This window comes from Dyella sp. ASV21 (assembly GCF_016428975.1).
Classification (GTDB): Bacteria; Pseudomonadota; Gammaproteobacteria; order Xanthomonadales; family Rhodanobacteraceae; genus Dyella.
Window position 1 is genome coordinate 1 of sequence record NZ_JAELTT010000038.1, and the last position, 41,285, is coordinate 41,285.

40 protein-coding genes and 1 tRNA gene are annotated in these 41,285 nt (G+C 63.8%); 11 read left to right on the forward strand and 30 right to left on the reverse strand.

Translation table 11 applies throughout. The features are described 5' to 3' along the window. Both JHD67_RS13420 and JHD67_RS13425 read left to right on the forward strand, forming a co-directional pair. A partial coding sequence (locus JHD67_RS13420) for an amino acid permease (RefSeq protein ID WP_199099764.1) occupies positions 1 to 1,351 on the forward strand: 1,351 nt, incomplete at its 5' end. 207 nt (positions 1,352 to 1,558) lie between these two features. Next, positions 1,559 to 3,007, forward strand: a complete 1,449-nt coding sequence (locus JHD67_RS13425) for an amino acid permease (protein WP_199099766.1) — start codon at positions 1,559 to 1,561, stop codon at positions 3,005 to 3,007. A gap of 469 nt (positions 3,008 to 3,476) precedes the next feature. Here the strand turns inward: JHD67_RS13425 and JHD67_RS13430 are convergent, their stop codons facing one another. Continuing rightward, positions 3,477 to 3,809 carry a high-potential iron-sulfur protein gene (locus tag JHD67_RS13430; protein ID WP_199099768.1) on the reverse strand — a complete coding sequence of 111 codons (333 nt, stop codon included), beginning with the start codon at positions 3,807 to 3,809 and terminating at the stop codon, positions 3,477 to 3,479. Between the two features lie 163 nt (positions 3,810 to 3,972). Here JHD67_RS13430 and JHD67_RS13435 point away from each other — a divergent pair, with 163 nt between their 5' ends. From JHD67_RS13435 to JHD67_RS13450, 4 genes are all read left to right on the forward strand, one after another. Beyond that, positions 3,973 to 4,620 carry a methylthioribulose 1-phosphate dehydratase gene (locus tag JHD67_RS13435; protein WP_199099770.1) on the forward strand — a complete coding sequence of 216 codons (648 nt, stop codon included), beginning with the start codon at positions 3,973 to 3,975 and terminating at the stop codon, positions 4,618 to 4,620. Then, positions 4,617 to 5,183 carry an acireductone dioxygenase gene (locus JHD67_RS13440; protein WP_199099771.1) on the forward strand — a complete coding sequence of 189 codons (567 nt, stop codon included), beginning with the start codon at positions 4,617 to 4,619 and terminating at the stop codon, positions 5,181 to 5,183. The genes JHD67_RS13435 and JHD67_RS13440 overlap by 4 nt, the downstream gene beginning before the upstream one ends. A gap of 100 nt (positions 5,184 to 5,283) precedes the next feature. Beyond that, positions 5,284 to 5,970, forward strand: coding sequence for an acireductone synthase (mtnC, locus tag JHD67_RS13445; protein ID WP_199099772.1), 687 nt, complete (start codon positions 5,284 to 5,286; stop codon positions 5,968 to 5,970). Positions 5,971 to 5,989: 19 nt separating this feature from the next. Beyond that, positions 5,990 to 7,018: a C13 family peptidase gene (locus JHD67_RS13450; RefSeq protein ID WP_199099773.1), complete on the forward strand. Its 1,029-nt coding sequence runs from the start codon at positions 5,990 to 5,992 to the stop codon at positions 7,016 to 7,018. 27 nt (positions 7,019 to 7,045) lie between these two features. On the opposite strand, the gene JHD67_RS13455 is transcribed toward JHD67_RS13450, so the two are convergent. From JHD67_RS13455 to JHD67_RS13520, 14 genes are all read right to left on the reverse strand, one after another. Further along, positions 7,046 to 8,164 carry a TOBE-like domain-containing protein gene (locus JHD67_RS13455; RefSeq protein ID WP_199099774.1) on the reverse strand — a complete coding sequence of 373 codons (1,119 nt, stop codon included), beginning with the start codon at positions 8,162 to 8,164 and terminating at the stop codon, positions 7,046 to 7,048. A gap of 9 nt (positions 8,165 to 8,173) precedes the next feature. Continuing rightward, positions 8,174 to 9,037 (reverse strand): sulfate ABC transporter permease subunit CysW, encoded by an 864-nt coding sequence (cysW, locus tag JHD67_RS13460; RefSeq protein ID WP_199099775.1) that lies wholly within the window; start codon positions 9,035 to 9,037, stop codon positions 8,174 to 8,176. Beyond that, positions 9,034 to 9,867, reverse strand: coding sequence for a sulfate ABC transporter permease subunit CysT (cysT, locus tag JHD67_RS13465; protein ID WP_199099776.1), 834 nt, complete (start codon positions 9,865 to 9,867; stop codon positions 9,034 to 9,036). The genes cysW and cysT overlap by 4 nt, the downstream gene beginning before the upstream one ends. Continuing rightward, positions 9,864 to 10,865: a sulfate ABC transporter substrate-binding protein gene (locus tag JHD67_RS13470; protein ID WP_199099777.1), complete on the reverse strand. Its 1,002-nt coding sequence runs from the start codon at positions 10,863 to 10,865 to the stop codon at positions 9,864 to 9,866. Before JHD67_RS13470 ends, cysT begins: the two co-directional genes overlap by 4 nt. A 127-nt stretch (positions 10,866 to 10,992) precedes the next feature. Beyond that, positions 10,993 to 12,393 (reverse strand): FAD/NAD(P)-binding protein, encoded by a 1,401-nt coding sequence (locus JHD67_RS13475; RefSeq protein WP_199099778.1) that lies wholly within the window; start codon positions 12,391 to 12,393, stop codon positions 10,993 to 10,995. Between the two features lie 323 nt (positions 12,394 to 12,716). Continuing rightward, positions 12,717 to 13,349, reverse strand: a complete 633-nt coding sequence (gene hisIE, locus JHD67_RS13480; RefSeq protein WP_199099779.1) for a bifunctional phosphoribosyl-AMP cyclohydrolase/phosphoribosyl-ATP diphosphatase HisIE — start codon at positions 13,347 to 13,349, stop codon at positions 12,717 to 12,719. After that, positions 13,342 to 14,127: an imidazole glycerol phosphate synthase subunit HisF gene (hisF, locus tag JHD67_RS13485; RefSeq protein WP_199099780.1), complete on the reverse strand. Its 786-nt coding sequence runs from the start codon at positions 14,125 to 14,127 to the stop codon at positions 13,342 to 13,344. Before hisF ends, hisIE begins: the two co-directional genes overlap by 8 nt. Further along, positions 14,121 to 14,849, reverse strand: coding sequence for a 1-(5-phosphoribosyl)-5-[(5-phosphoribosylamino)methylideneamino]imidazole-4-carboxamide isomerase (hisA, locus tag JHD67_RS13490; RefSeq protein ID WP_199099781.1), 729 nt, complete (start codon positions 14,847 to 14,849; stop codon positions 14,121 to 14,123). The genes hisF and hisA overlap by 7 nt, the downstream gene beginning before the upstream one ends. Beyond that, the gene (gene hisH, locus JHD67_RS13495) at positions 14,846 to 15,436 is read right to left on the reverse strand and encodes an imidazole glycerol phosphate synthase subunit HisH (protein ID WP_199099782.1); all 591 of its coding nucleotides are present in this window, start codon (positions 15,434 to 15,436) and stop codon (positions 14,846 to 14,848) included. The genes hisA and hisH overlap by 4 nt, the downstream gene beginning before the upstream one ends. Then, complete coding sequence (gene hisB / locus JHD67_RS13500; RefSeq protein WP_199099783.1) at positions 15,436 to 16,500, reverse strand: bifunctional histidinol-phosphatase/imidazoleglycerol-phosphate dehydratase HisB; 1,065 nt, start codon at positions 16,498 to 16,500, stop codon at positions 15,436 to 15,438. The genes hisH and hisB overlap by 1 nt, the downstream gene beginning before the upstream one ends. Further along, entirely contained in the window at positions 16,497 to 17,558 is a 1,062-nt protein-coding gene (gene hisC / locus JHD67_RS13505; protein ID WP_199099784.1) for a histidinol-phosphate transaminase, read from the reverse strand. Before hisC ends, hisB begins: the two co-directional genes overlap by 4 nt. Next, the gene (hisD, locus tag JHD67_RS13510; RefSeq protein WP_199099785.1) at positions 17,555 to 18,862 is read right to left on the reverse strand and encodes a histidinol dehydrogenase; all 1,308 of its coding nucleotides are present in this window, start codon (positions 18,860 to 18,862) and stop codon (positions 17,555 to 17,557) included. The genes hisC and hisD overlap by 4 nt, the downstream gene beginning before the upstream one ends. 28 nt (positions 18,863 to 18,890) lie before the next feature. Continuing rightward, on the reverse strand, positions 18,891 to 19,784 hold the full coding sequence (hisG, locus tag JHD67_RS13515; protein WP_199099786.1) for an ATP phosphoribosyltransferase: 894 nt from the start codon (positions 19,782 to 19,784) through the stop codon (positions 18,891 to 18,893). Further along, positions 19,781 to 20,119 carry a YerC/YecD family TrpR-related protein gene (locus JHD67_RS13520; protein WP_199099787.1) on the reverse strand — a complete coding sequence of 113 codons (339 nt, stop codon included), beginning with the start codon at positions 20,117 to 20,119 and terminating at the stop codon, positions 19,781 to 19,783. Before JHD67_RS13520 ends, hisG begins: the two co-directional genes overlap by 4 nt. A 215-nt stretch (positions 20,120 to 20,334) precedes the next feature. Here JHD67_RS13520 and JHD67_RS13525 point away from each other — a divergent pair, with 215 nt between their 5' ends. Next, complete coding sequence (locus JHD67_RS13525; RefSeq protein ID WP_199099788.1) at positions 20,335 to 20,763, forward strand: hypothetical protein; 429 nt, start codon at positions 20,335 to 20,337, stop codon at positions 20,761 to 20,763. A 72-nt stretch (positions 20,764 to 20,835) separates the two neighbouring features. Here the strand turns inward: JHD67_RS13525 and JHD67_RS13530 are convergent, their stop codons facing one another. Continuing rightward, entirely contained in the window at positions 20,836 to 22,731 is a 1,896-nt protein-coding gene (locus tag JHD67_RS13530; RefSeq protein ID WP_199099789.1) for an aromatic amino acid ammonia-lyase, read from the reverse strand. Positions 22,732 to 22,826: 95 nt separating this feature from the next. Then, positions 22,827 to 24,209, reverse strand: a complete 1,383-nt coding sequence (hisS, locus tag JHD67_RS13535) for a histidine--tRNA ligase (protein ID WP_199099790.1) — start codon at positions 24,207 to 24,209, stop codon at positions 22,827 to 22,829. A gap of 193 nt (positions 24,210 to 24,402) precedes the next feature. On the opposite strand from hisS, the gene JHD67_RS13540 reads away from it, so the two are divergent. Then, positions 24,403 to 24,479 (forward strand) — tRNA-Pro (locus tag JHD67_RS13540). Between the two features lie 65 nt (positions 24,480 to 24,544). Here JHD67_RS13540 and JHD67_RS13545 read toward each other — a convergent pair. The 11 genes from JHD67_RS13545 to JHD67_RS13595 all read right to left on the reverse strand — a co-directional run bounded on the left by JHD67_RS13545 (position 24,545) and on the right by JHD67_RS13595 (position 34,991). After that, positions 24,545 to 25,294, reverse strand: coding sequence for a VOC family protein (locus JHD67_RS13545; RefSeq protein WP_199099791.1), 750 nt, complete (start codon positions 25,292 to 25,294; stop codon positions 24,545 to 24,547). A gap of 82 nt (positions 25,295 to 25,376) precedes the next feature. Continuing rightward, positions 25,377 to 26,189 (reverse strand): ferritin-like domain-containing protein, encoded by an 813-nt coding sequence (locus JHD67_RS13550; protein WP_199099792.1) that lies wholly within the window; start codon positions 26,187 to 26,189, stop codon positions 25,377 to 25,379. A 69-nt stretch (positions 26,190 to 26,258) separates the two neighbouring features. Beyond that, positions 26,259 to 27,734 (reverse strand): amidophosphoribosyltransferase, encoded by a 1,476-nt coding sequence (gene purF / locus JHD67_RS13555; RefSeq protein ID WP_199099793.1) that lies wholly within the window; start codon positions 27,732 to 27,734, stop codon positions 26,259 to 26,261. 16 nt (positions 27,735 to 27,750) lie between these two features. After that, entirely contained in the window at positions 27,751 to 28,359 is a 609-nt protein-coding gene (locus JHD67_RS13560) for a CvpA family protein (RefSeq protein WP_199099794.1), read from the reverse strand. Positions 28,360 to 28,381: 22 nt separating this feature from the next. Next, entirely contained in the window at positions 28,382 to 29,434 is a 1,053-nt protein-coding gene (locus tag JHD67_RS13565) for an SPOR domain-containing protein (protein WP_199099795.1), read from the reverse strand. A gap of 61 nt (positions 29,435 to 29,495) precedes the next feature. Next, entirely contained in the window at positions 29,496 to 30,788 is a 1,293-nt protein-coding gene (gene folC / locus JHD67_RS13570; protein WP_199099796.1) for a bifunctional tetrahydrofolate synthase/dihydrofolate synthase, read from the reverse strand. 17 nt (positions 30,789 to 30,805) lie between these two features. Next, positions 30,806 to 31,402, reverse strand: a complete 597-nt coding sequence (locus tag JHD67_RS13575; protein ID WP_199099797.1) for a GNAT family N-acetyltransferase — start codon at positions 31,400 to 31,402, stop codon at positions 30,806 to 30,808. Positions 31,403 to 31,405: 3 nt separating this feature from the next. Beyond that, positions 31,406 to 31,813: a ketosteroid isomerase-related protein gene (locus JHD67_RS13580; protein ID WP_199099798.1), complete on the reverse strand. Its 408-nt coding sequence runs from the start codon at positions 31,811 to 31,813 to the stop codon at positions 31,406 to 31,408. Between the two features lie 84 nt (positions 31,814 to 31,897). Then, entirely contained in the window at positions 31,898 to 32,056 is a 159-nt protein-coding gene (locus JHD67_RS13585; protein ID WP_199099799.1) for a hypothetical protein, read from the reverse strand. 98 nt (positions 32,057 to 32,154) lie between these two features. Continuing rightward, on the reverse strand, positions 32,155 to 34,533 hold the full coding sequence (locus JHD67_RS13590; protein WP_199099806.1) for a heavy metal translocating P-type ATPase: 2,379 nt from the start codon (positions 34,531 to 34,533) through the stop codon (positions 32,155 to 32,157). A 32-nt stretch (positions 34,534 to 34,565) separates the two neighbouring features. Then, positions 34,566 to 34,991: a heavy metal-responsive transcriptional regulator gene (locus JHD67_RS13595; protein ID WP_199099800.1), complete on the reverse strand. Its 426-nt coding sequence runs from the start codon at positions 34,989 to 34,991 to the stop codon at positions 34,566 to 34,568. A gap of 465 nt (positions 34,992 to 35,456) precedes the next feature. Here JHD67_RS13595 and JHD67_RS13600 point away from each other — a divergent pair, with 465 nt between their 5' ends. The 3 genes from JHD67_RS13600 to JHD67_RS13610 all read left to right on the forward strand — a co-directional run bounded on the left by JHD67_RS13600 (position 35,457) and on the right by JHD67_RS13610 (position 37,935). Next, entirely contained in the window at positions 35,457 to 36,161 is a 705-nt protein-coding gene (locus JHD67_RS13600) for a hypothetical protein (protein WP_199099801.1), read from the forward strand. An 11-nt stretch (positions 36,162 to 36,172) separates the two neighbouring features. Further along, positions 36,173 to 36,934, forward strand: a complete 762-nt coding sequence (locus tag JHD67_RS13605) for a hypothetical protein (protein WP_199099802.1) — start codon at positions 36,173 to 36,175, stop codon at positions 36,932 to 36,934. Positions 36,935 to 37,029: 95 nt separating this feature from the next. Then, positions 37,030 to 37,935 (forward strand): hypothetical protein, encoded by a 906-nt coding sequence (locus JHD67_RS13610; RefSeq protein WP_199099803.1) that lies wholly within the window; start codon positions 37,030 to 37,032, stop codon positions 37,933 to 37,935. Between the two features lie 346 nt (positions 37,936 to 38,281). Here the strand turns inward: JHD67_RS13610 and JHD67_RS13615 are convergent, their stop codons facing one another. Further along, positions 38,282 to 39,100: a sulfotransferase gene (locus tag JHD67_RS13615; RefSeq protein WP_199099804.1), complete on the reverse strand. Its 819-nt coding sequence runs from the start codon at positions 39,098 to 39,100 to the stop codon at positions 38,282 to 38,284. Between the two features lie 173 nt (positions 39,101 to 39,273). Then, a complete protein-coding gene (locus JHD67_RS13620; RefSeq protein WP_199099805.1) occupies positions 39,274 to 40,770 on the reverse strand; it encodes a matrixin family metalloprotease in 1,497 nt (498 codons plus the stop codon). Positions 40,771 to 41,285 lie beyond the last annotated feature (515 nt).

A 41,285-nucleotide genomic window follows, 5' to 3' on the forward strand; every position in this document is an offset into this window, starting at 1 on the left:
TGCCGTGATCGGCGCCGGTATCTTCGTCATCACCGGTCAGGCCGCCGCCGAACATGCCGGCCCCGCCCTGGTCATCAGTTTCATCGTCGCGGGCATTGCCTGTGCGTTCGCCGGCCTGTGTTACGCCGAATTCGCCGCCATGATCCCGGTCTCCGGCAGCGCCTACGCCTACTCCTATGCCACGCTGGGCGAGATCGTCGCCTGGTTCATCGGTTGGAACCTGGTGCTTGAGTACTTGTTCGCCGTCGCCACCGTGGCGGCCAGTTGGTCCGGCTATTTCAACGAGTGCCTTTCGATCCTCGGCCATTGGACCGGCATGTCGCTGGCGCTGCCGAGCTACTTGTCCTCCGCGCCGCTCAAGTTCACCGACACGCATCAGATCGTGACCACCGGCGCGCTGGTCAACCTGCCGGCCATCATCATTGTCTCCGCGCTCACCTGGCTGTGCTATCGGGGCATTACCCAGTCCACCTTCGTCAATTCGCTGATCGTGACGATCAAGGTGGTGGTCATCGCGCTATTTCTGATCTTCGCGTTCCGTTACATCAATCCGGAAAACTGGCATCCGTTCATTCCGCCGGAGGAAGGCCCGGGCCGCTTCGGCACCAGCGGTATCTTCCGTGCCGCCGTGCTGGTGTTCTTTGCCTACGTCGGCTTCGATGCGGTCTCCACCGCCGCTGGCGAAGCCAAGAACCCGCAGCGCGACATGCCGATCGGCATCCTGGGTTCGCTGTTCATCTGCACCTTGCTCTACATCGCCATGGCGCTGACTCTCACCGGCATCGCTCCCTACCATATCCTTGGCACGCCGGAGCCGGTCGCGACCGCGCTCAGCCTGTACCCGCAGCTGACCTGGCTGAAGGCCATTGTGTCGTTCGGCGCCCTGGCGGGCTTGTCGTCGGTGATCCTGGTGATGCTGCTGGGTACCTCGCGCATCTTCTTCAGCATGGCGAAAGACGGCCTGCTGCCGAAGGGTATGTCGCGCGTCCACGCCTCGCATCGCACGCCGCACGTCGCCACGATGATCGCGGGTGTGGCCGCGGCCGTGCTCGCCGGCCTGTTCCCGGTAAGCATCCTTGGTGAACTGGTATCGATGGGCACCTTGCTGGCATTCACCACCGTGTGCATCGGCGTACTGATCCTTCGCTACACCCGCCCGGACCTGCCGCGCTCGTTCCGCGTGCCGGGTATCTGGGTGGTGAGCATTCTCGGCTCGGTGATCTGCCTGTATTTGTTCTGGCAATCGTTCCGCGCCAACTGGCCGCTGATGCTCGGCTGGACCACTATCGGCATGCTCATCTATTTCTTCTATGGGTATTCCCATAGCAAGCTGCGCAAGCAAAACTCTTGATTTGACCCAAAAGGGCCGGTGCCAGTAGCGCTACGCATGATCGTCGTCCCGGTAAGGGCCGGGATTCAAGGCCTCGACAGAGGCCCTGAAAACACGGAGTTCCAGCGCAGGCTGGAACAACGGACGAAGCGAAGCGCGTCGGGCACCGGCCTTCTCGCCATGACCTACCAAGGGCGCCCCTCGCCCTACGCGCCACCAGGCTGACGCATGCTCAAACAGTTAATCGCCCGCAAGACCGACTTCTCCGACGCCGACGACGCCTCGCACGGCCCCGCCCTTCGACGCACCCTGGGCCCGTGGGGCATCACGGCGCTGGGTATCGGCGCGGTCATCGGCACCGGCATCTTCGTAGTCACGGGCCAGGCAGCCGCTGAACACGCTGGCCCGGCGGTGCTGATTTCCTTCATGCTGGCGGCGATCTGCAGCGGCTTTACGGCGCTGTGCTACGCCGAGTTCGCTACGCTGATTCCGATTTCCGGCAGCTCCTATTCCTATGCTTACGCCACGCTGGGCGAGCTGGTGGCCTGGTTCATAGGTTGGAACATGGTGCTGGAGTACGGCATTTCCGCCTCGGCCGTGGCGGCGAGTTGGACCGGCTATTTCACCAGTCTGCTCGATCACGTGGGCATCCATCTGCCCAAGGCTTTGACAGAGGCGCCACTGGCGTTCACCGACGGCCACCTGGTGGCCACCGGGCATCTGATGAATCTCCCCGCCGTGGCGATCGTGCTGGCGTTGACGGCACTGTGCTATGTCGGCATTCGCGAATCGGCTGGCCTCAACGTGCTGATGGTGGCGCTCAAGGTCGGCCTGATCATCATTGTGGTGGTCGCGGGCTATCGCTACATCGATCCCGCCAACTGGCACCCCTTCATTCCGGAGAACCAGGGTCCGGGCAAATACGGCTGGTCGGGCATCATGCGCGGCGCGGCGATGGTGTTCTTCGCCTATATCGGCTTCGAGGCCACCTCCACCGCGGCACAGGAATGCAAAAATCCACAGCGCGACCTGCCGTTCGGCACCCTGGTCTCGCTAGTTATCTGCACCATTCTTTATCTCGCCATGGCCGCCGTGCTGACCGGCCTCATTTCCTATACCGAGTTGGGCACCAGCGAGCCGGTGGTAACGGCCGTTCGTGGTCACGCGGAGCTGGGCTGGCTGCGCCTGGTGGTGGAGATCGGCGCGTTGATCGGCCTGTCCTCGGTGATCCTGGTGATGATCATCGCCCAGCCGCGCATCTTCATGATCATGTCCCGCGACGGCCTGCTGCCGCCGGTGTTCAACCGTATCCATCCGCGTTATCGCACGCCACACATCAACACGGTGATTACCGGCGTGGGCATCGCCGTGCTCGCCGCGGTATTCCCGCTCGACTTGCTGGCAGATCTCACTTCCATGGGCACGTTGATCGCTTTCGTGGCGGTGTGCGCTGGCGTGCTGATCCTGCGTTACACCGCGCCCCACCTGCATCGCGGTTTCCGCGTGCCGTGGGCATGGGTCATTTGCCCCGCAGGCGTACTCAGCTGCCTGGCCCTGCTGGGCGCCATGGCCTGGTTCAACTGGCTGCTGATGATCATCTGGACTGTCATCGGGCTGGCCATCTACTTCGGCTACGGCATGCGCCACAGCCGCCTGCACAAGCAGGCCAAGGGCTAATTTCGCCCATTGGCGCTCATCTGACGAAAACATCGGCCAACTTGCCAGGGCGGCCTTGCCCGCCCTGGCGGTACGAATTCAGCTTCGCTGGCTTTCATTCGTGAGGGTCAGTCTCGAATTTTTCGCCATGTTATTGTTTTTATTGAATTTAACGAGAGTTTTTCGATAAAAAGTTGGGGCTGCGAGGTCCCAAACAGGCACGCCAGGAGTATCATCTGTGCTCCGTGGGTTGATCACTTGGCAGTGGGCCCCGGATTGCCGCCCGGCGCGTCAGGCGGGTCAGCTCCTCGGCCTGACGCGTCTGGGCAGCATCTTCTACTCGCCGATGCCTTCGGTTTCGAGTTTCCTTTTCTGTGCACTCTCATTACGCCGCGTCGCTTCGTCGCGAATTGGCGCGCTCGTGTTGGGTCAAGCCATGAAAAAGGCCGGCACTCAGGCCGGCCTCTCGATCCACCACGCGCGAGTACGATCAGGCTTTCTTGGTCGCGTGCGACACACACCAGCCCTTCGCGTTGACGGCCTTGCCGGGGAACAGCTGGCACGGACCGTAGCCGGTCGGCGCACCGGAGTAGAACTGGCAATTGGCACAGTTGTTACCCGCCGTGTGCTTTGGATCAGTGCTCTTGTTGGCATCCTCGACATAACCCAGTGCCTTGGCGGTCGCATCCGACTCGGCCAGGTGCGGCAGATCGGCGGCACGCGCCAAGCGCGGCATCGTACCGATCACCGCCGCGACTGCGGCCGTACCGGCAGCAGCCTTGAGAAAACGACGGCGCGATTCGATGTTCTTCTCATGCGACATGAGTTCACCCTCCATCCCTAAAGAACCGGTGCCCGCCACGCCCGTGGCGAAACTTCCCCGATGCTACTCCCGCGGCGAATAAGTCGTGAGAACGAATCGCATTTTCGCCGTGCCCACGAACCCGGCATGATATAGTACGAGCTCATTTGGACGTCCATACATCATGAGCCAGGTTCTTCCCGCCACCCTTTCGCCCAAGTTGTTCGCCCAGCGGGCCGACGCCATCGCCGATGCCGCCCGCGAGTTGGCGGCCGCAGGCTGGACACCCGCCACCAGCAGCAATTTCTCCATGCGACTGGACCCGGACCACGCGGCCATCACCATTTCCGGTCGCGACAAGGGCAAGCTCGGTCGCGAGGACATCATGCTCATCGATATGCACGGCAAGGCCGTGGGCACCAGCGCCCGGCCCAGCGCGGAAACCGATCTGCACACGCAGATCTACCGGCGCTACCCCGAGATGAACGTGGTGCTGCATACCCATTCGCGCACGCAAAGCGTGGCCTCGCGCCTGTTCGCGCGCGAAGGCGTGGTGAAACTGGAAGGCTGGGAGTTGCAGAAGGCCATTGCCGGCGAAACCACGCACGATGCCGAGCTGGCCATACCGGTGTTTCCCAACACGCAGCAGATGCCCGAACTGGTCGCCCAGGTCGATGCCTGGATCGACAGCGGCCGGCCGCTGCATGCTTACCTGATCAACGGCCACGGTATCTATACCTGGGGCCGCGATATGGCCGAAACGCGCCGCCATCTGGAGGCGCTGGAATTCCTGCTCGGCTGCGAACTCGATCTCCGGAGGCTGTCCGCATGAGTCGTCTGCGTATTTTTTCCGATAGCCAGCCACAGGCACCGCAATCGGTACATGGCGAGCACGCCGATATCGCCCGCGAACTCGGCCGCATCGGCGTGCGCTTCGAACGCTGGGAGGCCAATCAGCCGATCGCACCCGGCGCCAGCCAGGAAGAAGTGATCGCCGCCTACCGCGCCGACATCGATCGCCTGATGGCTGAGGAAGGCTACCAGGCCGTCGACGTGATCAGCCTCAAGCCCGATCACCCGGATCGCGCCACGTTGCGACAGAAGTTCCTCAGCGAGCACACCCATAGCGAGGACGAGGTGCGCTTCTTCGTTGCCGGCGCGGGCCAGTTCACCCTCCACGTGGGCGACAAGGTCTACGACGTGCTGTGCGAACAGGGCGACCTGATCGGCGTGCCGGATGGCACCCGCCACTGGTTCGACATGAGCGAGGCGCCCTATTTCGTGGCGATCCGCCTGTTCACCAACAAGGACGGTTGGGTGGCCCAGTTCACGGGTGAAGATATCGCCACGCAGTTCCCCCGCATGAGCCCGCACACCACGGCCACGGTCGCCTGACGTTCCGCTCCCGGCCCCATTCGGGGCCTGTGACGGCGGCCGGTAGGCGTCCAAGGCGCCGCCGGGTAAGCTTGGGCTCCCTGCATCCCGGCTTCCCCGCATGACCGTCATCCGCGCCATCCTCACCGATATCGAAGGCACCACCAGCTCCATCACCTTCGTCAAGGACGTGCTGTTCCCGTACGCCCGTACGCGTCTGCCTGCGTTTGTCGAAACCCATGGCGACACGCCTGAAGTGCAGCACTGGCTGCATGAGGCCGCCAAGGAAGCGGGCATCATCGAGGCGCCGCGCCAGGAGATCATCGAACTGCTGCAGCGCTGGATCGACGAGGACCGCAAGTCCACCGCGCTCAAGGCCCTGCAGGGCATGATCTGGAAGGAAGGTTACGAAAACGGCGACTTCCAGGCGCACGTCTACCCGGAAGTGTCTACCCGCCTGCATGCCTGGCGCGCCGATGGCTTGCACCTGTACGTGTATTCCTCGGGCTCCGTACCGGCCCAGAAGCTGTTCTTCGGCTACAGCGAGGCCGGCGACCTGACTCCGCTTTTCTCCGGCTATTTCGATACCGAAGCCGGCCCCAAGCGCGAGCGCGCCTCCTACGAGAAGATTGCCCAGGCGATCGGCGAACAACCGGGCCACATCCTGTTCCTGTCTGACATCGTCGAGGAACTGGATGCCGCCAAGGCGGCAGGCCTGCGTACGGGATGGCTGCTGCGTGCACCGCTGGCGGTTCCCGACCAGCCACGCCACCCGGCCTACGCCGATTTCGACGCCATCGTCCTCTGACCTGACGCGAGCCCCTGCCATGCGTATTGCCCTGACTGCTCTGCTCGCCTTCGCAGCCGGCGTATTGCTCATGCTCGGCATGGCTCGCCTTACGCCGCCTAACGCTCCCGCCGTGACAGCCCCGCAGGCACAGGCGAGTGCCAGCGCACCGGCACCGGCGGCGAGCGCCGGCACGGACGAGGACAACACCGCCTCGGACAACTGGCCCGAGCAAGCACCGTCGCCCGAACAGATCATCTATGCGCAGCCGGGCATGGTGCAGAAGGCGCTCGGCGCGATCGGCCCGCGCGTGGCGGGTCGGCCCAACCTGTATGTGCTCGCCTTTGGCGCCGACGGTGGCGAGGACGTGTTCCGCAACGAAGCGGAATACGCCGCCACCATGTTCCCCAAGCGCTTTGGCCCCGGCACGCATGTCATGGTGCTGGAGAACAACCCCAGCACGCTGGAGCAGCGTCCGCTCGCCAGCTGGAGCAATCTGGAGGCGGCACTGGATGGCCTGGCCGGCGTGATGAAGCCGGATGAAGACATCCTGCTGCTTTACATGACCACGCACGGCGACGAAGACCACAACCTGCTGGTGGACATGGACCCGCTGCCGCTCGACCAGATCGGCGCCTCCGACCTTGCGGATATCCTCCACAAGCGTCCCTTCAAGTGGAAGGTCGTGGTAGTGAATGCCTGCTATTCCGGCGGCTTCGTACCGGAACTGCGCGGCCCGGGCACCCTGGTCATCACCGCTGCGCGCGCTGACCGCAGCTCGTTCGGTTGCGGCAGCGATTCGGACATCACCTATTTTGGCCACGCCTGGCTGGTGGATGCGCTGAACCGCACGCCGGATTTCGTGGACGCATACAAGCAAGCCGCGGGCGAGATCGCGCAGTGGGAACAGAAGGGCAAGCTCACCCCGTCCGAACCCCAGATGGATCTTGGCGCCGGCATCGGCGAGCAACTGGCACGCTGGCGTCAGCACATGACGCCCGGCCCCGCGGTGTCGTTCCAGCCTGCGCAGTCGCCGACCAATGCGCCACATACGCTGACACCGCGTTGATGATTGACACCCTGGGCGCATCGGCGCTCAGGCGTGCACGCGGTCCTGCGCGTGCCATATCCAGCGTTCGCGCTCCACCGTGTGGCCGCCCGCATCCTGCGCGAACAACACGGCACTGCGCGGCGCCACACGCAACCTCATGCCTGCCTGCAGCCCCAAACGGGCCAGATCCTCGCTGGCCACATCCGCCTCCAGCGACTGATCCAATGACGGCACGTGCAGATCCAGATGGGCCACGCTGCCGGCCAGGTAGATATGGCGCAGCCATGCATCCCATGCAGGCTGGGCTGGTGGCACGGCGAGCCGCAACTGCTCCGGCCGCACATAGGCCCACGCCGCGTTGTAGCGCTCCGGCCAAGGATCGCCTTCGCACACCCACGCTCCGGCCGCCAAGCCGCCCGCATGGCGGCGCACGCCGAACTTGTTCACCTTGCCGATGAACTCACATACGAACGGGGTGGCCGGCTGGTGATAGATCACCTCCGGCGTATCCACCTGCTCGATGCGGCCTTGGTTCATCACCGCCACGCGATCGGCCAACTCCAGCGCCTCTTCCTGATCGTGAGTGACGAATACCGTAGTGAGCTTGAGCTCTTCGTGCAGCTCTCGCAGCCAGCGCCGCAGGCTCACCCGCACCAAGGCATCGAGCGCACCGAAAGGCTCGTCCAGCAGCAGCAGATCCGGCTCCACCGCCAACGCGCGTGCCAAGGCCACGCGCTGGCGCTGGCCGCCCGAGAGCTGGGTGGGATATCGACCGCCCAGGCCATCCAATTGCACGCGTGCCAGCAGGCGATCCACCCGCTCGTGAATCTTGGCCCGCGAGGGGCGCGTACGCCACGGGCGGACGCGCAGGCCGAAAGCAATGTTCTCGGTCACCGTGAGATGGCGGAACAACGCGTAGTGCTGGAACACCATGCCGATACGCCGCTCGCGTGCCGGCGTGGCGAGGAAATCCTCTTCCCCCTTGAGCACGCTGCCGCTGTCCGGGTAGTCCAGTCCCGCCAGGATGCGCAGCAAGGTGGTCTTGCCCGAGCCGGAAGGGCCCAGCAGCGCCAGGAACTCGCCCGGCGCGATGCTGAGGCTCACCTCGTCCAGTGCACTGAACCCGGCGAAACGGCGATTGAGATGGGATAGCTCAAGCGTCATGCCCTGCCCTCAATGACCACCCGGCGCGTGCGTCGCCAATTCGTCGCCGTAACGCCATTCCATCAACGTCTTGATACCCAGCGTAAGCAGCGCCAGCAAAGCGAGCAGCGAGGCCACCGCGAACGCACCGACATAATCGTATTCGTTGTAGCGCATCTCCACCTCCAGCGGCATGGTGGTGGTGAGTCCGCGGATATGGCCGGAGACCACCGAAACGGCGCCAAACTCGCCCATCGCTCGCGCGTTGCACAACAGTACGCCATACAACAGGGCCCAGCGGATATTGGGCAAGGTCACGCGGAAAAACATCTGCCAACCGCTGGCACCCAGCACGCGCGCGGCCTCCTCCTCCTCGCTGCCCTGCGATTCCATCAGCGGAATGAGCTCGCGTGCCACGAACGGCAAGGTAATAAAGACCGTCGCCAGCACCAGTCCCGGCACGGCGAAGATGATCTTGATGTCATGCCGCTCCAGCCATGGGCCAAACCAACCCTGCGCACCGAACATCAGCACGTAGATAAGGCCCGAGATCACCGGCGATACTGAGAACGGCAGATCGATCAACGCACCCAGAAAGGCCTTGCCGCGAAACTGAAAGCGAGTCATGGCCCAAGCCGCCGCCACGCCAAACACCACGTTGAGCGGCACCGCAATCGTGGCCACCAGCAAGGTGAGCCGCATCGCCGACAAGGCCTCCGGCTGCCGGATCGCCTCGACGAATGCACCCACGCCCTGACGAAACGCCTCGATAAACACCGTGGTCAATGGCAGCACCAGGAACAGCAGCAGAAACACCAGCGCCAACACAATCAGCACCAGGCGCGCTAACCGGCGCGGCCAACCCAGCGGACGTCGGCGCAGGCGGGACGTCATCGCGACGACTCCGCCCAGCGCTGGCTCCAACGCTGCAACAAGGCCACCAGCACGAGCAGCACAAAAGACAGCAGCAACATGGCCGCCCCGAGCGCTGCCGCGCCGGCATAGTCGAATTGCTCGAGCTTCTGCACGATCAGCAGCGGTGCAATTTCCGAACGACCGGGAATATTGCCGGCAATGAAGATCACCGATCCGTACTCCCCCACCGCACGCGCCAGCGCCAGTGCAAAGCCGGTCAGCAACGTGGGCGCCAACAACGGCAGGATTACCCGGAAGAAGGTTTGCCAGCGACGCGCACCCAGGCTCTCGGCGGCCTCCTCCACATCACGCTCCAACGAAGCCAGCACCGGTTGCAGCGTGCGCACCACGAACGGAAACCCCACGAATACCATCGCCACCAACACACCCAGCGGCGTGTACGCCACCTGGATGCCCAAGGGTTCCAGCCACCGTCCCAGCCAGCCTTGGGGCGCGTAGAGGGTGGTCAGCGCAATACCCGCCACGGCAGTCGGCAAAGCGAACGGCAGATCCACCAGCGCGTCGAACACGCGCCGCCCGGGAAAGCGGTAGCGCACCAGCACCCAGCCCACCAGTAAACCGATCACCGCATTGATCGACGCCGCCAACACGGCACCGCCCAGACTCAAACGCAATGCCGCCAGCGTGCGCGGTGCGCTCAACAGCTGCAACCAACCGCTTGCACCCATGCCGACGGCCTTCCACGCCAGCGCCGCCAGTGGCAGCAGCACAATCAGGCTCAGATAGGTCAACGCATACCCTAGGCTGAGACCAAAGCCCGGGAGTACGCGCTGCCGCAGGATGCTCATCCCCCCGCCTCCAACTGATCGAATATGGCGCCGTCGCTGAAGAATTTGGCCTGGGCCTGACGCCAACCGCCGAACAGCTCATCGATGGTGAAGGTGCGTGTGGCCGGGAACTGACTGGCATAGCGTGCCGCCACCTCCGGCGTGCGCGGCCGATAGTAATTCTTCGCGGCGATCTCCTGCCCTTGCGGCGAATACAGGAACTGCAGGTAGGCCTGGGCCACGGCGCGCGTGCCGTGCTTGTCCACATTGGCATCCACCACGGCCACCGGTGGCTCGGCCAGGATGGTGATGGAAGGCACCACGATCTCGAACTTGTCTTTGCCCAGCTCCTGCCGCGCCAGCAACGCTTCGTTCTCCCAGGCGATCAGCACATCGCCGATACCTCGTTGCACAAAGGTGTTGGTGGCGCCGCGCGCGCCGGTGTCCAGCACGGAGACGTGCTTGTACAAGGTCTGCACATATGCCTTGGCCGTGACGTCGGTACCGCCTGGCTGCTTCAGCGCATAACCCCACGCCGCCAGGAAGTTCCAGCGCGCGCCACCCGAGGATTTTGGATTGGGTGTCACCACCTGAATACCCGGGCGCACCAGATCGGCCCAGTCCTTGATGCCCTTGGGATTGCCCTTGCGCACCAGGAACACGATGGTGGAGGTATAGGGCGAGGCGCGATCCGGCAGGCGCTGTTGCCAATCCTTGGCGATCAAGCCGCGGTCGGCGATAGCGTCGATGTCATACGCCAGGGCCAGGGTCACCACATCGGCCGGCAAGCCCTCCACCACGGAACGGGCCTGCTTGCCCGAGCCGCCGTGCGACATGCGCACGTTCACACTATCGCCGCGCTGTGTCTTCCACTCCGCGGCAAACGCCGCGTTGATCTGGCGATAGAGCTCCCGCGTGGGGTCGTAGGACGCATTGAGCAAGGTCACCTCGCCCGCAAACGCGTTGGAGCCCAGCCATAGAACGGCGCTCGCGAGCACGATGGAAAGCAACTTCGGCATGACGCCTCCTGTGCGGTTTCGAACAGTCAGACTATCGAGCGGCTTTGACACGGCGAAATCGCGATATGGCATATCCATATGGCAAGCCTGTTGCGCGAGATCCGTGCGGACGCCGCTCGGATCGGTTTCAGGGCATGTCCTGTACGTTATCGCGGCTCGTCGCTACGGCGGCGTCCGATAGCCGCACGGCCAGTTGGTGGGCGGCCGCACGGATCTCGGGCATGGCCGTACACTCCCAGAGATTGCCGCGCAGCAGCGAGCCAATGGCGAACAGGCCACGCTGCGGCTCGCCATGGGCACCCAGTAATTGGCCGTCCGCGCGAGCCAGCACGCCAAGCTGCAACGGGTCGGCCACGGCCAGGCTATCGTTGAGCAACCGCGCCAGCAATTCGTGCTCGCCATAGGCAATGGCGGTATCGAGCCCCGTCGCCTGGATCACCAGATCGGCGCCCAGCGTGCTCACCAATTGCGTAGCGCGCTCGCGCAAGGTCACCTGCAAGGGACCGGCCCCATCCACCGCCAGTACGCGGGCAGCGCGCACCTGCAGGCGGCCTTCCTCCAATAGCTGGTGAATGGCCTGGCCGGAGGCGGGCGCCATGCGATGCCGCGACGACTCCCACACCCAGCGCACATGACGCAGGAACTGGCGCCGACGCGCATCTCCCAGGCGCTGCCACAGCAAGGCATTAACCGGGCGCATGCCGTCGATGATGCTGCGCCAGTCGTGTTCTTCCGCATCGTCGAATGCCTGCCGCACGCGCCGCACCATGGCCGCCACGCTGTCACACGCCAACAGGTCGCGATTGAGGGCCTCCTGCCCGGCATAACTGCTCAGCGGCAGCGGGGAATGCGTGAATGGCCACAGCCCATGGCGCGACACCGCGACCAGTTCGGCATGCGGCCAACGCTCGGCCACGGACAATAATGTATCCACCGCGGTGAGCCCGGTGCCGATCACCAGCACACGGCGCGGTGCGCTGGTGTGGCGTTCCAAACGCCACGGATCGAGCGCGTAAGCGCCGCTATCCAGCGCCTGGCTCGAAACCGTACGCAGTGGGCGCTGCGCCAGCGAGCCGACCGCAAGCACCACTTGCGTCACCTCAAGCCAACGCTCACCACCGATGCGGACCGCATAACCGCCCTCATCACGCACCACGATGTGTTGCGCACTTTCGGGATAGATGCGGAAACTGCGCCCCAGGCGCCGGGCCGCGTCGATACGCGCACCGACCTGCGCCTGGATGAAGTCGCCAAAGATGCGACGCGGTAGAAAATCCGTGCCCTTTACCTGCCCCAGCTGACGAGCCGCATGCTGGATGAAATCCTCGGCATGCTCGTGGAACACGCCCATGCCGGCCGCCCGTACATTCAGCAGATGACGATCGTCGCGCGTGGCATAGGCCACGCCGCGCCCCAGCTCCTGTGGCCCCACGATCCAATGCACCGTACCGGCGTCGTAACGTGACAGCAGTTCGCCAAAGGCCGCCGCGCCCGCCGCACCACCGCCGATCACCGCGATATCGCCCATGACTGATTCCCCGGATTGCGGACACGAACCCATGCGATCTGCCCTCGGCAGGTCACTCGATCCCGAATGAAGCGCCCAAAAGTGAAGCTCACTTTCACATCGAACGGCGACAAACACCCACGACCACCTGCCGATGCATGGATGCGCCGCGATGCATCCCACGACGCATCGCGGCGACACGCGACGCACGCTCAGGCGCGTCGCTATACCCGGTACAGAATCAATCACAGAGCCCGTTAAGGCCGCGCTAGTCGTTCGTGGGCGCCACGCCGACAGTCATGTCCGTAAGGTTATGACGTCACGTAAACGCCACGTAGGCGGCGTCAATGCCCAGTGCGCTCAGTGTGTCGCGCCGCCAGCACGCGTGTTACGTCAGTCAAACCGAGCCCGCGTGCGCGCAGCGTCACCAGCAGGTGAAATACCAGATCAGCCGCCTCACCCAGCAGGGCCTCGTCATCCTGCGCCACCGCGGCGAGCGCGGTTTCCACGCCCTCTTCACCGACCTTCTGCGCCATGCGGCGAATGCCCCCTTCGAACAGCTTGGTGGTGTAGCTGCCTTGCGGACGCTCCCGATCACGACGCGCGATCAGCGCATCGAGCTCCGCAAGAAAACCCAGAGGCGGGACAACGTCATCGCCAAAGCAACTGCTGGTCCCTTGGTGGCAGGTCGGCCCATGCGGTACAGCCTGCACGAGCACGGTGTCCGCATCGCAATCGACCCGCAAGGACTTCAGGGTGAGCACGTTGCCGGAGCTCTCACCCTTGGTCCACAAGCGCTGCTTGCTGCGGCTGTAGAAGGTGACGTGCCCGCTGGCCTGCGTCGTGGCCAGCGCCTCGGCATTCATATAGCCCAGCATCAACACTTCGCCGGTCAACCAGTGCTGCACGACGGCGGGCAGCAAACCATCGCCCTTCGCCCAATCCAACGCACTCACATCGATATTCGTATCAGTCATGACCCTGTTCCTGCCGCACAACGACGCCTTGCGCCGCCAGCCAATGCTTGAGTTCGGGAATGGCAATGGCGCCGGAATGGAACACGCTGGCAGCCAGCGCACCATCCACATCCGCCTGTGCGAAGGCATCCAGGAAATGCGCCGGTGTGCCTGCACCGCCCGAGGCGATCAATGGCACCTGGCAAAGGGCACGCACCGCCGAGAGCTGCTCCAGGTCGTAACCCTGCCGGACACCATCGCTGCCCATGCAGTTGAGCACGATCTCACCGGCGCCGCGCTGCTGCGCCTCCACGATCCAGTCCAGGGTACGCCTCGGCAGCGCCTGCGTGCGCGACGGATCGCCGGTGTACTGGCGCACGCGCCATTCACCGTCGGCATCGCGCAGGCTGTCCACGCCAACCACCACGCACTGCACACCAAAAGCGGCGGCCAACTCGTCGATCAAGGCAGGGCGCTCGAGCGCGGGAGAGTTCACCGAAATCTTGTCCGCGCCCGCATGCAGCACTGCGCGTGCCTCATCCACACTGCGAATGCCACCGGCCACGCAGAAAGGAATATCGATGACCCGGGCTACCCGCTCCACCCAGGCGCGGTCCACGCTGCGTCCTTCCGGGCTGGCGGTGATGTCGTAGAACACCAGCTCATCGGCGCCCTCGTCGCGATAACGCAATGCCAGCTCCACGATTTCGCCCATCACCACGTGATCGCGAAAGCGCACGCCCTTGACCACCTTGCCATCGCGCACGTCCAGGCAGGGGATGATGCGACGACTCAACATGCCAACGCCTCCGCCAGCGTGAAACGCCCTTCCAGCAGGGCACGCCCCAGGATGACACCCTTGGCGCCGGCGTCGCGCGCGGCGCGAATGTCGTCCACCGAACGCACGCCACCCGAGGCCTGCGTCGCCAGCGCGGGTACCAGTTCGGCGAGATAGCCGTAGAGCGCCAAATTGAAACCGGCCAGCATGCCATCGCGCTCGATATCGGTGCACAGCAGATGCCGCGCGCCACGCGCCGCATACCACGGCGCCAGCTCGTCCAGAGTGCGCGACTCGGTAGCTGTCCAGCCAGCGCTGGGCAAGGTCCAGGCACCGTCGCGTTGCTGCGTATCGAGCGCCAGTGTGAAGCGCTCGGCGCCGTAATGGGCTAGCCAGCGCGCAACCAGATCCGGTTCGCGGATCGCCAGGCTGCCCAGCACCACGCGCGAGACACCGGCGTCGAACAAGCGCTGCACATCCTGCTCGCTGCGTACGCCGCCGCCAGCCTGGATGTGCATGCCGTCGCGTGCAATGGCTTCGATCACGGCGAGGTTATCCAGGCCGCCATCACGAGCACCGTCCAGATCCACCAGATGCAGCCATGTTGCGCCGCCCTGGGCATAGCTGCGCGCCAGCTCGCGTGCATCGAATGCATACGTGGTCTGCTGGTCGTAGTCGCCCTGTTTGAGCCGCACTACGCGGCCGCCACGCAGGTCGATGGCGGGAATGACGGTAAAGCTCATAGGTCGAGGAAGTTCTTCAGCAGGCGAGCGCCGACCTGGGCCGAGCGCTCGGGGTGAAACTGCATACCGTGGAAGTTATCGCGGGCAATCACCGCCGCGAACTCGCCGTCGTAGTCACTGGTCGCCAACGCATACTCGCCGGCGGGCACGGCGTAGCTGTGCACGAAGTACGCCCAATCCTGCTCGCCCAACCCAGCCAGCAGCGGGTGTGTCCGGCGCGCCCGCAAGTGGTTCCATCCCATATGCGGCACACGCAGACCCGGATGCTCCTGAAAACGTTGCACCCGGGCCGGAATAACGTCGAGGCATGCCGTGTCACCTTCTTCCGAATGGCTGCACAGCAATTGCATGCCCAGGCACACGCCTAGCACCGGCTGGGTCAGCGAACGCAGCACATCAACCAGCCCCAGTTGGCGCAGGCGCGCCATGCCCGGGCCCGCGGCGCCAACCCCCGGCAGGATCACCTTGTCGGCCGCGCGGATGGCGGCGGCATCCGCCGTCAGTGCGGCATCCGCCCCCAGCCGCTGCAAGGCATAACGCACCGAACCAATATTGGTGCCGCCGGCATCGACCAGCACGACGCTCATTAAAGCGCCCCCTTGGTACTGGGCAACTCATCGCCTTCGCGACGGATCGCCTGGCGCAAGGTGCGCGCCACCACCTTGAAGCATGCCTCCACCATGTGGTGCGCGTTGTCGCCGCGCACGTTGAGGTGAAGGTTGGCGCCGAGGGTTTCGCACAACGAACGGAAGAAGTGCGGCACCAGCTCGGTGGGGATGTCGCCCACGCGCTCGCGCGGGAAGCTACCCTCGAATACAAAGTACGGACGCCCCGACAGGTCGAGCGCCGCGCTGGCCTGCGACTCGTCCATCGGCAGCACGAAGCCATAACGGCCGATGCCACGCTTGTCGCCCAGTGCGATACGCAAGGCCTGACCAAGCGCCAGCGCGCAGTCTTCGATGGTGTGGTGTTCGTCGATATGCGTATCGCCGTCGCAGCGCAGCGCCAGCGCAAAACCGCCGTGTTTGCCGATCTGCTCCAGCATGTGATCGAAGAAACCCAGCCCGGTGTGGATCTGCGGCTCGGCCACCTGGTCCAGGTTCACACTGACGGTGATGCGGGTTTCACGCGTGTTGCGCTCCACTGTGGCCATGCGCGGCGCGTCGAGCATCTGGTGCGCGATCTCCGCCCAGCTCAGGGCCTGCGGCCCCACGCGGAACCCTTTCACGCCCATGTTGGCGGCGAAGTGCAGATCGGTCTCGCGATCGCCCACCATGGCCGACGCCCCCCGACTCCAGCCGTCGTCGGCCAGGTAGTGGCGCAGCATGCCCACGCCCGGCTTGCGGGTGTCCTTTCGCTCGTGCAGGAAGCTGCGGTCGATCAGCACCTCTTTCACCGGTATGCCTTGCGAGCTGAGGATGCGCATCAGCAGCTCATGCGGACCGATGAAATCCTCCTCCGGGAAACTCGCCGTACCCAGGCCATCCTGGTTGGTCACCATCACCAGCTCATAGCCCGCGCTGACAAAGCGCTGCAGCGCGCCGATGACGCCCGGCAACAGGGCGAACTTCTCATAGCTGTCGATCTGGAAATCTTCGGGCTCCTCGATGAGGCAGCCGTCGCGATCGATAAAAAGAATCTTGCGGGTCATGCGAAAACATCCTGCAGCACGGTCAGAACGCGTGCATTCTCGGCCGTTGAACCGATGGTGATGCGCAAGGCATCGCCGAGTTGGGGGTAGCGGCGCACATCGCGCACGACGATGCCGGCGCCGAGCAGACGCCGGTAGACCTCGCCCGCGTCGTCAAAGCGCACGGCAAGGAAATTGGCCTGTGACGGCAAAACCTCGCGCACGCCCGGAAGAGCAGCCAGCGCAGCCGCCATCGACGCACGCTGTTCGCGCACCGTCGCCAGGTGCGTGCGGGCCTCGGCCTGCCCTGCCGAGGACAAGGCCTCCAGCGCCAACGCTACGCAAGGACGCGGCAGCGGATAAGGCGCCATGATGCGTCGGAGCAGGCCAATCACCTCCTCTCGCGCAAGCAGGCTACCGATGCGCGCGCCCGCCAGCGCCCAGGCTTTGGACAAGGTGCGCAATACCGCCAGGTTGTCGTAGCGATCGATCAGCGGGGCCATGCTTAGGGCATCGGCGAATTCGAGATAGGCCTCGTCCACCACCAGCAGGGCGCGCCCCGACAACGCCGTGGCAAGCCTCTCCACGTCGCCCTGGCTGACCAACTGGCCGGTCGGATTGTTCGGCGTGCAGACAAATACCAGCTTGACCGCCGGCGTGAGCGCGGCCAGTACAGCCTCCACATCGAGGGTGAAGTCGGCGGCCAGCGGTACTTCCACGATGGCGGCATTCTGTACACGCGCGCACACGGCATACATCCCGAAGGTAGGTGGCTGGATCGCGATGGCATCCTCGCCTGCGCGACAGAACGCACGCACCAGCAGGTCAATCGCCTCGTCACTGCCACGCCCCACCAGTATCTGTGCGCTGCGCACGCCATACAGTGTGGCCAGCGCATCCACCAGCTCGTGCGGCTGAGGATCGGGGTAACGATTGCAGCCCAGCGAATGATCGCCCGGCGGCGCCCACGCCGATTCGTTGGCATTGAGCATGGTCTGTCCGCCGCTGGCTTCCATGCGTGCCGAAGAGTACGGCTGCATGGCGCGGATTTCCGGGCGAGCGAGTTCGAGCACGCTCATGCCGCCGTCTCCAGCGCCGCCAGACGCAACGTCACCGCACGGCGGTGCGCTTCCAGTTGCTCGGCAGCCGCCAACGTGGCCGTACAAGGGCCGATGGCGCGCAAGCCATCGGCGCTCAGTTCCTGCACCGTGATCTGCTTCTGGAAACTCGCCACCGACACGCCGCTGTAGCTGCGTGCATAGCCATAGGTCGGCAGCACGTGGTTGCTGCCGCTGCAGTAATCCCCCACCGACTCCGGCGTCCATGCACCAAGGAACACCGAGCCGGCGCTTTCGACCTGGTCCAGCAGTGCGCGTGGCGCCTCCACCTGCAAGATGAGGTGCTCCGGCGCGTAGCGATTGCTCACCGCCATGGCCTGCGCCAGCGAGGACACCGCAATAAGACGACTCTGGGACAACGCCTGCTCGGCGATCTGGGCGCGAGGCAAGGCCGCACACTGGCTTGCCACTTCCGCTTCCACGGCATCGAGCAGGCTGGCCGAGGGGCTGAGCAGAATCACCTGCGAATCCGGGCCGTGTTCGGCTTGCGATAGCAAGTCGGCGGCCACAAAGGCCGGGTTGGCCTGCTCATCGGCGATCACCAGCACTTCGGACGGGCCCGCCGGCATGTCGATGGCGGCGCCGTCCGGGTCGGAGGACACCTGCAGCTTGGCCTCGGTCACCCAGGCATTGCCAGGCCCGAACAACTTGTCGCATTTGGGCACCGATTCGGTGCCGTAAGCCATGGCGGCAATCGCCTGCGCGCCGCCCAGCTTGAACACGCGGTGCACCCCGGTAATGCGGGCCGCATACAACACCGCCTCATCGCAGCAACCGTCCGCGCGCGCGGGCGAACACAGCACCACTTCGGCGCAGCCAGCGATCCTGGCCGGCACGCCCAGCATCAAGGCGGTGGAGGGCAGCGGCGCGCTGCCTGCCGGTACATACAAACCAACGCGCTGCACGGGGCGCAACATGCGCTCCACGCGTACGCCCTTGGCCGTATCCAGCGCGACCGCCTGCGGCGCGGCAACGCGATGAAAGGCCTCGATACGCTCGGCCGCCTCTCGAATGGCGGCCTTGAGCGCGGGCTCCAGCGTGGCCTCGGCCTGCTGGAACTCATGCTCGGCAACCTCGATGGCCGCCAACGTGCAGCGATCAAGTTTCGCGCTCAGTTCGCGCAGCGCCGCGTCGCCGTCGGCGCGCACATGCGCCACGATCTGCTCCACGCCGCTGCGCAGGCTCTCGGCGCGCGATTGGGCGGGACGGGCGAGCGCGTCGCGCTGCCCCTTCTCATCCAGTGCATTCCAGTCCAGGCGGTTCATAGTGCTCTACCCTTCGCTCCCGCCCGCATCAGGCGAGCATCTTTTCGACCGGCAGCACGAACATTTCGCGCGCGCCGGCCTTTTTGATTTCTTCCAGCTGACGCCAGCTGACTTCGCCCGCGCACAGTGCCTGCAACATCAATTGATCGGGCTGGCCTGCCACCGGTAGCAGCGTGGGCTGCGGACCGCCGGGCAACAGCCGGATCACCGCCTCCAGGGCGTGGCGCGACGTCTGCAGCAACAGCAGGCGGGACTCGCGTACCTGAATCACGCCATCCAGGCGCTTGAGCAACAGTTCGATCATGTCGCCACGCTCATCGCTGGGCAGCGCCTTGGCACCCGCCAGCACCGCTTCGCTTTCCAGCAGCACTTCAGCTTCGCGCAACTGATTGGCCACCAGGGTGCCGCCGCTCTGAACGAGGTCGCAGATCGCATCGGCGGTGCCCAGACGCGGAGCGATCTCCACCGAACCGGCCAACGTCACCACGCCGGCGTCGATGCCGCGCTCGCGCAACCATTCACCCAGCAAGCCCGGATACGAGGTGGCAATACGCTGCCCTTGCAATTGCGCGGCCTCGCGGTAGTCCAGCTCCTGCGGCACCGCAATCGACAGGCGGCAACGGCCGAAACCCAGCGCGCGCCACTCCGCCAGCTCCTCGGCTTCGCGACCCGCGGTGAGGCGATACTCGCTGAGCACGTTGCGCCCCACGATGCCCAGATCACACACGCCCTGGGCGATCAGCCCCGGAATGTCGTCATCGCGTACCAGTAGCAGATCCACCGGTTCGCCTTCGCCGAAACAGAACAGCTTGTCCCGGCTCTGCCGAAACGTGAGGCCGCAACGATTGAGAAGATCCAGTGCCGGCTCGGTCAATCGGCCGGATTTCTGCATCGCGATACGCAGTCGGTCGCGCGTTTTCATGCCTTTGCCTTCTTGCTGCTGGTCGCCCGGCGACGGGCGGCCCGGGCAGCCGCGGCGAGATAGCCCCCACTACCCTGGTTGATATAGCGCGCAACGCGGCCAATGGTGGTGATGCTTACGGCGGTTCGTTCGTGGATCTCGCGGTAGGACACGCCATCCAGCAGATAAGGCACCACGCGCCATCGATCCACCATGACTTCGAGCTCGGCCGGCGTACACAGGTCGTGCAAGAAGGCCGACATCTCCTCGACGTTCTTGAGGGACAGCAGCGCCTCGCACAGACTCTGCTCCGCGGAGGCGGCGGGGGTTTCCGGATCGATCGATCGACGCTTCATAATGTACTAACGCATTAACACAGTGGAGCGGATCATACGGCAGTTGTCGCAACGCAGCAAGGCCGTACCCCACCACTCTCGCCGGAGCGACTCAGCTTGCCGGTGTATGGCTTTTGGCCGGCGCAAAAGCGCTCGCCCGGCCGGTTATTTCTTGCGAGAATCACCTTGACCACGCCCCACGTCGCAAGAAGTCTCAGCCTCGCAGGAGCAACGCCATGAGTCTTCTCCACGCGCCGAGCCGCAACCCTCAACAGGAACAAGCCATCGCGGTGATCGAGCAATGGCTGGGCTTGCAGGCGGCGTATGGCCTGCTGAACGAATCTCCGCAGACGCTCGCCGAACGCACCATCTCCCATGCCTGGGCGCAGAAACACGCGCTATTGGAAGGCCAGCCCGGTGCGCATCCGCACAAACTGGCGGTTGCCGCGTTTGCCCTTGCGCTGGGCGCCAAGCAGGCTACCGAGCACGCCGACGGCGCCATGCGAGGCAACTACCTGCTGGCACTCGGGCACATTCTGGACGAGGCCGCCCGAGCGGACGCCCATCACGGCTTTCATGACACCGACCGCACGCTGCTGGACCTGGCCGCGGCCACCTTCACGTCCTGCCCGCACGGGCTGAAAGACGCCACCAGCCTCGACTGAGGCCGGGCGCGCCCCAGACAGAAAAAGGGCCGCTTGCGCGGCCCTTTTCGTACACCTGAGCGAACAGCCGGTTTAGGCCTGGGCGAACACTCGCTGACGCACCAACTCGCACACGGTACGCACATCGCCATCCATGGCGCGGTCACGCGACATGAAGCCGATGTGCTGGCGCAGCGTCTCGTGCGCCTTGCGCACGGTGGCGCCGGCATGGAAATCACCCACGTGGGCCAGCGCGAAGGTGAGCTGCTGCACCTCTTCCACGAACTGGGCGTAGTGCGGATGATCCTCGCGAGGCGCGTTGGCCACCTTGCCGGCCAGCGCCTGCCAATCCCCACGGGCGGCCAGTCGGCGCGCCGCATTGAGCATGGCCTGGCGGAAATCCAGCGCCTGCGCGGCGGTATACAGTTCCAACGCGATGACGTAGCCGAGGTCTTCCATCATCTCCAGCACATGACGGGCCTCGTTGGCGCCCATCGATACGTGATCTTCCGCGTTGGCACTGGTGGGCACCGAATAGACGCTGGCCGGATGCGCACGCGTGGCCAGGTCATTGACCAGTGCGGCCGCGGTGTACTGCACGATCATGAAGCCGGAGTCGGTGCCGTCCTCATTGCCGGTAAGGAAGGCCGGCAGGCCATCGTTGTTGGCCGGATCGACCAACTTGTTGAGGCGACGCTCGGAGATCGAGGCCAGCACCGGAATGGCCGCCTTTACGTAGCTCATCGCCAGCGCCAGCGGCATACCGTGGAAGTGACCGGCGGAGATCACCTGCTCCTCGATGAACTGCGCGTCCTCGGCATCGGGGAAGATCAGCGGATTGTCGGTGACGGCATTGAGCTCGATATCGATCACGCGACACGCCTGTGCCCAGGCGTCGCGCACGGCGCCATGCACCTGCGGCATGCAGCGCAGGCAGTAGGCATCCTGCGGCTGGTGCTTCTTGCCACCCTTGAACGGCAGGAAGCGAGCATAGAACGCTTCACGGCCATGGCGCTGGTTGGCCGGCACCCAATCCCAACCAATGTCGAAAGTGAGCGCCTGATCGGACGGGTCGGCCCACGCCTCGGCACTCCACTGCTTGAAGCGCGGCACCAGGTGATAGGGAATATCGACCAGGGTGCTGCCTTCCAGCAGCCCCCGCACGCGCTCGGCCGTTTCGACCTGCCCCGGATGCGGTCGCAGCGCATGCACTTCCGGACGCAATGCGCCGCTACGGCCCGCAAAAGCATCCAGCGTCATCGCTGCGGCCAGGTCGGCCAGTTCCAGCGCATGCTCCAGATCATCCAGCGCCAGCGTGGCGGTCGCCAGCATCTGCGCCGTGCCGTTGTTGAGCGCCAGACCCTCCTTGAAGGAGAGGCGGATCGGCGCGAGGCCTGCGCGCTTGAGCGCCTCGGCGCCCGAAAGACGCTCGCCCTGGTAGAACGCCTCGCCGCCACCCAGCAGCACGATGGCCAAGTGCGAGAGCGGCGCCAGGTCGCCACTGGCGCCCACGGAGCCCTTCTCCGGCACCACCGGCACCACGCCGGCATTGAGCATGGCGGTGAGCGCCTTGAGCGTCTCCACGCGAATGCCCGAATGACCGCGCATGAGGGTATTGATGCGGATCACCAGCATCGCACGCACCACGTCGGTCGCGAACGGCTTGCCCACGCACACGGCATGGGTGGTGATGAGGTTGTGCTGCAGCTCTTCTAGCAGCGTGCCTTCGGGCTTGTCGGAACGGCCGCCCGGCAGCTCGTCGCGCAGGCGATGCGCGCCCAGCAACTTGTCGGCATTGCTGCCGAAACCGGTGGTGACGCCATAAGTTGGCTCGCCACAGCTCACTTTGTCCGCGAGAAAATCAGCAGCGCGCTGCACGCGCTTGAGCTGCGTCTCGTCCAGTTCCACGCGCAAGCCCTGGCGGGCCACCGCCACCAGCTGCTCACGGGTGAGGCTGTTGCCGTCCAGGAGAATGGTCTTTGCCGTCATGCTTCACTCCAGCCCGGACGGGCCTTCCTTAGTTTGATGAAAAGGTGCTGTCGCACAGCCATGCCATGGGACAGCAACCCGCACGCCGGTACAAGTCAGCGACCGACTTCGGCTTGCGCCAGTTCCACCCGCAACGTCTTGATCAGGTCGGCGCGCGACACTTCAAATTGGTCTTCGCGACGCAGGTCCTTCACGGTGACCACGTCCTTGGCGATTTCGTCCTCGCCCAGCACGATCACGAAGCGGATGCCCGCGCGATCGGCATACTTGAATTGCTTGCCCAGCTTGCCGCCCTCCAGCACTACCTCGGTGGCGATGCCGGCGCCGCGCAACTCGCTGGCGAGCGCCAAATACGAGGACATGTGCGCCGCATCCATCTGCGTCACCAGCACGTCGACCGTGCTCTTGCCGGTATCGAGCAGGCCGGCGTCGCGCAGCTGCCAGTAAAGGCGGGTAAGTCCGATGGAGATACCCACGCCCGGCAGCTTGGACTTGGTGTACTGGCCGGCGAGGTTCTCGTAGCGTCCGCCCGAGCAGATCGAACCGATCTGCGGGTAATCGTTGAGCGTGGTCTCGTAGACGGTGCCGGTGTAGTAGTCCAGGCCGCGCGCAATGGAGAAGTTCAGCACGTAGTGCGACTCGGGCACGCCGAAGTCGCGGATCAGGCCCAATACTTCCTTGAGCTCGGCACGCCCCTGCTCCAGTGCTTCCGGCCCGGCGCCCAGCGCATCGAGCTTGTCGAACGCATCCTGCAGCGAGGTCGAACGCACCTGCGAGAAATCGAGGATCTTCTGCGCGGTATCGGCACTGAGGCCAAACGACTCGCCGGTAAGCGTTTCGCGCAGGTAGTCGGCACCGCGCTTGTCCAGCTTGTCTACTTCGCGCAGCACCAACGTCTGCTGCTCGCCGTCGACGATGCCCAGGCTTTCGTAGAAGCCACGGATCAGCTTGCGGTTGTTGAGCTGGATGGTGAACGCACCGATGTTCAGCTCGCGGAACACGCTGTAGATCACCGCAGGCAGCTCGGCGTCATAGCGTACCGACAGACTGTCCTTGCCGATCACGTCGATGTCGCATTGGTAGAACTCGCGGAAGCGGCCGCGCTGGGCACGCTCGCCGCGGTATACGCGCTGCATCTGGTAACGTCGGAACGGGAACGACAGGTCGTGCTCGTGCTCGGCCACGTAGCGGGCCAGCGGCACCGTAAGGTCAAAGCGCAGCGCCAACTCCGGCACGCTATCGCCCTTCTCCGCGCTCAACGTGCCGGTGGACTGCACGAAGTACACCTGGCGCTCGGTTTCGCCACCGGTCTTGGTCAGCAGCACATCGGAGTATTCGATGACCGGCGTCTCCACCGGCAGGAAACCAAAGCGCTCATAGTTGCGGCGGATCACATCGAGCATGCGCTGGAAAGCGATCTGGTCGAGCGGCAGCAGCTCGAGCACGCCGGGCATGGTGCGGGCCGGGGTAAGCGCCATGAAATCCTCTACTATTTCGATGATGTAATACGACGGCCAACCGCGCTCTTGCGCGGCCGCCGACGGAGCCGTATAGGTTAGCAGATGGCCGCTTTGAGCCCGAGTCGCACGACAGCCGAAACGGGCCCATGCAATTTTTTTTGACAGACCTGTTGCCAAGCCCCGGCAGGGTCATTAAGATACGCGGCTCCCACGGGGTGTAGCTCAGCCTGGTAGAGCGCTACGTTCGGGACGTAGAAGTCGCATGTTCGAATCATGTCACCCCGACCAAAATTCGATGAAAAAGCCGGCCTAGCGCCGGCTTTTTTATGGCCACCTATCGGTGCGCACCCGCGTCACTGCTTCTCGGGCAAGAACACCGCCAGCAGCGCGCCCAGCGGATCGCGCACTACCGCATAGCGGCCGATACCAGGAATATCCTCGGGTTGCGTGGCCACTTCCGCGCCCAGCGAGTCTGCCTTGGCGGCCGCGGCATCCACGTCCGCCACCAGCACGTAGGGCAGCCATAGCGACGGCCCGGCCCCACCCGGATTGCGGATCAAACCGCCTCGCCCGATGCTGCCGGACTTGAGCACGTAATAGGTCTCCTCGCCGGCCGGCATGGTGTCGTGGCTCAAGCCGAATAGCGATTCGTAAAAGCCCAGTGCCGCCTGGTCGTCCGTCGCGTGCAACTCGTGCCAGCACCAATGACCGGGGGGCACGCTGCTGTCGGGCGCATCGTCGTTCACACCACGCCAGATCGAAAACATGGCACCCACCGGATCGAGCATCGTGGCGCCACGACCCGCTGGCGGGAGATCCCGCGGGGGCATGCATGGCGACGCGCCAGCCACCAACGCCATGGCATAGCTTTCGTCCACATCCGCCACACTGAGATAGATGCCCCAGTTGGTGGGCTCGCCCTCCTGCGCGCGACGAAAGCCACCGATGCTCATGCCGGCATTCATGATGACCTGGTAGGGCTCGTCGGCGACATCCATCAGCGATACCTCCCAACCGAACAGGTCGCGATAGAAGTGGCTCGCCGCGGCGGTATCGGTACTGGCGTGCTCGACCCACACTAGCTTTCCGGGCAGGAACGGCATGGTCTGGCCTCCGAGAGATATCGTCTCCCGCCAAGGCTACCCGCGAAGACATGACGAGAAGGTCGTCATGTCGCCATGAACATCAGGACTGCACGGCCAGCGCGGCCAGGCGATCGAGTTCTTCGTGGTCGAAACCCGCTTGCAACCGCGCGGGGCGATTGAACGGACCGCGCAGGGTGCGTCCCATGTAGTTGCGGAGCAGGTCGAGGAAAGTCTCGCGCGGATCGAGGCCATCGCGCTCGCAGCAATGTCGGAACCAGCGCGTACCCGCGGCCACATGGGCCACCTCCTCGCGCAGGATCACCTGCAGGATCGCCACCGTGCGTTCATCACCCAACGATTGCAGGCGCTCGATCATGCCCGGCGTAACATCCAGCCCACGCGCCTCCAGCACGCGCGGCACCAGGGCCATGCGCGCGGTGTCGTGATGAGCGGTTTTCTCGGCCATTTCCCATAAGCCGTTGTGTGCGTCGAAGTCGCCGTAGGCGTGGCCAAGCTCGGCCAGGCGCTCGCTCAGCATGGCGAAATGTCGCGCTTCGTCATGCGCGCAACTGGCCCAGTCACGGTAGTAATCCAGCGGCTTGCCACGGAAGCGATACACGGCGTCCCAGGCCAGGTTGATGGCGTTGAATTCGATATGCGCCACCGCATGCACCAACGCAGCACGCCCTTCCGGCGTGCCGAGGCCGCGATGCGGCACCTGCCGCTGCGGCACCAGCGCAGGCCGCTCCGGACGGCCGGGTGCCCCAATGGGCTCGGGCGCCGGCGAATGCTCGCTCGGCTGCAATTGCCCTGCCTGAAACGCCTGCCAGGTTTCATGCGTCAGCCGTAGCTTGTCGGCCGGCTCGGTGGCGTCGAGGCAACGCTTGGCGGCGGCGTGGAGATCGTTGGTCATGGAAGGTGTTCGCCGGCAACCGCCCTGCACTTCACCCTCTCCGAGCAGGGAGAGGGTTTGCAGCGGCGCTTACGCGCTGCGGCGTGCCGCCTTGGCGTCGTCCGAGCGCAGCATTTCGATCTGCTGCAGGTAATGCTGATCCAGGCCCGTGACGTATTCGCCGGAGAAGCACGAGGTGTCGAAGTGCTTGAGCGCTTCGTTGCCGTCCTGCACGGCCCACACCAAGTCCTTGAGGTCCTGGTAGATCAGCCAGTCGGCGCCCAGCACCTTCTCCACTTCCTTTTCGGTGTGACCGGCGGCCACGAGTTCGGACGCGGCCGGCATGTCGATGCCGTACACGTTCGGGTAGCGCACCGGCGGCGCAGCGGAAGCGAAGTACACATTCTTGGCACCGGCATCGCGTGCCATCTGGATGATCTGGCGCGAGGTGGTGCCGCGCACGATGGAGTCGTCCACCAGCAGCACGTTCTTCTTGCGGAACTCCAGCTCCACCGGATTGAGCTTGCGACGCACGGATTTCACGCGCTCACCCTGCCCCGGCATGATGAAGGTGCGGCCGATGTAGCGATTCTTGACGAAGCCCTCGCGGAACGGCACGCCCAGCGCCTCTGCCAGCGCGGAAGCGGCGGTACGGGCGGTATCGGGAATCGGGATCACCGCATCGATGCCGTGATCCGGACGCTCGCGGAGAATCTTCTCGGCCAGCTTCTGGCCCATGCGCAGGCGCGCCTTGTACACCGACACGTTCTCGATCATCGAGTCCGGGCGGGCCAGGTACACATACTCGAAGATGCACGGCGCGTGCGTGGCGCTATCGGCACAATGACGGGCATGCAGTTGGCCATCGTTGGTGATGAATACCGCCTCGCCCGGCGCCACGTCGCGCAAACGCTTGAAACCCAGGATATCCAGCGCCACCGACTCGGACGCCACCGCGTACTCGCGGCCCTCTGCCGTCACGCGCTCGCCCAGAACCAGCGGACGGATACCATTGGGATCGCGGAACGCCAGCAGGCCATAACCCAGCAGCAGCGCAAGGCAGGCATAGCCGCCGCGTGCGCGCTGATGCACGCCTGCCACCGCCTTGAAAATGTGATCCGGCGTAAGCGCCATGCGGTCCTGGATCTGCAGCTCGTGCGCCAGCACGTTCAACAGCACCTCGGAGTCCGAATCGGTGTTGATGTGGCGACGATCGTCCTCGAACATCTCGCGACGCAGCGTCTCGGTATTCACCAGGTTGCCGTTGTGCGCGAAAGCAATGCCGTAGGGCGAGTTCACATAGAACGGCTGGGCCTCGGCCGAGCCTTCCGAACCCGCGGTGGGGTAACGGCAATGCCCCAGGCCAATGCGGCCACGCAGGCCGCTCATCGCGGTCTGGTTGAACACATCGCGCACCAGGCCATTGCCCTTGTGCAGGCGCAGGCGCGCGCCGTCCACCGTGGCGATGCCGGCAGCGTCCTGGCCGCGGTGCTGCAACACGGTCAAGCCGTCATAGAGTGACGCGGCGACCTCACTGGTGCCGACGATGCCGATGATTCCGCACATGGTTGAAAGCCTGTATTTAGTAAGTCGTGGCCGAAGCTGCCGTGGAAGCGGCGGCGGGATGGGCTCTGTGGTCGGTCGCTGGCGAAGCGCCCGGCACAGCCGCCGGCAAGGCGGGAAGATGGTCTAGCACCGCTGGGGCATCGTTGAGGTAATGACGGACATTGTCCGGCACGCGCTCGCCCAGCCACGCAGCCACTCCCTTGAACTGCGGCAATAACACCGAATCCTGCCACCAGGGATCACGCGTAAACGCGGTGAACCCCAGCAGAAACACCGCCAGCGTCACCAGTAGCACGCCGCGGGCAAAGCCAAACACCATGCCAAGCAGACGATCGGTACCGGACAACCCGGTACCCTCGACCAGCCTGCTGATCAGGAAACGCAACAGCGCCCCGGCGATCAGTACGGCAAGAAAACAGATGCCGTAACCCACCAGAATCCGCGCCGAAGGCAGCTGGATACTGTGTTCGAAATGCGCCGACACATCCGGGCCGAACGTCCAGGCCACCCAGAACGCCGCCGCCCACACAGCCAGCGCCAACACCTCGGAAATAAGGCCGCGCCACAGCCCAATCAAGACGGACAGGGCCAGCACGGCGAGAATGATGTAGTCGGCCCAGTTCACCGTGTTGCCGCCTCAGCGCGAATCAGGGTGCGGTGACGACGTTGCCGTCGACGCCCAGCTTGGCCTTGATCTGGTCGCGGATGCGCACCGCGTCGGCCCGCTGCGTCTGCGGACCGGCACGCACACGCCACAACTGCTTGCCGTTGGCGTTGACCGTATCCACATAACCGTCGAAACCGTTGGCGCGCAGCTTGTCGCGCAGGGCGTTGGCGTCGGTCTGGGCGCCCACGGCCGCCACCTGAACCGCCCAGCCCCCCGCACGCGAGCCTGAGGCCGTGGCGGCGGTGCTGCTGGCCGGCTTGCTGGCAGGCGCGTCATCCTGCGTCGGCGTGCTGGCGCTGCCTTCGAGGCGGGCCGGTGCACCGGGAATGGTCTGGGTGATCTTGAGACGGGCTGCTTCGGCCGCGGCGCGCGATTCGAACGGACCCGCCGTTACCAAGGTCAATTCCTTGCCGCCCTGGTTGATGGTGCGGCCGGCGGCCGGGTAACCGAGGCCACGCACGCGCTGGATCAGACTCTGCGCGCTGCTACTGGACGCATAGGCACTGAGATTGAGTGAAAACTGTCCATGCGCGGCGGTAGCGGGCGGCGTGCTCGGCACGGCCGTCCCGGTGGTCGGCTGGCTCTTGGAACTCATCGCCGCGGCGCCCGCGGCGGCGGCGGCCGCGGCGCCAGCCTTGGTTTGCGCCGGAATCACCGGCTGCGACGGGCTGGAGCCCGGGCGCGTGACCGTGGTGGGCTCCGGCGCCTGGCCCGCCGTGGGATCGATCTCCACATCCTTGGGACGATTGGAGCCGATATTCACCGTAGCCAGCTGGTCGGAACCTGCCGGGGTGACTGCCGGGGTCGGTGCTGGCACGACCGGCTTGGATGCCGGCGCCACGCTGCCGCTGGAAACCGCACCGGAGGTGAGGCTCATGGTCTTGGTCTGCAGGTCGCGATCCGGTGCTGGCGGAATGGCCAGACTCACCGACTCATCACCACTGGTGGTCGGCGGACTGCTGGAGAAAAGCATCGGCACGAACAGGACAGCCAGCGCGATGAGTACGGCAGCTCCCAGCAGACGTGTTTTCAAGACAGGCTCCAAACGGCGGGGGATGCGAGAACGTGGCGATTATACCCGGCTGAGTCCCCGCTCAGGCCCCATTGCCGAGATTCGATTCAGCCAGCACCGCTGCCGCCACGAAAAACGAGCCGAAGGCCAGTACGCGATCGCCGGGTTTCGCCGCCGCGCGCGCGGCGCGCCATGCCGCTTGTACGTTGTCGTGCCGGTCGTAGCGCGCCTCCGGCAGGGCCAGCACCAATTGCCCGGCAAGCACGCGCGAGGACAACCCACGCGGCGTGTCCTGCTCCAACCCCGCCAGGTGCCAATGGTCAATGCGTGCGCCCAACGCGCGGATCACCCCGCCCACGTCCTTGTCCGACAACGCGCCGTACACGGCATGCACACGACCACCCGGCCGTGCATCCAGCCATTCAGCCAGGGCGCGCGCCGCCTGCGGGTTATGACCCACATCCACGATGAGCGCCGGATCGCCACCCAGCGCCTGCAGGCGCGCAGCCACGCTGGCAGCGGCAACGCCAGCACTGGCGGCCGCGCCGAAATCCACCACGCCCCAGGCGGCATCGAGGCTGCGCAGGGCATGCAAGGCCGCCAAGGCACTGGCTGCGTTGGCATATTGCACCGGCGCGGCCAGCGCCGGATCGGGCAAGCTCAGCACCGTGCCGTCGCGGTGACGCCACCGCCAACCCGACGCCTGACGCTCCACCTGAAAGTCCTGGCCGGCCCGCTGAACATGGGCACCGATGCGCCGCAGGGAATTCAGCAGGCCCATCGGCGGGTCCAGTTCCCCCACGATGGCGGGCCGACCGGCCCGGGCAATGCCGGCCTTCTCCATGCCGATGCTGTCGCGGTCGGGGCCGAGCCAATCCATGTGGTCCAGATCCACCGTGGTGATGACGGCGATGTCGGCATCCACCAGGTTTACCGCGTCGAGGCGGCCGCCCAGCCCCACTTCCAGCACCGCCACATCCAGCCCGGCGCGCGCGAACAGGTCCAGCGCGGCCAGCGTGCCGAATTCAAAATAGGTCAGCGGAATCTCGCCACGCGCCGCTTCGATACGCTCAAAGCTCGCCACCAGGGTCGCGTCTTCGGCGTACCGGCCATCCAGGCGGATCCGCTCGCGGTAATGCAGCAGGTGTGGCGAGGTATAGCAGCCCACTCGCTGGCCGCCAGCACGCAAGATCGCCTCCAGCATCGCCACCGTGGAGCCCTTGCCATTGGTGCCGCCCACCGTGATGACCCGGCGCGCCGGCGCCGGCGCGCCCATGCGTTGCCACACCGCGCGTACGCGATCGAGCCCCAGCTCGATACTGCGCACGTTCACGTGCTCTTGGTAAGCCAGCCATTCGTCGAGAGTGCGGGTCATACGGTCAACCAGTGAGATCAGGCGTCCAGCGGACGCAACCAGAAGCGGAGGCGATGCGTAGTGGACTCCAGCGCATCGAGTTCGGTCCAATCCAGCGTGCAAAACATATCGTCCTGGCGTTGGTAACCACGCTTGATCCAGAACGCATCGTTGGGCCGGAAATCGGCTGGACGACGCGGGTCATTGGCGGCGCGCTCCACCGCGCAAAAGGCGGTCCATCGATAACCGCCCAGACGGCGCGCATGCGACTCGCGCTGTTGGAAGAAGCGGTGTCCCAGGCCCTGCCCGCGATACTCCTTCAGCAAAACGGATTCGCCGAAATAGAACACCTCGCTGAGCAGCATGCCCCGCTGCACGAACGGCTGCTGGATCGCCGCCACTTCATCGGCAAGCGGAACGCCGGTGGAACAACCGATCACCCGATCGCCGTCCAGGGCCAGCACGAACACGCTGCGCCTGGAGCGCGCATACGCCTCCAGGTAGCGACGCTCGTAGCCCATGTCGCCCTCATAGAGATAGGGGTAGTCGCGGAATACTGCGATACGCAGCCGGGCCAGGTCGTCCAGATAGGGACGAACCGCCTCGCCCACGCAGGTCTTGACGGTGACATCCATCGCTCAGCCGCCCGACACCTGCGCGATCCAGTCCTGCAAGTTGTAGTAATTGCTGACACGCGCGATGCGCCCGTCACGAATGTCGAAGAAAGCCCCGCCCGGCAGCACATAGCGCTGGCCATGCGCCGCCGGCAGACCGTCGTCGTCGGCCAGATACTGGCCATGCACCACGTATTCGGCGGCAGCCCGCGCGTCATCCACACTGACCATCACGACGATGTCGCGCAATTGCTCGCGATAGCAGCGATTCATGCGCTCCAGAAAACGCCGGAATGTCTCACGGCCCGTCTCGCGATGCCCCTGGTTGATATCGTGCGCCACGTCGTCGGCAAGACAGGCCAGCATGGCCTCCCAGTCGGCGCGATTGAAGGCGTCGTAATAGCGCTCGATCAAAGCTCGGGCAGCGGACATCGGCAGCTTCCTGCGGGGGAATCGGGGCGCACAGCTTAAAGCATGTGCGCGGCCCGGGCGCCCTTCCCCGCGCTCCCTGGCGTATTAGAAATGAATGCCGCTCGCGCGGAGCACCCAATACATGCCGAACAGGCTCCAGAACGCTTTCTTCAGCGCACGCCCGGCAAGCAGCGCCACCAGCAGCCCCAGCAACAGCGGCATGTGCTTCTCCAGCGTGCTGCGCGTGTCTTGGATGATGTTCATGTGATGCCCCTCCCGCACCCCATCGGTGCGGGTGGAATCATCTCCCCACCGCCGCCCGCCCAGCAGGGCACGCCGTCAGCCATCGCGGGTGACAGGTATCACAAAGGGGCGCGGCGCAGGCGCAAAGCGTTGCCCACCACCGAGACCGAGGACAGGCTCATCGCCAGCGCCGCCACCATCGGCGACAGCATCACGCCAACCAACGGATACAACGTACCGGCCGCCAAGGGCACACCCACCGCGTTATAGACAAAGGCAAAAAACAGGTTCTGATGGATGTTGCGCACCGTCGCCTGCGACAACGCGCGAGCGCGCACAATGGCCGTGAGCTCGCCCTTGACCAGGGTGACCTGCGCACTCTCCATGGCGATATCCGTGCCCGTACCCATGGCGATACCGATATCAGCCGCCGCCAGCGCGGGTGCGTCGTTGATGCCATCGCCCGCCATCGCCACCCGATGCCCTGCCTGCCGCAGCGAATGCACCACGGCGGCCTTGTCCGCCGGCGATACCTCCGCATGCACTTCATCGATGGCCAGCTCGCTGGCGACCGCACGCGCCGTGGTGGCGCTGTCGCCGGTCAGCATCACGATACGCAGGCCCGCCGCATGCAAGTCACGAATGGCTTGCGGCGTGCTCGGCTTGATACGGTCCGCCACGGCAATAAGACCCGCCAGCGCACCATCCACCACCAGGAACATCACCGTGGCGCCGTCGGCGCGCAAAGCCTCGGCGCGCTCAAGTGCGGAGGCATCCGGCATCACGCCGACATTCAAAAGCAGCTGCCGATTGCCCAACGCCACCGCGTGGCCGGCAATTTCACCCTGCACGCCCGCGCCGACCACGGCCCGGAAGTGCTCGACATTCGGCACCCGCACCTGACGCGCTTGCGCGCCATCCACGATGGCGCGGGCCAACGGATGTTCGCTGGGGCGCTCCAACGCCGCCGCCAACGCAAGCAACCGATCGAAGGGATAAGCGCCCAGGCTCACCACATCGCGCAGCGTGGGCTTGCCCTCGGTCAGCGTGCCGGTCTTGTCCACCACCAGCGTATCGATGCTCCGCAGCGACTCGATCGCCGCGGCATCACGAAACAGCACACCGTTCTGCGCCGCGCGGCCGCTTGCGACCATGATGGAAATGGGCGTTGCCAAGCCTAGCGCGCAAGGACACGCGACGATCAACACGGACACCGCCGCGATCAGCGCATAAGCCAGCCGCGGATCGGGCCCAAACCACGCCCACAGCGCGAAAGCCAGCACCGCTGCCGCCACCACGGCCGGCACGAACCATGCGGCCACGCGATCCGCCACGCGCTGCAAGGGTGCCTTGCTGCGCTGCGCCTGTGCGACCAAGGCCACTATCTGCGCCAGCAACGTATCGGCGCCCACTTTGTCAGCGCGCATCAACAAGGCCCCATCCTGATTCACGGTGCCAGCAGTGAGGGGTTCGCCCGCCGTCTTGGCCACCGGAAGCGGCTCGCCAGAGAGCATGGATTCGTCGATGTGACTGCGCCCATCGAGCACCACGCCGTCCACCGGAACCTTTTCGCCGGGGCGTACACGCAGGGTATCGCCGGTGTGCACCGTCTCCAGCGGCACATCCTGCTCGGTGCCATCCGCGCTCAAACGACGCGCCGTCTTCGGGGCAAGCGCCAGGAGACTCTTAAGCGCCGCGCCGGTGCGGCGACGTGCGCGCAACTCCAGAAAATCGCCCAGCGTTACCAGCGTGACAATGACCGCCGCCGATTCAAAATAGAGGCCTACGCGACCATGCATGTCGCGGAACCCCGTTGGAAACAGCCATGGCATCAAAAATGCCGCCGTGCTGTACCACCAGGCCACCCCCGTGCCAAGCGCAATCAACGTATACATGTTCGGCGACCAGGGCTTGAGCGAGCGCCAGCCGCGCGCAAAGAACGGTGCGCCGCCCCACACCACCACCAGCGAAGCAAGTACCGCTTCCACCCACGCCGCCACGCCATCCCACGGCACCGGCCAATGCCAGCCAAACAGGTGGGGAACCATCGCCAACACAAACACCGGCAAGGTGAGCACGGCCAATAGCCCGAAGCGCCGCGACATGGAGCGCAGTTCATGCCCGTCATCCTCAACCAGACTCGGCATCATCGGCTCCAGCGCCATGCCGCATGTGGGGCAATCGCCTGGGCCGATCTGCCGTATCTCCGGATGCATCGGGCAGGTATATACGACCGCGGCCGATGCGGGCGCGGGTGCGGCCTGCGACGAGAGGTAACGCGCCGGATCGGCGAAAAACCTCTCCTTGCAGCGCTGTCCGCAGAAGTAATACATACGCCCCGCGTGCTCGCCCCGATGCTCGGCTCGTGCCGGGTCCACCGTCATGCCACACACCGGGTCCTTGGTGGCTTGCACCGGATGATCGTGATCATGAGCATGTGTCGCAGCAGCCGCATCACCGCCGCAACACGATGACGCCACCAGCGGGGGCTCGGGCATCTTGGCGCTACAGCAAGCGCGCTTCTCGTTGCTCACGCGGCATCCTCCTGATCGGTCAATGCACGCAAAATTGGACATTGCTCCGGCGCCCCATGCCCCGGGCAGGCCTCGATCAACTGCTCCAACCCTTCGCGAACGCGGGTCAGCTCAGCGATACGCTCATCGATAGCGGCCAACCGCGCCTTCGCGCGCTGCTTCACGGCTTTGACGCCACGATGGCGATCCGCCGACAAAGCCAGCAGGTCACGGATTTCCTCCAGTGTGAAACCCAGACCCTTGGCACGGCGGATAAACCGCAGTTGTCGCACAGCGCTCTCGCCATAGGTGCGATAGCCCGACTCGCGCCGCTGCGGCTCAGGCAACAAGCCCTCGCGCTCGTAATACCGGATCGTATCGATCGCCACACCGGCGCGCTTGGCGACGGCCCCAATGGTCATGGCAGCAGTGGAAGTGTTCATGCCTCGAAGGCTAGACCCTTGATCTAGATCCAGAGTCAAGTGCCGCATAGGCAATGAGACTTTTGTCGAAAGCCCTTAATCTTGTCACTAGAGTCCCTAACCTTGGCACTGGCCCTTAACGCTGGCACTGGGCGAGCCCCCATGTCGCGGACAAGCAGCCGCCGCTGCGGCCCTTACATCTCAGTTCTGCAGGTCCGCTGGCCTCGATTAGCGAACCGGGGTGGACGAGAACACAACCCTACCCCCGATAACAGTCCCTAACCGCCCTGCGCCCCCCAATCCTGGCCCAGCACCCAAGCGAGGCGCCCCGCGCTCGGCCCACCACTCCTGATTCCCTTATATTGGAGGGCGGGCGTAGGATGTTGAGGCATCCAAAGGGCGCGGCCTTCAGACGCCGCTGCTGAGAACCTTTTATAATTGTGAGGTTTCGCTGGCCCCCAAACCATGCCCAACCCAACAGCCCGCATGAAATCCGCGATTTTGGCCGCCCTCGAGGCCGCCAAGGACGCCGACGTGCGTACACTGACCCGGACGGCGTTGGTGAAGTACGTCTATCTGCTGGACTGCCTTTACGCCGAGGGGCACAACGGCGAAACCGCCAGCGGAGCCCAGTGGCATCTCAACCACTTCGGTCCGTTCGCGGTCGATCTTGTCGAGGCCATCGACACATTCGAGAATCAGGGCGTTATCCAGTCCCGTGATGGCACGGCCGGAAATAAGGACTTCAAACTCTATTGGCTCACGGATCACACGCGCGGCCAACGACTTTCGGATTTCGGACTCTCCGGTGCGCAGGAACATCGCTTCACCTCGTTGCTGAAGAAGGTCGCAAACGACCTCAGCAAACTGCTCGACCACGTGTATTTCGATACACCTCCCATGGCCGACGCACGAAAGGTTGGTGATGTCCTCGATTTCAGCCCTGGCAAATACCCCCCTCAATCCGCGCCGCGTCAACATCTCCACATCAAAGATCCGACCAAGATTTTTCGCTTGTTGGAACTCAACGAGAAGTTGAAGCAAAAAAGAAGGGCGCGATCCAACAACGCGCTTGCGTGGGCCACCCATCGCCCTATCTACGATGCCGCCTATAAAGAGGCCATGGCCGCGGCTGATGCCGAAACAGACGTTGTCTCCGAGCCTATCACCGTTGATCTTGGCATCGAATAAGGACGTACCCCATGGTCGTCGGCAATGGAACGGACATCCATAAGGTCTTGCCCGTATACCGAGACGATCACTCCGGTCTTTCCGTAAATGGTCCGGCCCAGATCGGCCAACTTGTCTGCACGCCAGCCCCCGATTTTGGTCACCCCATCAAAATCATGGACGTGATTCGGTCCAATCAGATCGAGCACAACGCCGTCTCAGGCACCATCCGCAATCTGGATCCGAACATCGATTATAGGGAGAAGCCAAAGCGGCTCCCGGTTCTCTCTTTGGGCCTTGGGAAGAACGCGGAGTTGATGGCGATCCACTCAAAGATGCGGCGCTGCATCGTGTTGGCACGTGCGGAGGGCATCCCTCTCGCTCACTTGCCGCAAAACGAGCGGGCCCTTGCACACGACGCATTTGACAGGACGTACTACCTGGTGGCTCCCATCTATTCGGTGAGCACGCCTGGCGAAAGACGTGCGATGACGCCAACGATTGCGGCCCGGGCGGAGTGCCTTGTGTATCCCCACTTGGTGTACCTGCCGAAAAGTGGTGGAGTCATCGCCAACGACAGCATCGCCCGATTGGACCGATCCTTCTGGTCGCCCTTGGCCGAGCCAACAGAGTTGTACTTGGCGGCGTTGAGCGAGGAACGCATGAATCACCTCTCCAATCAACTCAATGTGCTTCACGGGTTGGATGTGGATGAAGAGTATCTAGAGATGGTGGCGCTGCTCCGCGGTGAACTGGCCCAGGAGTTTGAGGCGGGTCTTCCTGGCCAAACCTAGATAGACCACCACGTCACCTCATACCCATTGCTCCATCCACCCGATGACTCCCAGACGTCTCTTCCGCTGCTTGAAGCGCCGAGGAAGGAAAAAGCATGACCATTTCAAGCAACGCCACGCGACGCGAGCCCCACGGCCATGGCGCCCATTCCGCCTCCCATCCACATTGGGAACTTCGGCGAAACGCATTGATTTGGTCGGGCGAAACTCCGGTGGCCGCCAATCTCTCACCATTTGCAGACGAAATGGTCAAATGGCTGCAGCAAAAGGGGCCACTTTCGGTCGTTACACAAGCAACGCGCAACCATCCGCTTGGTTACACAAATCCATATACATACCCAGCCGCGACCATTTCGGCCGGCCTCGGGGCGATCATCAACGCAATCGTCGCATTCTGTAAAAGCACCGAACCCATGGATCCGTTGGAGGCCGAAATCCAACGGATCCGACTACACAGCGAACTTGCTATCAACATTGCACGATTCTGCGAAGTCACGATCAAGCAACTCCTCCACTGCACAAACGTGCCTCTTGCAATGTACCGTCGGGCAACGTTGGGGCAACTCTTGGCCCAGGATTGCCCAGCATGCCGAAAGGCAGGCATGAACACTCATGACATATCCTTGCTGGGTGCATTAGCGCACCGTTATTTTGAATGCTTAGCGTTGGAACATTGCGTGATCGATCACATGAAGATCGTTGGCGATCGGCGCAAGATGGACGCGGCCCACTCAGAGGCTCCGATTCTCAACCCACGCGATGCGGCGGCCTCTCGCTCCGATCTTTTCGAAGTATTGGAAGAGTCAGGATATGGCTTGGGACACATGGCCGACCATATCGGCACGTACGAACGAAAAATGCTTCAAGAAGTTGGCTTGATTATCGCATCGTGGCCCACTCCACCTTCCCTCAATACGTTATCGCGCGTTCCTGTACGGATCCAGGAAGATGACCCACGGTTGCCGCCTAGATCTCACTCAGGAGAGTCTTCTGCCGTATAGACAACGGGCGATACACGGCCAAAGAACCATCCTCTTACAGTTTCATCTCACTCCTGACCCAGCTCCCCAAAGAGACGCACCACACGCTCTGCCGACAACATCCAATCGCCAAGGCCTGCGCAACGGGCCGGCGCTGCCGCAACGTCTTGGTGCTCACAGGCTAAACTTGATGCCGTTGCACGGCGATTGAATGAGTGGCCGCGGCAGACGTTAAACTTCGAAAACCGGCCGAACGATTTCAATAATGTATCGCGTTGACCGGCTGAAGTCGCAGTCGAAGGCGGGCACTCGCCCTACCCTCGATAACTTGACCTAATCACCTGGATTTGATGCCTGCTCATAGGCACTACAAAACCGCAACCTTCTTGATGTTCATTTTTTCGCTCTCCCAAAAGTTCATGTCAGCGTACTTCATGAAAATATCGGGCGGGAGCAACGTGGTTCGACTAGAGGGTTCCACTCTTCGCCTTACTGTGTGCAACCCTGGCATCCCCAGCCTGAGGTCGAATTCATCTTGCACGAAATCGACGTGTTCGAAATCGTGCTCAAAGTGAGGCAACCCAAGATGATCGTACAGGCCTGCCATGACCTTGGATGGGTCGCGCACCAAAGACTCATACCGAACCACAATCAATTTGTCGGCATGCTCACCAAACCAAGCTTCGCGCAATGATCCCCATGGAAGGCCGACAAGGCCTTGTTCTGAGTCCATCAGATCCTTGACCCGTCCGTACACATTGCGAGCGTTCCTGCTTTGAAAAATGCTCGAGACATGTGTTGGATTGGCACGCACAAGCTTCTCTACGCTATCGATGACCCATGGTACTTCACGGACACAGCAGATCACGCGGGACCGGGGAAATAGAGAATCCAGTAAGGACAGCCGCGCCGTCCACGTCCGATTCGTATCAAAGACGATCTTTCCCTGCTCAATATCAGAATGATGATATGCGTTAAATAGGCCACTAAGCACTCGGTGCCTGGACTCCCCTTGAAAGAACGGCGCGTACTCACCCGCGCCACTCATCTTTGGCAAGACACCACTGAACAACGACGCCACCGGGCTGCTCATGTTGGCAGAGAAGCCCGGGTTCTGGCGAAGAAGCGCTGCCAGAAGCGTCGATCCCGACCGCGGGAGTCCCGAAATGAAATGGACGAGCTTCATTTTAATATTGCCCTGCACTCTCTTTTGATGTGGAACTATTCGGTAGTTAATGCTGCGCCTACGCGCGGCAAAGCAAGGACTTTTCTAGTGGCGTCATGCCCGCGGTTGCGGGCACGACGTTCAGACTTGGCAACATGCTTACCGCGCGTGAGCATGTTGCTCTCGAGACCACATCAAGCGGCGTGTGCGTGACCGTACGAACTCAATAGCGCACCGTTTTGCAAAAGCGACTCCGCCTGCGCCAAGCTGTATCCGTCCACACCTGCCACGCCCGCATCAAACGTATTCATGGCTTGCACTAGCTGCTGCACCTGCGCGACTGTGCTCACATCTTCGTTTGTAATGCCTGCGTACAGGTGCTGTACGTTTGCAAGATCCGACGCCCCCATTGCCTGATTGGCACTGCCCAGTACGGCATTCATAATCGACCCCGCGACATCGGTATCGGCCAAACCGAGTGCATGTCCAATCTCGTGCATGGCTACCTGCTCAAACGTCGCATTCGTCTCGGCATACGCCAGCCGGCCGTTGCCATTTTTAGCCAACGGCGCCTGACTCGGATCCTCCAGCTCAACTACGGCGCTTGCGAGATTTCCGCCGCTCTTGCCGTACCGGGTCAGGCCGATCTCGTTCGTGCTTGCGGTATTGAGGCCACCGAAGCCAATCTCGATGTCCGCCTGGCTGCCAGTGGCAACTTCTTCGAAGTTCAGCCCGGAAGCCACGGCCCATGCTTGGAAGGCTTGCTTGACCTCAGCTTGCTGTTCGCTATCGGTGATGGATTTGCTGATGCCCTCACCTGAATTCGCAAAGCTCCAGGTAATGGTTTTGTCGGCCCATGCGGCGTTTTCATAGACGCTGTCAGATTGCTCAGCTTTGGCGATTTGCGCTGCCGAAGGCTTCTGGCTGCCCCACGTCGTCAGGCCATAGCCGTAGTAGCCCGAACCCGGATCAGGATCGCCGGTCCCGCCACTAGGGTCATCCCAATTGGAGCCTGTATCCCCTGAGCCGCTCACGTAGTCGCCGCTGTTTGAGCCGTCAAAGGTGATGGATGCGTCCGAGGCCTGAACGTCATCACCCGTCCCTGTGATGGTGAAGTTGTCACCCGCCGACCCAATGATATTGTCATCCGAACCATTGATGGTGACGTGATCGTTGCCCGACACGTCAATGGTGCAGTGACTTAGGTCCAGCGTGTCCGAGCCATTGATGGTCACCTGATCGTCGGAGCCCGTGACCACATTCAGCGCCCCATCGACAGTAAACGTGCCCGTGCCAAGGTCATGGATGGTGTCGTATACGCCAGCCACAACGTCATTCTTGGCGCCGCTGTTGATGTCTACATAGTCACCATTCAACGAGACGCCATCGCTCGACTGCTGCAGGTCTACGGTGTTGTATGTACCGGACACCGTGTCAGTGATGCCCGGCTCGGCCAGGTTGACGGTGTTGTAAGACGAATTGACCGTGTTGCCACCGTTAAACAGAGCAAACGACGAGCCACTGTTCGAGTCGAGATTAAGCGTGTCATTTGAGCCGACCAAATATCCCGTGAAGTCAGCAGCGCCATTGATCGTGCCGCCAGATACGGTAATCGTCTCATTCGTGGCGTTGGCGACGGTGTTAATCGTATCTCCACTCGACGTCAGATCGACTTGGGCTCCGGTGCCCACCAGCCCAACAGTTGTATCTCCATTGACAGTGACCTTGGCGTTCGTGCCGGCATCGACGGTATTGCCGGTTGTGTCAACGACCTGATTCGTGCCACTAACACCAATGGTCGCACCACTGTTACTCGCGATGGTGATCGTATTGCCGGAGCCGCCGATATTTCCAATGACCCCATTGCTTCCTGCCAGATTAATGGTGTCGCCGGTTCCAACGATGTTTTCCCCAGTTAGATTGGCATTGGTATCGATCGTGTCGCCAGCCGAATCAACCGACAGGCCTTGGTTTGAATACTGCAGAGTTATTGTGTTGCCCGAGCCAACGACTGTCTCTTATACACATCTGACGCTGCCGACGACAACGTTCGGGTGTAGATCTCGGTGGTCGCCGGAGCAGTAAAAAAGGGGGGGGGGGGGGGGGGGGGGGGGGGGGGGGGGGGGGGGGGGGGGGGGGGGGGGGGGGGGGGGGGGGGGGGGGGGGGGGGGGGGGGGGGGGGGGGGGGGGGGGGGGGGGGGGGGGG

Bases quoted from the DNA above. Each gene is read 5' to 3' on its own strand.
- JHD67_RS13575 (WP_199099797.1), bottom strand. From the start codon at position 31,402: ATGGATGTCACCGTCAAGACCTGCGTGGGCGAGGCGGTTCGTCCCTAT.
- JHD67_RS13585 (WP_199099799.1), bottom strand. From the start codon at position 32,056: ATGAACATCATCCAAGACACGCGCAGCACGCTGGAGAAGCACATGCCG.
- hisA (WP_199099781.1), bottom strand. From the start codon at position 14,849: ATGAGCTTTACCGTCATTCCCGCCATCGACCTGCGTGGCGGCCGCGTA.
- cysW (WP_199099775.1), bottom strand. From the start codon at position 9,037: ATGACGTCCCGCCTGCGCCGACGTCCGCTGGGTTGGCCGCGCCGGTTA.
- mtnC (WP_199099772.1), top strand. From the start codon at position 5,284: ATGACCGTCATCCGCGCCATCCTCACCGATATCGAAGGCACCACCAGC.
- hisIE (WP_199099779.1), bottom strand. From the start codon at position 13,349: ATGACTGATACGAATATCGATGTGAGTGCGTTGGATTGGGCGAAGGGC.
- hisS (WP_199099790.1), bottom strand. From the start codon at position 24,209: ATGGCGCTTACCCCGGCCCGCACCATGCCCGGCGTGCTCGAGCTGCTG.
- hisC (WP_199099784.1), bottom strand. From the start codon at position 17,558: ATGAGCGTGCTCGAACTCGCTCGCCCGGAAATCCGCGCCATGCAGCCG.
- JHD67_RS13450 (WP_199099773.1), top strand. From the start codon at position 5,990: ATGCGTATTGCCCTGACTGCTCTGCTCGCCTTCGCAGCCGGCGTATTG.
- JHD67_RS13475 (WP_199099778.1), bottom strand. From the start codon at position 12,393: ATGGGCGATATCGCGGTGATCGGCGGTGGTGCGGCGGGCGCGGCGGCC.
- JHD67_RS13425 (WP_199099766.1), top strand. From the start codon at position 1,559: ATGCTCAAACAGTTAATCGCCCGCAAGACCGACTTCTCCGACGCCGAC.
- JHD67_RS13615 (WP_199099804.1), bottom strand. From the start codon at position 39,100: ATGAAGCTCGTCCATTTCATTTCGGGACTCCCGCGGTCGGGATCGACG.
- JHD67_RS13455 (WP_199099774.1), bottom strand. From the start codon at position 8,164: ATGACGCTTGAGCTATCCCATCTCAATCGCCGTTTCGCCGGGTTCAGT.
- JHD67_RS13440 (WP_199099771.1), top strand. From the start codon at position 4,617: ATGAGTCGTCTGCGTATTTTTTCCGATAGCCAGCCACAGGCACCGCAA.
- JHD67_RS13605 (WP_199099802.1), top strand. From the start codon at position 36,173: ATGGTCGTCGGCAATGGAACGGACATCCATAAGGTCTTGCCCGTATAC.
- folC (WP_199099796.1), bottom strand. From the start codon at position 30,788: ATGACCCGCACTCTCGACGAATGGCTGGCTTACCAAGAGCACGTGAAC.
- JHD67_RS13590 (WP_199099806.1), bottom strand. From the start codon at position 34,533: ATGCCCGAGCCCCCGCTGGTGGCGTCATCGTGTTGCGGCGGTGATGCG.
- hisF (WP_199099780.1), bottom strand. From the start codon at position 14,127: ATGTTGAGTCGTCGCATCATCCCCTGCCTGGACGTGCGCGATGGCAAG.
- JHD67_RS13600 (WP_199099801.1), top strand. From the start codon at position 35,457: ATGAAATCCGCGATTTTGGCCGCCCTCGAGGCCGCCAAGGACGCCGAC.
- hisH (WP_199099782.1), bottom strand. From the start codon at position 15,436: ATGAGCGTCGTGCTGGTCGATGCCGGCGGCACCAATATTGGTTCGGTG.
- JHD67_RS13550 (WP_199099792.1), bottom strand. From the start codon at position 26,189: ATGACCAACGATCTCCACGCCGCCGCCAAGCGTTGCCTCGACGCCACC.
- cysT (WP_199099776.1), bottom strand. From the start codon at position 9,867: ATGAGCATCCTGCGGCAGCGCGTACTCCCGGGCTTTGGTCTCAGCCTA.
- hisB (WP_199099783.1), bottom strand. From the start codon at position 16,500: ATGACCCGCAAGATTCTTTTTATCGATCGCGACGGCTGCCTCATCGAG.
- JHD67_RS13595 (WP_199099800.1), bottom strand. From the start codon at position 34,991: ATGAACACTTCCACTGCTGCCATGACCATTGGGGCCGTCGCCAAGCGC.
- JHD67_RS13470 (WP_199099777.1), bottom strand. From the start codon at position 10,865: ATGCCGAAGTTGCTTTCCATCGTGCTCGCGAGCGCCGTTCTATGGCTG.
- JHD67_RS13430 (WP_199099768.1), bottom strand. From the start codon at position 3,809: ATGTCGCATGAGAAGAACATCGAATCGCGCCGTCGTTTTCTCAAGGCT.
- JHD67_RS13435 (WP_199099770.1), top strand. From the start codon at position 3,973: ATGAGCCAGGTTCTTCCCGCCACCCTTTCGCCCAAGTTGTTCGCCCAG.
- JHD67_RS13580 (WP_199099798.1), bottom strand. From the start codon at position 31,813: ATGTCCGCTGCCCGAGCTTTGATCGAGCGCTATTACGACGCCTTCAAT.
- JHD67_RS13525 (WP_199099788.1), top strand. From the start codon at position 20,335: ATGAGTCTTCTCCACGCGCCGAGCCGCAACCCTCAACAGGAACAAGCC.
- hisG (WP_199099786.1), bottom strand. From the start codon at position 19,784: ATGAAAACGCGCGACCGACTGCGTATCGCGATGCAGAAATCCGGCCGA.
- JHD67_RS13545 (WP_199099791.1), bottom strand. From the start codon at position 25,294: ATGCCGTTCCTGCCCGGAAAGCTAGTGTGGGTCGAGCACGCCAGTACC.
- JHD67_RS13610 (WP_199099803.1), top strand. From the start codon at position 37,030: ATGACCATTTCAAGCAACGCCACGCGACGCGAGCCCCACGGCCATGGC.
- JHD67_RS13530 (WP_199099789.1), bottom strand. From the start codon at position 22,731: ATGACGGCAAAGACCATTCTCCTGGACGGCAACAGCCTCACCCGTGAG.
- hisD (WP_199099785.1), bottom strand. From the start codon at position 18,862: ATGAACCGCCTGGACTGGAATGCACTGGATGAGAAGGGGCAGCGCGAC.
- JHD67_RS13520 (WP_199099787.1), bottom strand. From the start codon at position 20,119: ATGAAGCGTCGATCGATCGATCCGGAAACCCCCGCCGCCTCCGCGGAG.
- purF (WP_199099793.1), bottom strand. From the start codon at position 27,734: ATGTGCGGAATCATCGGCATCGTCGGCACCAGTGAGGTCGCCGCGTCA.